Origin of the sequence: Sphaerochaeta sp. UBA5849 (assembly GCA_002432715.1) — a bacterium.
Taxonomy (GTDB): Bacteria; Spirochaetota; Spirochaetia; order Sphaerochaetales; family Sphaerochaetaceae; genus Sphaerochaeta.
This window is the reverse complement of the sequence record DJGJ01000035.1, coordinates 1-57,671: the sequence shown is the minus strand read 5'-3', so window position 1 is coordinate 57,671 and position 57,671 is coordinate 1. Positions and strand designations below refer to the sequence as shown.

The following is a 57,671-nucleotide window of genomic DNA, read 5'->3' as shown; positions in this document are numbered from 1 at the left end:
GCAGCCCGATGCTGAGAAGTTCCTCGGCAAGGGAACCATCACCGTCAGCCAGATGGATGTCAAGGGTCCCAGCCAGTGTGCAGTCGCCGACTACGCCATGCTCTACCTCGACCGCCGCTTGACCTGGGGTGAGGATGCAGATCTTGCCATCAGCCAGGTTCGTGACTATATCAGCAAGGCAACCGGGGACGATCCCTCGGCCATCGTCGTTGAGATGCCCAACTATGAGAAGATCGGCTGGACCAAGAAGGAGTACTCCCAGGAGTTGTACTTCCCGACTTGGAAAATCGATGCCGACCATCCGCTGGTGATTGCCGGTGTGGCTGGCCACGTGGCCCTGTTCGGCAAGAAACCGGTTGTAGATAAGTGGACCTTCTCGACCAACCTGGTTGCGACCACCGGCCGCCACAAGATTCCCGCCATCGGCTTCGGCCCTGGTGATGAATCCCAGGCACATGCCCCCAATGAGATCAACCGTGTCGATGATTTGGAGATTTGTGCTGCTTTCTATGCGATGCTTCCCTACTCGTTGGAGAAGAAGTAAGCTCTCCGGTTTTACCGGAAAGCAGGATATGGTATACTACAGCCACAGGGCACCCGCCTTGTGGCTGTTTGAAGCTTGAATCCTTCCGTTGTATGATTCAATAGGCAATGGAAGTCAGCGATTCAGATGCAGAAGGGGCTCTGCCTGAGAGGCTGCATCGAGAGAACCAAGGTAGTGGATAGGACCCCTTACTCTCCACACCTTCCTTGCGGAACAGCCCGCATGCCGAAGCCGAGTTACAGCAAGATCGGCTCACCATAGTCTCAAATACGTTGGGGAAAGCCGCATCCTGCCTATCAAAGGAGATTCGAAGGCATGAGTTCCTCGCTTCTATTGAAAAATATTTACTGCCTCCAACCCACGTTCGATGGTCCCCAGTACCATGGAGCCGATTTGTTGATTGTAGGGAACAAGGTAGAGGCCATCGCCCCTACCGGGAACCTGCAAGCTGCAGGGAAAGTACGTACAATTGATTGTTCCAAGCATGTGGTGATTCCCGGTTTGGTGAACACCCATCACCATTTTTACCAGACACTTACCCGCAACCACCCCGCTGTGCAGAATGCAAAGCTTTTTGATTGGCTGAAATTCCTCTATGAGGTTTGGAAATATGTCGATGAGGATGCAATCTATCACTCCTCGCTTTTGGCCATGGCCGAGCTGATGAAAACCGGATGCACGCTTACCACCGACCATCACTATCTCTACCCCCGATCTTTCAAAGGGGATTTGATGGGGCTGCAGTTCGAGGCTGCCGATACTTTGGGCATGCGGTTCAGTCCGACCCGAGGTTCGATGAGCCTGAGCAAGAAGGATGGAGGGCTTCCTCCCGACAGTGTCGTTCAGACTGAAGATGAAATTTTGTGTGACAGTGAGCGCTGCATCAAGACATACCATGACAGAGCCCCCGATGCCATGCACAAGATTGCACTCGCCCCCTGCAGTCCTTTCAGCGTAACCAAGAGCCTGATGAAGGGCACTGCAGCACTTGGCCGCAAGTATGGGGTTCGGCTCCACACCCACCTGTGTGAGACATACGACGAGGCAGACTTCTGCCAGGAAATGTACGGCATGCGACCGCTGCAGCTTATGCAGGAGTGCGGCCTGGTCGGAGAGGATGTATGGTATGCCCATGGCATCCACTTCAATGATGAGGAACTGAAGATTCTTCAAAAGACCAAGACGCATATCGCCCATTGTCCTTCCTCGAACATGAGACTGGGCAGCGGCATCTGCAGGGTCAAGGAGATGCTTGACATGGGCATCAATGTTGCGGTTGCCGTCGATGGAAGTGCAAGCAATGACAGTTCCGACATGCTTGCTGAAGTTCGTCAGGCGATGCTGCTTCAGCGTGTCCGCTACGGTTCCGATGCCCTTTCGGCCGCCCAGGCCTTCACCATGGCAACCGAAGGCGGTGCAAAACTGCTCAACTTCGGCCAAGTCGGAAGACTTGAGAAAGGGTGGGCTGCAGACTTGGCAATTTTTGATGTTTCAACACTTCCCTATGCAGGAAGCCAGAGTGACCCGGTGGCCAGTCTGCTTTTCTGTGGAACCAATCACAATACTGATTACACGATTATCAACGGGAAGGTTGTAGTCGACCACGGGCAGCTGGTTGGCTACGACGAGATGGAGCTTGCTCAGAAGGCGAATGCCATCAGCAAGCGGATGATGGACCAGGCTGCCAGAGGAGAGATTGTATGATACAGGAATTTCTCATTGCGACGGATACGGAAGATGCCCTCAGACTGAAACGCAACAAGGTCAAGAGTGTTTGGTATGCCGGAGGGACGGAGATCAACCGGCTCAATTCCACTGTGGATGCAAAGTGTGCCATCAGCCTGGCTAAGCTTGGATTGGATACCATCACCGATGAAGGTTCCTTCCTACGCATCGGCAGCATGGTGACATTGCAGCAGCTGGTTGCATCACCTCTCGTTCCCCGGTGGCTCAAGGAAGCCGCCTTGACCTGTGGGTCCTTCACCCGCAGGAACATGGCTACGATCGGCGGCAACCTCGCCTTGATGAGCGACCACTCCTATCTTGCCCCGGCATTGCTTGCTTCGCGTTGCCGCTTGCTCACCGCCAACCTCACCGAGGGTGGTGCGTACAGCGAGGACAACATCCCCATCAGGGAGTATCATACGTATCATCATCAATTCAGCGGTACGCTCCTGCTTGCCGTCAGCCTTTCCAAGGATCTTCGGTTCGTCGGCTCCAGACGGTATGCAACCAGTGTGCAGAATCGCAGTGCAGTGCATGTAGGATTCGGAGCGACCTTGGACAGCGAGCAGGTCATCGACCATGTACGGGTGTTTGCAGCAGTGCACGGCAGCGGGGTGCAACGCCTCAGCGGTGTGGAGAATGCAATCGAAAACGGTGAGTTGACCACCCGCGAGGATGTTCAGCTGGCTGTCCAGCATGCCGTTACCGCCGTAGATGACAGCATCGGCAGTGCAGAGTACAAACGCTATATCGCCAGTGAAGGCATCGGCGGGCTCTTTGCCGAGTTTCTGAAAGGAGGCGTAAAATGAACAAGCTTGTCTTTACCGTAAATGGGAAGAAACATACAACCACCTGTGAAGCGTCCGAATCCCTGCGTTCGGTCCTCGTGCGCCTTGGATACCGCAGTGTGCGCGACAGTGACGACCGGGAGGGTTTCGCTGGGAGCGATACCGTCATTCTCAATGATGTTCCCGTGTATGCGAACCTTGTACTGGCCCTGCAGGCGGATGGCTCGGCCATCCGTACCGCCGAAGGCTTGGGAACAAGCAGGAACCTCAATGTGATCCAGCAGGCCATGATCGATGCCGGTGTGGTGCAGAGTGCCTACAATGCTCCCGCGGCCGCCTTGCTGCTGACTTGGTTGCTTGAGAGGGTGGATAATCCCACCAAAGAGCAGATTGATGAGGTCCTCAGTGGTATTTTCATTCGCGATACCGGGTATGAACACTACTATCTGGCGGTCAAGCTTGCAGTCGAGCGTATGCAAACCGGCTCCTACAAGAGTGAGATCTCCCCGTCCTTCCGTGATGAGCTGACCTATGTCGGCAAGCCCAAGGGAAAGGTGGATGGTCCCCAGCTTGTTGCCGGCGAACCATGTTTCGTCGAAGACAGGGTGCTCCCCGGTTATTGCTCGATGGTGCTTTTGCGCAGTCCCTATGCCCATGCATACATCACCAAGATCGACACCAGTGAAGCACTGCTCATGGAGGGTGTTGTCACCATCATCACCCATGAGAACTGCCCCGATGTGTTTTATATGCAGGCAGGTCAAGGCAATCCCGAACCCAGCCCGCACGACCGCAGGCTTTTCAACCGCAAGGTTCGCCATGTCGGGGATCGAGTGGCGGCCGTCGTGGCTGAGACTGAAGAGCAGGCAATTGCTGCACGTGCAGCAATCAAGGTGGAGTATGAGGTCCTCAAACCCGTTCTGACGGTTGAGGAGGCGATGGAGGAAGGTGCTCCCTTGATCCACAACGGCATTGTTGAGTATCGCTCGGGAGCTCCCAAGGACTTGGACGAGTACAACAAGAAAGCCGACGTGCGGGATGGGAAAGTAATCTATCAGTTCCCCCTCCACGGTGATATCAGGCGCAACATCGCCAGTGCCGCCCACGGGCATATCGGTGATGTGGAGAAGGGGTTCAAGGAAGCTGATGCCGTGGTTGAACGGACCTACCAGACCAGTCAGGTTCAGTGCACTCCGCTCGAGCCGCACCTCTGTTATGCGAAGATCGACGGTGGAAGGCTGGTGCTTCATGCCTCCACCCAGGTTCCTTACCACGTTCGGCGCATTGTTGCATGGGTATGCCAGATTCCCGAGAACAAGATTCGTGTCATCAAGGAACGGATTGGTGGCGGCTACGGCAGCAAGCAGGATATTCTGGTGGAGGATCTGGTCGGTTATGCCACCTGGATCACCGGCAAGCCCATTTACTATCGCAATACCCGGCAGGAGGAGTTCATCGCCAACTCCACCCGCCATCCGATGCGGGTGACGGTGAAGATGGGCGGGAAAAAGGACGGCACGATTACTGCCGTCTATATGGATGTCCGTGCCAATACCGGACCGTATGGCAACCACTGCCTTACGGTTCCGATGAATGCATGCTCCAAGACACTGCCGCTTTTAAAAGTCGACAATATGAAGTTCGATGTCATCACCTACTACACCAATATCGCTCCCACCGGAGCTTATCAGGGCTACGGTGCACCAAAGGGCAGCTATGCGCTGATGATGTGCATGGCCGAGCTTGCCGAGCAGCTTGGCGTCGACTACTACGACATGGCCATGAAGAACAAGGTCGAACCGGGCTACATGCTCGAGATTCTCAAGGGGCTGGGAGAGGGGCGTGAAGGCAATGTTGTGCCGGTCGGTTCCTGTGGTCTCAACGAGGCATTGGTCAAGGGTGCAGAGATGATCGGGTGGGGCAAAAAGGAGATTTCCAGCGATCCTGATTGGAAGATCGGCAAGGGCTTTGCCATGATCCAGCAGGGCAGCGGGCTTCCCGGACTTGACCACTCCAATGCGTGGGCCAAGCTGCTGACCGATGGAACCTTCCAGATATTCAGTGGTGGGGCGGACTTGGGAACCGGATTGGATACCATCAGCGCTAAGATGATCAGCGAGGCGTTCTGCGTGCCGCTTGACAGGGTGACGGTCACCAGTGGTGATACCGACAGCTGTACGTTCGACACCGGAGCCTATGCTTCCAGCGGTACCTACTTCAGTGGAGGTGCATCCTACAAGGCTGCCCAGGATTTGAAGAAGAACCTGCTTGACGAGGCTGCCTACCAAATGAAGGAGAGTGTCGAGGACCTGATCCTTCGTGCACCAGGCGAGGTTTACAGCACCAAGACCGGTAAGACGCTCAGCTATGCAAAGCTCAGTCACGATGCCCTGAGTGGAACGGGACGCGGACAGGTGATGGGCAAGGCTTCCTTCACCACCAACCACAACTCCATCCCGTATGGTGCACATTTCGCCCAAGTTGCCGTCAATGTACGTACGGGACAGCTCAAGGTGCAGAAGTTCTATGCCCTTCAGGATGCAGGGACTCCGATCAACCCCGAGCTTGCGCTCTGCCAGATGTACGGCGCTGTTCTCAAGTCCATCGGCCATACGCTCTATGAGCAGATGATCCTGGATGAGAACGGGGTGTGCCTCAATCCGACGCTCAGCGATTACGGCGTCCCCATGATCAGTGAGAAGCCCGAGGATTTCAAGGCTGTTTTGATTGATATCAATGATGAGGTCGGGCCCTACGGAGCCAAATCCATCAGCGAAATCGCCACCAACGGGGCTGCTCCCGCCATCGCCATCGCCATCCATGATGCAGTTGGTGTATGGATGAGAAATTGGCCCTTTACCCCGGAGAAAATCTTGAAGGAGATGGGAAGAATCTAAAGGATTCTTGCAACAAACTGCAACATTAAATCTAGACAGCGGCACCTTGTCATGGTATAGTGCCCTTGTCTGGATTTTTTTTATGAACAAAACCAATGGAGGTTTCACAACATGAAGGACAAAGCCACTATTAAGAAGATGATCGAGGAGCTGAAGACCCTCAAAACAGACAACATGTATCTCAATGACTTTTTCCATACTTGGAAGGAGTCCGACGACGAAATTGCAGCTGTGTTTCAGGTAGCGGAAGTTCTGCGTGCCCTGCGCGAGAACAACATTTCCACCAAAGTGTTTGATAGTGGCCTTGGAATCTCGATATTCCGCGACAACTCCACCCGAACACGTTTCAGTTTCGCCAGCGCCTGCAACCTGCTTGGCCTCGAGGTGCAGGACTTGGACGAGAAGACCAGTCAGATCGCCCACGGTGAGACGGTCCGCGAGACTGCCAACATGGTCAGCTTCATGGCCGACGTCATCGGCATTCGCGACGATATGTACATCGGCAAGGGCCATACCTACATGAAGACCGTTGCCCAGGCTGTGCAGGATGGCTATGACGACGGTGTGCTTGAGCAGAGACCCACCTTGGTGAACCTCCAGTGCGATATCGATCACCCGACCCAGAGCATGGCTGACATGCTGCACGTCATCAACCACTTCGGTGGAGTCGAGAACCTGAAGGGCAAGAAGATTGCCATGACCTGGGCTTACAGTCCCTCCTACGGCAAGCCGCTCTCGGTTCCCCAGGGAATCATCGGCCTGTTCACCCGCTTCGGCATGGATGTGGTGCTTGCCCACCCCGAGGGGTACAATGTAATGCCCGAGGTTGAGGAAATTGCCAAGGAGAATGCAAAGAAGAACGGTGGTTCCTACAAGCGTGTCGGCTCCATGGCCGAGGCTTTCAAGGATGCAGACATCGTCTATCCGAAGAGCTGGGCTCCCTTTGCGGTAATGGAAGAGAGAACCAAGATTGTCGAGCATGGAGATCAGGAAGCCTTGAAGGCTCTTGAGAAGACCTGCCTGGCAAACAACGCAAAGTTCAAGGAATGGACCTGCACCGAGGATTTGATGAAGCTGACCAAGGAAGGGAAGGCCCTGTACATGCACTGCCTGCCTGCCGACATCACCGGAGTCTCCTGCAAGGAAGGCGAGGTTGAGGCTTCCGTGTTCGACCGCTACCTGGTGCCACTCTACAAGGAAGCCAGTTACAAGCCGTACATCATCGCAGCCATGATTTTCCTCTCCAAGTTCCAAAATCCTTCTGTAAAGTTGGATGAGCTGCTTGAGGCCGCAACCAAGAGAATCAAATAAGTCAGTATCCTGTAGATAGGGAGAAAACGAGCCGGGAGAAATCCCGGCTCGCTGTTTTGCTAGCGTCTTTCAACAAATTGGATTCTCAAACCGTTCGGGTCGAGGACAAAGAAGAATCGGATATGTGGATTGGGTGCAAACGGGCCCTCATGGATCTCCAAGCCTTGCTCCTTAATCTTCTGCATCATTACATCGAGATCGTCGACGGCGAACCCGAGGCTGATGGCTTTTCCCATATCCTGAATCTCTCCCTTGGAGTGATGTATCAATTCGATTTGTGTCTGTCCGCCACCGAGAAAGGCCAGTTCGGTGCTCTCATTGCTTCTCACCCGTGTGTTCAGGCTCAGGCCTACAACATTCTGATAAAAGTCCAGACTTGCATCCATGTCACGAACGGTGATGGTCGCCCATAAAAAATTCATAGATTCCTCCTAATGTACACTCTGTACTGCGAGATAGGCAGTACTAAAGGCTGCCTGTAGATTATATCCGCCGCTCTCTCCGTCATAGTCGAGCATCTCACCGCAGAAGAACAAGCCCTTGGTCTTGTTCGATTCCATGGTCTTTCTATTGACCTCTCCTAGATGTACCCCGCCGCTGGTTACCATTGCCGACTGGAAACCCTTCGTACTCGATACGTGAAGCTCAAGACTGCTCGCCAGTGAAACCAATGTTTTGCGCTTTGCCTTATCCAGGGTTGCCGTGGTGGCATCGTTTCCAATATCCGCCATTTCAATCAGTGTTCTGGCAAGGCTTGAAACCATGCCGGTTTCCTTCAGGACTGTGGTGACAAGCTTGTTGGGCGTAGTGAGTGCACCCTGGAGCAATCGCTCGGCCTGGGCGTGGCTTGCAGAGCTTATGAGGGAAAGCTTGATTACATCCTGCTTCCTGACGAGCCGGGAGCTGCTGAGAATCGCCGGTCCGGAGAGACCGTCATGCGTGAATAGGACATCGCCTCGTCTCTGCTCGTACGCAGCATTTTCGCCGCTGTGGTAGAAGGATACGAAGGCATCGCGTACAGCGTTTCCTGCCAGATGCCTGAAGGGATGGTCGGTGATGCTGATCGCAGTCAGACCTGGTTTCAAAGGCACAATGCTGTGTCCGAGTGTTTTGGCCAATTCATAGCCGCTTCCATCGCTGCCGGTTCTCGGGTAACTCATGCCGCCGGTGGCAAGAATGAGGTTTCTTGTCTCATACGCTGCGTTCGCTGTTGCAATCAGAAACCCTTGCTCCAAGGGTGTGATGGATGTGATGTGTACATTGGTAATGATTTTCACCTTGGAGAGCCGAATCAGAAAAGAGCGTACATCGCGGGCGTCAAGGCTTTTGGGAAACACCTTGCCGTCCTCGCGGACGAGAAGAGGCAGTCCTTGTTGTTCAAACCAATCGTACAGGTTTTTGGTGGTGAAGTTCTGCAGTGCCGGCAACAGGAAGTTGCGTTGCTGCTTGCTGCCGAAATGGGTGAGAAAAGAGTCGGTAGGCAGGGTGTTGGTGAGATTGCACTGACCGCTGCCGGTTATCAGCAGTTTTCTGCCCACTTCGGGACAATGGTCGAGTACCAAGCCGTTGTGTGTCTTGAGGTTCGCGGCAGCAAAGAGACCGGCTGCTCCACCTCCAATGATGATGACATCGTACATATGAACAGTCTAGCAGAGTCGCTCTCTTGTGTCTTGGTCACTGTGGTGGTATGCAGCAAACTATGAAAAGAATGTTGCTGTTTTTCTTTTCTTGAGTGTAGTCCTTTTCTGGGGTGCTGTATCAGAGCTGGTAGTAGCTCTTGAACCAATTCACGAACGATGCAAGCCCTTGTTCAAGAGGAGTATCCGGCTTGAAATCGAAATCCTCCATGAGGTCGGAGACATCGGCATAGGTTTGGTACACATCCCCGCTTTGCATGGGCAGGTATTCCTTGACGGCTTCCCTGCCCAGGCAGGACTCGAGAATCTCAATGAACGTATTCAACCTGACCGGTTTGTTGTTGCCGATATTGTACACTTTGTAGCGGTCTTTCGCCTCATTTTCCTCGGGAGGATTGGGGATGATTCGCTCGATGGCGGTGATGATGTCATCGACATAGGTGAAATCACGCCACATGTCCCCGTGATTGAAGACCTTGATGCTCTTGCCTTCCATGATTCGTTTGGCAAAGGAGAAGTAGGCCATGTCAGGTCTCCCAAAGGGACCGTAGACGGTGAAGAAGCGCAGCCCCGTGGAAGGAATCCGGTAGAGATGCGTATAGGCGTGGGCCATCAGCTCATTCGATTTTTTCGTCGCTGCATAGAGGCTCACCGGATGGTCCACCTTGTCTTGGGTCGAGTAGGGAATCTTGCTGTTAAGTCCATATACCGAGGAGGAGGAGGCATAGACAAGGTGCTTGACCTGATAGTGGCGGCAGGCCTCCAAAATGTTGAGAAAACCAACCAGGTTCGACTGGAGGTATGCATAGGGATTGTCGATGCTGTACCTTACTCCAGCCTGTGCCGCCAGATTGATGACATAATCGATAGTGTGCGTCGCAAAGATGTCGTCGAGCGCCTTCTTGTCGGCAAGATCTGCCTTGTAAAAGTAGAAGTTGTCGCAGGCAAGCAGCCTCAACCGCTCCTCTTTGAGACTCACTTCATAGTAGTCGTTCAGATTGTCAAGGCCGATGACCGAACAGCCTCGGTCCAATAACCTGCGGGTCAGGTGAAACCCGATGAAACCGGCTGCTCCGGTGACCAGGTATGTCTTGCTTGTATCGAGAGAAAAAAGGTTGGTACGCATCCATTGCTCCTTGGCCTTGTTATTGTAGCGTAGAAGATTCGCGATGGGTAGATGCAAAAGTAAGGACCTCCCATGCAGGAGGTCCGATAAGAACAGAGCTAAAAGCTTTTAGAGAGCGCCAAAGACAATCTTGAGCACGAACAAGCCAAATACAACCCAAGTCATCTTGGATATCTCGCCGGTCTTCTTGGTCAATAGCTTGAGCAGCACGTAGGAGACGATACCGAACATGATACCATCGGCGATGCTGTAGGCAACGATCATGAAAATCATGGTGAGGAAGGCGGGGATTGCTTCGGTCATCTCGCTCCATTCGATATCCTTGACCGGGCTCATCATCATGACACCGACGATGATCAAAGCAGGAGCGGTGGCAGCACTGGGAATCGAGCCGAACAACGGTTCGAGGAACAGCGAGAGAGCAAACAGAATTGCCACAACCAGTGCGGTAAGACCGGTGCGGCCACCCTCGACGACGCCGGCTGAAGACTCTACGAATGTTGTTACCGTGGAAGTGCCAAGCATAGCACCAACGGTTGTTCCGACTGCGTCTGCAAACAAGGCTTCCTTGCAGTTGGGAATCGAGCCGTCTTTCTGGATCATGTCAGCCTTGGTTGCGCAGCCGATCAGGGTTCCAACGGTGTCGAACATGTCAACAAAGAGGAAGGTGAACATGATGACGACAAAGTCGATGCTCAGGATGTTGGAGAATTCAAAGGGGAAGAAGTAGGGGGCGGGAGGTACAAAAGAACCGCCGGCGTACTTGGTGATTCCAAAAGGAATGCCGATAATCGTGGTGATGATGATACCGATCAAGAGAGCGCCGTTTACCTTGTAGGCGAGCAGGACGCCGGTGATCAGAAGACCGATCATGGCAAGACCGGGGGCTCCCTTGAACCAGTCGGCATTGAGGGAAACCAAGGTGGCGCCGTCAACGATGATACCTGCATTCTGCATGCCGATGAAGGCGATGAAGAGGCCGATACCAACACCGATTGCTCTCTTCAGGTTTGCAGGGATGCTGTTGACGATGGCTTCGCGGATGTTTGCTGCAGTAAGAATCAGGAAGATGATACCTTCCACGAATACTGCGGTAAGCGCGAACTGCCAGCTGTATCCCATGCCCAACACGACGGTATAGGCGAGGAAGGCGTTCAGTCCCATGCCTGGGGCGAGGGCGAACGGCAGGTTGGCCAAAAGGGCCATGACCAAGGTGGCAATTGCAGAGGCAATGGCGGTTGCTGCAAATACCTTTGAGAAATCCATTCCGGCGTCGGAAAGGATGCCAGGGTTGACGGCAAGAATGTAAGCCATGGTGAGGAACGTGGTAATTCCTGCCATAACTTCAGTCTTGACGGTCGTTTTTCGTTCCTTGAGCTTGAAAAACTTTTCCATCGATGCACTCCTTGCAGATGTTTTGAATATGAATATTCTATACCCAAATGTTGCATCTCGTACAGAAAAATCGTCGGATTTGTTATTTAACCCAATTTACCAGTGCATTGTCAGCAATGTGGATAAATATATTTCGATAATTTTGCTATATACTTAAAAATCTCTAGGATTATCTAAAAAGAGGAGCAGGAAAACGTCACTTTTTTCCTTGAAGATTCCTGTTGAGATGGTACACTAAGAAAAATACGTTGCAATATGTTGCCAAAAAGGAGAGCTTATGGATTCTTTGGATGTGCTGAGCGAGGTGATTGCGACCGCCTCACTACGAAAAGAAGCCCAACTCTGCATTACCAATGCCCGTGTCTTGGATGTGTATAATAAAGAGTGGTTTGAAGCGGATGTGCTGATAAGCGAAGGATATTTTACCGGGTATGCCCAACCGGGGGAGGGAAGGGCCCGCTTGATGGTGGATGCCCGGCGATGCTATTTGATTCCTGGCTTGATCGACAGCCATGTCCATATAGAGTCCAGTCATGCAACGCCTGCAGAGTTCAGCAACCTTGTCGTTCCCTGCGGGACGACGACAGTCATCGCCGATCCGCACGAAATTTGCAACGTCTGCGGGCTTGACGGGCTTTCCTACATGCTCGATGCCTCAGAAAACATCGCTTTGCAGGCCTTTTTCATGGTCCCTTCCTGTGTTCCTGCAACCACCTTCGAACACAGCGGAGCCGTAATGCACGCTGCCGATCTGGTTGCACCTTTGCAGCATGAGCGGGTGCTCGGACTGGGGGAGATGATGGATTATCCGGGGGTCGTCAACGGTTCCTCGCTGGTGCTGGACAAGATCCGGGAAGCAAAAAAAGCGAAAAAAATCATTGACGGTCATAGTCCTGCCATTCATGGTTCTGTTTTGGATGCCTATTGCGCCGCCGGAATCAGAACCGATCATGAGTGCGAAACGACCGAGGAGCTTAAGGAGAGAGTTCGACGCGGCATGTATGTGATGCTTCGGGAAGGCTCTGCATGCAACAATGTGATTGGACTGCTTGGCGGGGTGAACGAGCGCAACAGCAGACGGTGCATGTTCTGCACCGACGACCGACAACCCAAGAGCATCCTCAGTGAAGGCCATATCAACAACAATGTCCGGCTTGCTGTAGGTGCGGGCCTGGATCCGATCGAAGCCCTCTGCATGGCCACGATCAATAGCTGTGATTGCTATCATCTCAGTGACAGGGGGGCGATTGCGCCCGGGCTTCGAGCTGATTTCTGCCTGTGCAACGATTTGACGGAGTTTACGATGCACCAGGTCTATATCGGAGGCAAATTGGTCGCCCAGGATGGAGAAATGCTCAAGCCTGATGCAAACACACCCGATGACCGGGTGCTTGGACGGATGGATGTAAAGGGTTTCAGCACTGAGCGATTGAAACTCAAGCTGTCGGACACCCACGTCCGGGTCATCGATATTGTTCCCGGCGGCGTGGTCACCGAAGCTGGTGAGGCCACGGTTTCTGTAGTGGATGGAATGTGGGTGCATGATTCCAATCAGGATATTGTGAAGCTGGCGGTGATAGAGCGCCACAAGGGGACCGGAAACGTTGCACTTGCCTTGCTTCGGGGCTATGGTCTGAAAGGCGGGGCGATGGCAACCTCCGTCGCCCACGATTCGCACAACATCATCGTAGCAGGGGACAACGATGATGACATGAGTTTGTGTGTATCGCACCTGGTCGGCAGCGGCGGCGGTATGGTGATTGCGAAGCAGGGGAGAATCCTTGCATTTTTCGCCCAACCCGTCGCAGGATTGATGAGCACCGGAAACGGACCTGAAATAGCCAGGAATCTGGATACCCTGCATCGAATCGCCACCAGTGAGCTTCATGTCAGCAAGGACATCGATCCCTTCATGACCCTGTGCTTCATGTCGCTTCCGGTGATACCCACCTACAAACTCACCGATATGGGGCTCTTTGATGTCCGATTGTTTTCATTTGTACCCCTTGAGCTCAATAAATAAGCGTCCTGCCCTCTATTGACCCGACTTTCAAAGGTATTCCGTAGAGGGTGGTGAGCATCTCTGATGTCACCGTCTCCTCCTTGGGTCCATAGCAGAGCAGTCGACCTTTCTTGAGCATGGCAACATGGGTGGCCAGCTCATAGGCCAAATTTGCATCGTGCGTGGTGAAGAGCAGGGTTTTTCCTTTCTCAAAGAGATTCTTGAGAATCGAGATGACGCGCATCCGGTTTGCAGGGTCGAGGGCGCTGGTCGGTTCGTCCAACAGCAGAATCCGGCTTTGCTGGGCAATTGCGCGGGCCAGCAGCAGCAGCTGGTGCTCCCCACCGGAGAGGCTGGTGATCGGACGGTCCTGATAGGCCTCCAGTCCTACTTCTCCCAGTGCTTCCACGGCGATTGCGGCATCCTCCTCTGTCGGTGTGCCCATCTGGGAAAGGTAGGGGCTGCGTCCGAAGAGTGTGTATTCAAGCAGGGTGAAGGAGAAGTTGTAGTGCTCGCTTTGGGGTACCAAGGCGAGATTTCTTCCCAGTTCCTTGCGTCCGTATTCGGTAAGCTCCTTGCCGAAAAGGGAGATGCCTCTGGCTTTGTTCCACCCGAGCAGCAGGTCGAGCAGTGTCGATTTGCCGGCTCCGTTGGAACCAAGAATCGCCACCGACTGCCCTTGTTCAACAGTGAAGGAGACAGAGTCCAGGGCTTGGGTCCCCCCTGGATACGTATAGCTGATCTGATCCAGCTCAAGAACTTTCATGCTTTCCCCTCCTGATGCTTGAGCGAGAGGATGATGATGAAGACGAAGGCTCCCAAAAAACTGGTCAGAAGGCCGATGGGAATTTCGGTAGGCAGCAGCGTCCTGCCTATGGTATCACAGAGCAGTAAAAAGAGGGAGCCGAGAATCATGGATGCGGGGAAGCTGTAGGAGCTATCCGAGCCAAAAAGTTTGCGACCCAGATGGGGGGTGATCAAGCCGACCCAGCCGATCAGGCCGGTAATCGAGATGGTCAGCGTGGTTCCCACTGTGGCAACGATCAGCAGGATGAGCCTGTCGCGCTTGGGGTTGAGTCCGACGCTGAAGGAGGTTTTCTCCTGCAGCGAAAGCAGATTGAGCTTCCATCGATAGCAAAACAGGATGACCAGGCAGGCAACCACGATGCTGAGAATCGAGAAAATCTGGTTCCAGGTTGCATTCCATAGTCCTCCCATCATCCAAAACGTGATGTCCTGCAGGTCTTTTGTCGGTTCCGCTACAATCTTGACCACGCCCAAGGCGCTGGAGTAGATGGCCGAGACTGCGATACCGCTGAGTACCAGACGCAGCAGTGCACCTCCGAAGCGAAAACGCTTGGACAAGAGATAGGAAGCCAATAAGGCGGTAAGGCCGAAGAATGTGGCGCTGAGCTGGACAAGAACGCTGCTGCCTGTACCCAGTACAATCATCAGGGCGGCACCGAAAGCGGAGCCTTGGCTGACCCCTAGAAAACCAGGTTCGACCAACGGATTTGAGAACAGCATCTGGAAGGTGAATCCGCTGGCACTGAGCATGGCTCCTGCCAGCAGGGCCAGAAGGATCCTGGGAAGGCGGACCTGAAGCACTATGGTGTTGACCATCGGATCGGTCCAATCCGAGGGAAAGGTAAAGCCGGGTTTAGGATATCGGCCGGCAAAGAGAAAGAGAACGGAGAGGGCGATGGTTGCCACCAACAAGAGCGACAGCCGGATGCCCCGCCGTTTTTGCTCGACTCTGTAGAAGGGGGCGGCATTCATAACGTGTTGATTGCCACCGACGATCGGTACAGGTCAAGCAGTACATCAAGCTTCCCCTCGTCTGTTATATTGTAGAAATCCTGATAGAAGCGCCTTACTTGTGCTTCCATATCCAAGTCGGCAAACAAAGCAGGATATGCCTCCTTTGCCAACCACTGCAGACCCAATATCCAGGAAGCGACAGGCTGGATGTAGTTCATCATATCGTGAGGACTTGCTTTTACCCGGCCGTTTTTCACTGCGTCCAGATTGGCCCAGACCCCTGATTCCTGCACAGCCTTCACGTACTTGTAGCTGGCATCCTTGTAGCTGACGAGAATGACCAGCTCGGGGTTCCAGGCAGCAATTTGTTCGAAGCTGACCGTCGACCAGCCGTTGGCTGCCTTGTTGGCACCCTTGTAGACAGGAATTGCACCGACGGTCTCCACCATCCATGTCTGCATCCAGGAATCGGGAGCGATTTTATAGGCATAGGTTGCATCGGAACGTTCAGCCTGCAACAGCAGGATTCTTACTTTCTCTTCCTCTTTCAAGCCTTTGACCCTGTCGGTGATGAATCGGACCTGCGTCTCGTAGAGATTGATCAGCTGTTCGGCTCGGGCGGTGTTCTTCAGCAGCTTTCCCAGCTCTCTGAGTTCGTTCTTCCAGTCCTCATAACTCTCAAGGTTCATGGTGTAGTTGGGAATGCCCAGCTGGTCGAGTTTTTTTGCAGTGGATTCATAGTGGGTGGCTTTCATGAGTACCAAATCACTGTTTTTGCTGGCAATCTCCTCAGCACTTGCCGTCTGGCTGATGCGCGGCTTCTGGTCCAGTTCGGGTCTGATGAAGGCAAAGAAATCGCCCAACCCTTGGTCGGTTTTGGGCAGGGTAAGGTCCATGCTTTCCACTTCCTCGAATAAAAACAACGCATTGGCAGGCATATTGCCGGCTTTGCCGGCGATCAGGATATGAGAAGGCTTTTGTGCAAGCTTGAGCGTGCGGTTATTTGCATCGGTGGCCGTGTAGTAGTCGGAATTGTCCATGGCAGACTCTGATGAAGCTTGGGCAAAGAGGAGGGCCGGCAGCAAAAGAAAGCATATAAGCAGCGAACGAATCTTCATAGGAAAGCTCCTTGGTGTTGCGAATGGTTGCAGTTTACCATTGTATTTTTAAAAGTGCAATCGGATTTTGCCCATTTGGCCATCTCTTTTCACCTTGATACCTTTGCCCATTCAGTTTACTGTTATAGTTAGTACGATAAAGGACCTGAAGAATGGATAAACATGCATTACACCAGCGGATTCGTGATCTGAGGGCGAGTTCCAAGCGCTTGGCCGCCAGCAGGCAGGAAGAGAGAAACGCCCTTTTGCTTGCGATGGCAGAGAATCTGCGAACAGCATATCCCGTCATTGCATCTGCAAACCAGGAAGATGTCCGTTCTGCGCGGGAAAATGGACAGAAAGAATCATTGATCAAGCGCCTGGTTTTCTCACAGGAGAAGCTTGAAGCCTCCCTTGCCGGCCTGAGGCAAGTGGCCCAACTTGACGATCCGATCGGCAAGGTCAAGCAGCGCAGGCTGCTCGATACCGGCCTGCTCCTTGAGCAGGTTACGTTCCCCATCGGGGTGATCGGCATGATATTCGAAGCACGGCCCGATGCTCTCATCCAGATAGTCTCCTTGTGCTTGAAAAGCGGCAATGGAATCATCCTGAAAGGGGGGAGGGAGGCACAGCGAACCAATACTGCGCTGGTGGAGGTCATCAAGCAAAGCTGCGCATCATCCACACTCGGTGATGCTTGGTTGACCCTCCTGGAAAGCCACGGCGATGTGGATCAGATTCTGGGTATGGAGGATGAGATCGACCTGCTCATTCCCCGCGGCAGCAATCAATTTGTCAAGTATGTGATGGAGCACACATCGATTCCCGTGCTCGGCCATGCAGATGGGATCTGTCATCTCTATATCGATGAGAAAGCCGATTTGGACAAGGCTGTTGAAATTGCCTTTGACTCCAAGACCCAGTATCCTGCCGCCTGCAATGCCGTGGAAACCATACTTGTGCATCAGAAGGTGGCAAAACAAGTGCTCCAGCCTCTGGCCAGGAGACTGGCTGAGGGAAATGTTGTCATCCATGGGGACAGCGTCGTCTGTTCCTGCATCCAGGCCATACCCTACGAGCAAGGCGATTGGGAGCGGGAGTATTTGCAGAACGAGGTGAATATTCATGTCGTGGACTCACTACAGCAGGCGATCGAGCATATTGAGGAGTATGGGTCGCACCATACCGATGCCATTGTCAGTGAGGATTCCCAGGCGGTTAGAACATTCTTTACACAAGTCGACAGTGCCGATGTCTTTGCGAACTGCTCGACCAGGTTTTCAGACGGGTATCGATTCGGTCTTGGAGCGGAGGTAGGTATCAGTACGGCAAAAATTCATGCCCGCGGTCCGGTAGGCTTGGAAGGTTTGATGAGTACCAAGTATCTGGTACGCGGAACCGGCCAGGTGGTTTCTACCTATGCAGGGGCGGTTCCCAAGCCGTTTCTGCATCAAGAGCTTGCCTGCGACGGCCACTCAATGCTTTCAGGAGAAGAGGTATGAGTCGTGATTTGGCGGATGTGAAACGTATCGTGCTGAAGGTGGGAACCAATCTGCTCAGCTGCAAGGATGGAATCGACGAGACCCGCATCGACTCCATCGTTGAACAGATTGCTTGCTTGATGAAAAAGAATTACCAAGTCCTCCTGGTTTCCAGCGGGGCCATCGGCATGGGGGCGAAAGAGCTGCACCTGAAGGGACCGGTCAAGCAGGTTGCAATGCGTCAGGCGTGTGCTTCGATCGGACAACCGCTGTTGATGTCCAGTTACCGCAGGGCATTCAAGAAGCATGGCCTGGTTTGCTCGCAGATCCTGCTGACCCGCAAGGATTTGAACAACCGTCTTACCTACGTAAACCTCCGCAATAGTGTTTTCACCCTGCTGGATTTGGGTGTGGTGCCTGTTTTCAATGAGAATGACGTGGTGAGCACAGCCGAAATTGGTTCTGCTTTCGGGGACAACGACCGCATGAGTGCCATGGTCGCCAGCAAGATCGACGCTGATTTGTTGATCATCCTCACCGATATCACCGGGCTGTATACTGCAGACCCTAAAAAGGACACCAATGCACAGCTGCTCAGTGAGATCGAGTTGTTGGATGAGAAAATTCTTGCATATGCTGGTGGAGCAGGATCGTCCTATTCAACCGGTGGAATGAAGACCAAGCTCCTGGCTGCCAAAATTGCAGCAGTTGCCGGGTGTGCAACCATCATTGCCAGTGGCTACGAGGAGAATGCCTTGCCGAGGCTTTTGGAATCAGAAGCGCTGGGAACCTACATCCATCCGACCAAACGGCTCAGTCAGCGGGAGCGGTGGATTCTCAACAACTCCCATCAGGGATCCATCGAGGTGGATGATGGAGCAAAACAAGCACTGCTCTCCAAAAAAAGCCTGCTTCCCAAAGGGGTGGTTCGGGTACATGGGGTTTTCTCCGAGGGAGATGTCATTCAGGTTTGTTCAACGGATGGAAAGCCGTTTGCCAAGGCTGTTCCCTATTTGAACAGTACCGATATTGCCAGTGTTGCCGGACATAGCAGCAAGGATATCCAACGGATTCTAGGAACAGGCTACAAGGACATGATTTTCCGTCCAGAGGATTTGGTGTTGCTCGACGATGTTGAATAACTATCGAATATACCGTAGAAAGCAAGAGCTCGGCAGCAGGGTCACTCGGTTGCACAATACCGAACAGCTTGCCATCGGTATTCTCGATACTGGAAACCTCGAACAGCTGACCAACTGCCTGGATTGGTATACCCGTGAGATGAATTACAGCCTGCATGTAGTAACCCAGGAAGGACGTTTTGATCTGGGGCTCATGCAGGAAGCATACAAGGATGTGACCTTCCTGGTTTTCACCAGTCATACCTTTACCGGAGAAAAAGTGAATGCGGTTGCAAACGAGTGCAGGACCAATCTGTTTCTCATTGTTCGTTCCGACTTGTTGCTGGTAACCTTCGATGGCCCGACTCTCTTGGATGCCATGACCCAAAGCGACCATCCGGCAGCCTTCTCAGCCGTGGTTGCCAACGCCTACCGCGAAATCATCCCCTGTCGAAGGATGCCGCGCATGTGTGGCCGGCATTTGGATCCCGATTCCGGTTTTCCCAGTCTGGATAGGGCTGTCAGTCTTCCTTCCCTCTATCCTTTCATGTGCCTGGGCTTGTATGACCGCGCCTTGTTTCAACGGCTCAGGGGTTTTGATGAGGCTATCCACAGCGAGTATTGGCAGGCTTTGGATTGGGGAATTCGTTGCCACCTGCTCGGATATACCGTCTCGATCAACAGTGCGTTGATGGTGCAGTTTCCCGACCGAGAAAGCGTCATTGAAGACCGCAGCGAGGCAGAGGGGTACCTCAGGTGCTATACCAAGGCGCTCTCGGTGCAGAAGGTCAATGCAAAGAATGTTGCAAGAAAATACAAAGGGTTTTTCGACAAGGAAGTCTATCAGACAGAAGTGAAGAAACGCATGCTTTGGCTGCAAAAACTTGATTTTGTAGAGCTCTGCGCCCGTTGGCCCAAGGAGGATGCGTGAAGAAGGTACTTTTCCTGATGGTATTGCTTGTGGTGTGTTCTCCTCTTTCTGCCGCTGCCGACCCTTTTTCCTATCCGGTGAAAACCATTATCCTGGATGCCGGACACGGAGGTCACGACCCTGGAGCCTCCTATGCGTGGAGTTTCGCAGGGGGGACTGTGTATGAGCGGGATTTGACGCTGGACATAACCAAGCGCCTGCATGCACTGCTGGCGGTCTCCCACCCGGATTTGCAGTTGGTCATGACCCGTAGCGACGATACCTACCTAACGCTTGAACAACGTTGCGAGGTGGCATACTCACAGAGCCTCAAAGCCCAAAGCAGTGCGCTCTTTGTCTCCATCCATGTCAATAGTGCACAGACCAAGGAAGCTTCAGGATTCGAGATCCTGACCAAGCAGCAGAACAAGCGGGTGACATTTCTCGATGAGAAAACCCCGATTGAGAACATCAGCCTGTTTTCTTCGCATTCGCTTCTTTCACTCAATCGATTGCTCAACCATCGAAACCTTGTAGTGGCTTCCAACTTTGAGAAGACATTGTCCGAGAGACTGGTCACCAGCCGCAACAGGGGCGTGAAGGAGCGTGATATCTATGTCCTGAATGCCAGCAGGATGCCGTCCGTGCTGGTGGAGGTCGGGTTTCTAACCAATGAAGAGGATGCACGCAACCTGGTATCACCGCAATATCGACAGCGGGTAGCCCAGGCTTTGGCAACAGCCATCGAGCTTTGCCTCTGACAAGGAGGTCCGCTTGATTGAGTATGATGTAAGAAAAGCTCTCAAAGAACTCTACAATCCCAAAAAAGAACCCTCGTTGGTCTACGCTCCTCAACAGGTCTACTGCATCGTTGACGGGGAGGGTAAGGCCGAGGACGAAGCCTATGAACTGGCGGTCCAGATGCTCTATGCCATCAGCACTACCTTGCAGGCTGAGTTCGGCAGGCATCGTCTCTATCAAAGCTTTGCCGTCTCCCCGCTCGAGTGCCTGTGGGTGCCCTTGGAAACAGAGAACCGGAGGACCTGGCAGTGGTCGGCAATGATCGCCCAACCTGACTGGCTGAACGAGGAGCTTTTCCTGCAGGTGCGCGACCAAGTAGCATTCAAGCAAGGACTTTCCACTGCTTCCGTCCACCTTGGATTGCTCGAAGAGGGATTGTGTGTCACTGCACTGCATACCGGTTCCTATAAGGATGAAAATGCAAGCATGGCAAGAATGCAAGCTTTTTGTGACGAACACGGCCTGAGAAGGGTGGGGACGGCGCACAGGGAGATTTATCTGGACAATTGCAGGAACACAAGAGCCGCCCTGTTGAGGACGGCACTAAGGTTTGCAGTCGAGCGAATGTGAGTTACTGCTCGTCCTTCGCCTTCCTGCGCTGGGCGACCAAGAGGTCCATCTTCAACTTCTTAAGCTTGGAGGAGAGACTGACTTTGTAGATATGCGGATTGATTTGCCGCAAATAGCTCTTGTGAAATGTTTTAAGGCTTTTTTGTGCATATGCTTGAATCTGCTGCAGGGAGGGTTTCTCCGTCACACGCCTGCCTTCCTGCATGATTGTTTTGAGAAGCGGCTCACAGCGGGTATAGCGGTCGCTTTGCATCTCAAAGAAATCAGCCTCGGCGAAGGGATGGTAGAACGTATATTTTTTACCGGCGACTATCTGCTCGTGATGCAGTGTCACAAGGTCGGCTATCGCTCCACCTTCAGCATCATAAAACCGATAGACCTGCTTGATGCCCGGATTGGTGGTCTTCTCAAAGCTGTTGGAGATTTTCATGGTGGGTACGATTGTTCCATCGGCATTCTGCTTTGCAGCGAGTTTATACACCCCGTTGAGCGAAGCTTGGCTTCCTCCGGTCACCAGGTGCGTTCCGATTCCCCAGCTGTTGACGGGAACTTCGTCATGCACCAGGGTCTGCACAATTTCCTCCGTCAAATCGTTGGAGACTACGATTTTTGCATCCGTAAGGCCGGCATCGTCGAGTTTCTTGCGAATAACCCGGGGAAGGTAGGAAAGGTCGCCGCTGTCGATGCGCACCCCGATGGATTTCCCTTTCTTTTGCTGTTCAAGCCCGACGATGATGGCATTGTCGATACCCGATCCCAAGGTGTCATAGGTATCGATGAGCAGTACGGTGTTGTCAGGGTAGAGCTTTGCATAGGCACGAAATGATTCTAATTCGCTGGGATAACTCATGATCCAGGAGTGGGCCATGGTTCCAGCCACCGGAATATGGAAAACCTTTCCAGCCAGGGTGTTGCTGGTGACCTGGCAACCTCCGATGAATGCAGCCCTGCTTGCCGACAGTGCGCCATCGCCTCCCTGAGCCCTTCTCAGTCCGAATTCCATCAAGCTGCCGCGATTGCTGGCCAAGGCCATGCGGGAAGCCTTGGTTGCTATCAGGCTCTGGAAGTTCAGGGTATTGAGCAGAAGCCCTTCGATAAGCTGGGCCTCAATGAGGTTTGTATGCACCCGCAGCAAAGGTTCTGAGGGGAATACCACAGTCCCTTCCTCGACGGCGAAGATGTCCCCTTCGAACCGGTATGTTCTCAGATACTCGAGGAACGAGGAGTCAAACATGCCCAAGCTGCCAAGATACTCGATATCCGTATCACTGAATTGCAAAGCCTCAAGTTTATCCACCAGGTCGTGCAGGCCGGCAAATACCACATACCCTCCTTCGAAGGGGTTTGTGCGGTAGAACATATCAAAGACGACCTCGGGGTTGTGCTTGTTCAAATAGTACCCTTGCATCATGGTCAATTCATAGAAATCGGTTATCAAGGCGCTTGTAAGCATTGTTTTCCTTCCTTAGGCTTTCGCCTCGATCTTGGTGAAGCCGGTGTACGGCACCAAGGATTGGGGAATGAGCACCGACCCATCCTCGGTTTGGTAGTTCTCAAGGATGGCAACCATGGCACGACTGAGGGCGATGGCGGTTCCGTTGAGCATATGTACAAATTGGGTTTTCCCGTTTTCATCGCGGTATCGAATGGACAGGGAGCGCGCCTGGTAGTCGGTGCAGTTGCTGGTGGATGTCACCTCGCCATACTCACCGTTCTCACCTCGGCCGGGCATCCAGGCTTCAATGTCGAACTTGCGATAGGCGGGAGCCCCAAGATCTCCTGTGCAGGTATCGACAACACGGTAGGCAAGACCCAGACCGCTGAAAATCTCTTCCTCGATCGCCAACAGCTGCTGGTGGTATGCATCCGATTGCTCGGGCAGGCAGTAGATGAACATCTCCAGCTTGGAGAACTGGTGTACGCGGTACAGACCCTTGGAATACTGTCCTGCACCTCCTGCTTCACGACGGAAACAGTGGGACAGACCGGCCATCTTAATCGGCAGTTGTTCGCGCTCGAGAATCTGATCGGCATAGTAGCCGCCCAAGGTAATCTCCGCTGTTCCAACCAGGCAAGCTCCGGTACCCTCGATGGTGTAGATGTTGCTCTCCTCTCCACGAGGATTGAACCCGATGCCCGAAAGGATTTCTTCCTTGGCGATATCGGGGGTGATGAAAGGGGTGAACCCATGCTTGATCACGATATCCATTGCATATCGCTCAAGAGCCATCTGCAGGATCACCGCTTCTCGCTTGAGGTAATAAAACTTTGGACCCGAAACCCTGGTTGCGGTATCGAAATCGATGAGGTCCAGCGATTCCCCAAGCTGCACATGGTCCTTGGCCTTGAAGGTGAAATGAGGGATGTCTCCCACAAACTTGATTGCGGTGTTGTCCTTGTCCTCTTTTCCCACTGGAGCATCGGGATGGGCGTAGTTTGGAATGGTTCCAGCCTGCTCACTGAAGGCTTTGTTGATTGCATTCAGCTGCTCTTCGACCGAGGCGATGCTCTCCTTCAGGCTTTTGCCTTCGGCGATCAAGGCTGTCCTGGTCTGGGAGTCGAGCTTGCCTTTCATTTTCTGTGCATTCTCATTGCGTTGTGCTCTCAGGTTTTCTGCTTCCTGCATCAAAGCTGAACGCTTTTCCTGCAATTCAATGATTGCATCGATATCAACGCTCATATTTCGTACGCGAATGTTCTGAGCAATCTCATCGCGCCTGGCTTTCAACTCTTTCAAATCAATCATGCTGTTTCTTTCACCTCTTCCCTGTAATTTCTCGACCAAGCAATGCCCGTTCTTCCATCGCTTTTGATTTGCTGCAACTAGCCTCGACTGCTTGCATCACCACCGCATCAAAGGCCCCTTCACAGAGGGCCTGCATTCCCTCGATGGTGGTCCCTCCCGCTGAACACACCATGGTGGCCAGTGCGACCGGGTGTTGTTTGGAAGTGGAAAGCAAGGCGTTCGTGCTGTTCATTGTTGCGCTGACTATCTCAAGAGCCTGTGGATAGGGGATGCCCTCCCTGACCCCTCCCATGCTGAGCGCATGGCAGAATTGCAGCATGAAAGCGATGGCCGACCCGCTGATGCCGATGAATGCGGAGAACTGACTCTCATTCAGATGAAAGGCCTGTCCGAAAGACTGAGCGATGTCCCTTGCATAGGCAAGGTTTTCCGCCCAGCAGTTGGGATGTGCTGCATAGGCTGTCACTGCCGCCTTTTGTGATGCAGCGATATTGGGCATGAAGCGTACCACCTGGTCACTTCCAAGCTCCTCTGCCAAAACCGCAAGAGGAACTCCTGCAGCTATCGATATCCAAGCTTTTTCACTGCTGTTGTGCTTTCTGAGTATCGGATAGAGGGAGGGGAGTATCTGCGGTTTTACGGCAAGCAGGACACGCTGTGATCGGTCGAGCAGATCCTCAAGACTGGAGGCCGCTTCGATACCGGGAAACCGGGTAAGGACTTCCATTTTCTGTTGGTCGCTGTCATAGACGACCGCCCCGTCGGGAAGGCTTTGTGCTATGGCCCCTCCCATGTTGCCGCATCCAATGATTCCGAGCTTCTGCATGCTCACTCCTTCCAAGCTAGGCGATGCAGTGTTCCCGTTCTGCCAAGGTCGGGAAACTGAGCCTGCCTGAGATATTCGTAGGTAGCGATGGCCACACTGTTGGAAAGGTTCAAACTGCGCGCTTGGCTGCGCATGGGTATGCGTACACAGCTGTTTTGATGTTCTACGAGGATGGTCTCGGGAATTCCCTCACTCTCCTTGCCGAATACAAGGTAGGTTTCCTCCGGGTATGAGACCTCGGCATATATCCGTTGAGCTTTGGTGGTGAAAAAGTAGAGGTTTTCTGTCCTTTTCTGTTCCATGAATTCCTCGATTCCCGAATATTCGCGAAGTGTCAGCAACGGCCAGTAATCGAGGCCGGCACGCTTCAGATGCTTTTCAGAGAGGCTGAAACCCAGTGGATGAACCAGATGCAACGTCGCCCCGACCGCTGCACAGGTACGGGCGATGTTTCCGGTATTTTGCGGAATTTCTGGTTCAAACAGGACAATATGCAGAGCCATGGTCCTCCCCCTAAGGCAAATCTACCACTTGCAGGGAATCAGTACAAGGTGGTCTGACTGAGAGCTGCGGCATTTATCAACCTTGTAAACCGTTGAAGATTGCTCTAGACTTGCTTCAGTTTGGAGGGTTATGTATGGTCGAGATTTTGAAGGCTTTGGTTTTGGGTGTTGTACAGGGAATCACCGAATGGCTGCCCATCAGCTCGACAGGGCACCTGCTGCTTTTGGACGAGGTGCTTCACATCAACCTTGGCGAGCATGCCAGAGAGCTGTTCATGGTCATCATCCAACTGGCCTCCATTTTGGCTGTTGTCGTACTTTACTTTTCCACGCTCAATCCTTTCTCCTTTCGAAAGAGCAAGCAGCAGCGGACGGCAACCTATCTGCTTTGGGTCAAAGTCCTGATAGCAACCATTCCCGCCGGTATTGCAGGGGTTCTGCTCGATGACTACATGGATGCGCATCTGTATCGCTGGCCGGTCATCGCCCTTGCCCTCTTTGTCTACGGGGTGCTCTATCTGTTTTTGGAGAAAAGCAGCATTGGAAGAGCACCGAAGCGGGTGAAGGACCTCGATTCCCTCACCTATACGGATGCCCTGCTGCTCGGCTTTTTCCAGATGCTTGCCCTTGTTCCGGGAACCAGCCGTTCAGGCTCGACAATCCTGGGAGGCATCGTCATCGGCCTGGAGCGGCAGGTAGCCGCCAGGTTCTCTTTTTTCATGGCAATCCCAATCATGGCAGGGGCGTCCCTGTTGAAGATCCTCAAGCTTGGCTTCTCCTACTCGGCAGAGGAGTATCTCTTGCTTGGAGTCGGGTTTGTCAGCTCCTTTCTCGTCTCCCTGGCCTGCATCAAAGCCCTCATCGCCTATGTTAGGAGCCATGACTTCTCAGCTTTCGGCATCTACCGCATCGTGCTTTCGGTCGTGGTCGTCATGTATTTCTCTACGATAGGAGCCTGACATGTTGCTGCTTATTCTCATCTATCTGGCCTTCATCAGCCTTGGTCTTCCCGACGGGGTGTTGGGCAGCGTATGGCCTGTCATGCGCCTGGAGCTCGGGCTTCCTTTGGCAAGTGCAGGCTTGTTGGGCGCTGCAGGCTCCATAGGCACGGTAGCTTCAGCACTGCTCAGTTATCGATTGATCAGCCGGTTTGGAACAGGCAAAGTGACGTTGGTGAGCGTACTGATGACATCGTTGGCCCTCTTCGGCTACTCAATCTCATCGACTCTGCCCTCTCTCATGCTCTGTACCATCCCGCTCGGGCTGGGAGCCGGTTCGGTCGATTCTGCTCTGAACAACTACGTTGCACTGCACTATGAGGCAAGGCACATGAACTGGCTTCACTCGTTCTGGGGTTTGGGAGCGACTGCAGGACCGGCGGTGATGGGCCTGGTTCTCTCCTTGCAACTAAGCTATAGGGCGGGATATCGCACCCTGGCTGCTTTGCAAATGCTGTTGGCTCTTGCCCTGCTTGCCTCGATTCCCTTGTTTGAGCGACCTGCCAAGCAAGTTGCACATTCGCATGAGAGCTGCAAGACCAAGCGCACCAGGCACAAGGCACTTCCCTTCGCCCTGCTGGGTTTCTTCCTGTATTGTGCCTTGGAGGTGTCCACCGGACTGTGGGCGGTCAGCTATCTTGTAGAAGTGAAGGGCTTGGCCGCAACGCGGGCCGCCCTGTACGGCTCACTCTTCTTTTTCGGGATAACAAGCGGAAGAATGATAAGCGGATTCGTATCGATGCGGCTCTCCAATACCAAGTTGATTTATATCGGCTTGGCATTGTGTCTGTTCGCCTTGGCGTTTCTCTTCATATCGCCGCTTCCGTTTGCCGGATACTCGCTCTTGATGTTGGGCTTGGGATGTGCTCCTGTTTTTCCCAGCATGATCCACGAGACCCCTCGAAGGTTCTCCATCGAGGATAGTCAGCGCATCATCGGTTTGCAGATGGCTAGTGCATACGTAGGAAGTACAATCACCCCGCCTCTTTTCGGCGTACTCGGATCTGCAGTGGGCCTGCAATGGATGCCGCTGATGCAGTTCTGCATCTTGTTGTTGCTCTTTCTGTGCATGGTCACTCTCAGCCGCCTTGCCAAGGTACATACGCTCTGACCGGGTTTTCAAAAGCAGAAGATGGGTGGCGGGCGGCATTGGAAGCAGGATGTCTGCAAAACCCAGTCCAACACAGATCAGTCAGCGTGTTGCAAGCACGATGCGTAGCACTTTTGATCGGCCAAGTGGTTTACTCAGAATTTTACCTAGTTGTGTTATAGAAATAACAAAAAATAGTAAAGTACTAAGATATAAAGGAACAAGCATGCGTGATGGCTGTCGTTTCGTGATGTCGACAGCTGCCCTTTCCCCTATTCCTGCACTTTTTCATTGCCGCCGGTCATCTTGCCTTTTCGTTCCAGATTGGTTGCCTTGACGACTTGCTTCCCCTCTTTCTGCAACTTCAACACCACTTGCTCCAATCGCCTCTTCTTCTCGTATGGATCTTCAAAGAGCTCTTCCTGCAGAGGTCGTTCACCACTGTACAACTGATAGAGCCCGAGGCCGATGAGCCTGACCGGCCTGCCTTCGCTCCATTTTTGCTGCAAGAGCATTTTCGCATGCTGGTATATCTGTTCTGCGCTGTAAATGGTCGACTGCGGGGTGACCTGCACCGTGAAGGTGGTAAAGTCGGGAAAACGTAGTTTCAGACCGACGGTGCGTCCCATTTGTTTCTCATCCAGCGAACGGAACATGACTTCGTGGCTCATCCACAAAAGTGTCTGCTCGAGCACTTCAGAGGTGGTTACATCCTCGATGAAGGTTGTCTCGGTGGAGATGGAGTGGCTTTTGGCTTCCTCCTTGAAAATGCCGGGGTCGATGCCGCGGCAGGCAAGATACAGAAAATGCCCCATGCTCCGTCCGAACAAGCTCTGCAGGGTTTGTTCGCTGTATGTCCTGAGCTCCGCTGTGGATGTTATGTGATGCTTTGCCAGCTGTTGCTGGGTGACTTTTCCCACTCCCCACAACTTTTTGAGCCCCACTGCATCAATGAAGGCTATCTCCTTGCCCATCGAGACCCTGCATAGTCCATCGGGTTTGTCGTAATCACTGGCCATTTTGGCTATGAACCTGCTGGGTCCTATTCCTACCGAGATGTTCAGCCCTGTCTCCTGTTTCACCCGCTCCTTGAGCAATCTTCCCGCCTCACGGGGAAGCCCGAACAGTCGAAAGGTTCCGCTCATATCCAAAAATGCCTCATCGATGGAAATCTGGTGCACATCACTGGAAAAGGATTTGAGGATTTGCATGACCTGCCTGCTCACCTGGCTGTAGCGCTCCATGCGGGGTTCCACCACGATGGCCTGGGGGCAGAGCCGTAAGGCTTGGGCCATCGGCATCGCCGAGTGCACCCCGTATGCGCGGGCGGCATAACTGGCGGTGGCTACAACCGAGCGTTTTCCCAGGCCTCCTATGAGCAGGCACATATCCCGGTAGGCAGGGTTGTCCAATACTTCAACGGCGGCATAGAAAGCATCCATGTCAACGTGGAAAATAACGGTTTCCATAGGCCTTACCGCCTCGGAGGAGTATAGATTCGTTGCCGTTCCTCGGCATTGCGCTTGAGGGCGTCGGCAACCAAGTGCCTGCAAATGGTGGGAAGGTCATACCCGATGCTTGCCATCAGGGCGGGGTAGTGGCTTGTGCCGGTCATACCGGGAGAGGTATTGATTTCATTGAGATAGATTCGATTTCCACTTACAAAGAAGTCGATGCGGGCGTACCCGTCCCCCTTGATTGCAAGAAAGGCTTTTCTGGCATACTCGATGATGGTGCATTCAATGCCCGCATCCAAACCGCTGGGTATTCTGATATGTGCAGGGTCAACCTGTCCGTATTTGTGCTCATAGCTGAGATATCCGACGTTCTGTTTGGCAGGATCCACAACCAAACCGGGTCCCGCAATGACCAGACCCCGGTCAGATGTCTGTAACACCGCCGTCTCCACTTCCAGCAAAGGATGGATGAGCTGCTGTACAAGAACACGTTCGCTGTATACCCCTGCCAGTTTCACAGCATCCTGAAACGATTGGAGATCGCTCTTCATCAAGGCGCTGACGCCTACTGATGATCCGCTGTTTTCCGGCTTCACGAACAAATCGGGGCCGAGTTTGCTTTGCGATTGCACAAGCAGCTGGTCGAATGGCCCGTCTTGCACCTGTTCTTTGGTCAGCACCAAGGTGGGTACGGTTGGGATGTGCTCGCTTTCAAATACTACTGCGGCCAGGTGTTTGTGCATCCCAAGAGCACTACAGACGGTGTCGCAGCCGCACAATGGCAGCCTCGAGAGCATGCAGAGACCTTGCAGGTTGCCGTCCTCGCCTCCATATCCGTGGGTGGTGGCGAATACCGCGTCGATGGCAAGCTTTGCATCGCCGACAAAAAAGCCGAGGCCGGCGGCTGCAAAAACAGGCTTGTCTGTTGAGATGTGTTTGCTCACCTCGGCTTGTTGGAGGTACCATCGGCCTTCGAGGGTGATGGCGATGAGAAGCACCGAAAAGCCTGCCTGCCTGAGTGCTTGATGCATGGTTTTTGCGCTACAGATGGAGACATCGTGTTCGGCTGACCTTCCTCCATAGACGAGGGCTATGGTCATAGTCTCTTCTCCTCTTGTAGACGCAGGGCGGCCTGTACTTCTGCGACTTCGTCCCAGCTGATTTTTGCGTCCATCCGCTCTATGGTCTTTTCATGACCCTTTCCTAAAAAGAGAAGGGTGTCGCCGGACTGTGCAATCGAGATTGCCTTTCGGATAGCCTCCCGACGACTCTCAATCTCCCACACTGTGCAGGCAGGATTGTTCATGTGAAAGCGGAGGTCGGAGAAAATCGCCTGATTGCCCTCCCTGCGGGGGTCTTCCTCGGTGAGGATGATTGTTGAGCAGTACTTGTTCGCAATCCTGCCCATCGGGGATCGCTTTGAGGCGTCCCTTTCCCCTGCGCAACCAAAGACGGCAATGATGTCTCCTCCCTCGCTCGTCCGCTTTGCAAAGAAGAAAATTCCTTCGTAGGCATCGGCGGTGTGGGCAAAGTCGATGATGACCCGCAAGCCCAGTGAGTTCTCGATCAGGTGCATTCGGCCCTTGACCGGCTGGAGGGTTTTGATAAGGGGAAGCAGGGTCTCTTCCTTGATGCCGGTCAGATGGCTTGCACAAAAAATTGCCAAAAGTGCGTTGGTGGCCAAGCTGGGCAAGAGCAGCGGTGTCTGGATGCGTTGTCCCAGAATGTCAACCAATACGCCCTGGTACCCCATGAACTCGATGCGAAAGGGCACATCCTTGCCCAGGATGAGTGCTTTGGTGGTGCTCCTCAGAGCGGCGGTGAAGTATTCCAGTTTGGCGTTGTCGGTGCTTGATATAAACAAGCCTCCATCCTTGAGGGCTCGTACCAGGTTGACTTTAGCCTGGGTGTACTCCTCAAGACTGTGGTGAAACTCCAGGTGTTCGCTGGTTACTTTGGTAACGATGGCAGCATCGAACTCGATGCCCGCCAACCGGTCGAAGGTGCTGCTCAAGGCGTGGCTGGTGCATTCCAGAACGACCTTTTCAACCTTGTTTTCAACACAACGATGCAAAAAGGCGTGCAACTGGTCGGGCTCGGGCGTGCTTTGCCGATAGGGAGAGTCGACCTTGGTCGACCCATCGTCGATGCTTACGGTGGTGAGCAAACCTGCTTTTACGCCGTTCTTTTGCAGCAGCTGGTAGAGATAGTCGCAGGTGGTGCTCTTTCCGTCGGTGCCGCTCACCCCGATGATTCCCAGCTTGTCCTGCGGTCGGTCGTAGAAAGCGGAACACATACGTGCAAAGGCGGTATGGGGCTTCTTGACTTGGTACCAACGGATGTGTGCGGGAATCGGCAGCAGGGAGAGGTCCCGTTCACTGATAATGCAGACAGCCCCTTGTTCGATCGCCTCTTGGATATAGAGAATCCCATCGGTTCTCAGTCCATGAAAGGCGAAAAACACGGAGTTGGGTTTGCATTGCTTCGAGTGCTGGCTTATGGTTTGGATGAGTATGGAATCGTCTTGCATCGCATCTTCGATGCCTATCGACTGTAGGAGTGCTGCTAGGGTTTTCATACGTGTATGGTACTTCACATCCAGAAGGTTTGCAAACAACTGGTGGCGTGTTGTTTCATTTTTTGCTATGCTTGGTCTGAGTGAGGTATGACGATGTCCAAAAAGGTGATGCTGGTCCTGCTTGTCTCGATTCTCTGCATGACGAACGCGTTTTCGCTCCCTTTGGACTTGGCTTCCGGCTCTGCCTGGGGTATGGCCGACGCCGGGCTTTCCCTTGACTATGAAAGCGATTCCTTTTTGGCAAACCCGGCCTTGCTTGGTTTGGAGAAGGACAAGGATACTTCATTTTTGGCCTCCGCCCGTTTCCAGGATGCATTGGATGCTTCGAATTTCACGCTCTCTCCGTTTGCTGCACGATTGGAAGAGCCTGTAGCCGATTGGGCGATTTCCTTTATTTCCGGAAGCCTTGCCTTCTCGATCCAGAACAGGAACACCTTGGAGAATCGCCCACTGTTTTCCGATGCCTCCGAATATGTGGGGAAGAGGGCCACACTCTTTCAGTTCGACTGGGCCACATCGCGTTCCGTTTTCTCGTTCGGTGTAACTGCACGTGCTTCGGCAGTCAGTGAACGGAGCTTGGTAAAAATCCAGGACGATCGAATTTTGCTCGATTACTTTGTCGAGACCACCGTCGGCCGGTATGAAGCGGTGGACGATCTGTCCAGCGTAACATTCGGCGTCGGGATCCTGTTGGATTATCGTTGGTTCAAGATGGGGGTGGTCAGCGACCAGCTTGCCTACGGCAGTGCAGAGCAATCACTGGTGGTCAGTATGGATTCCTTGCTGAAGACCCTCGATTGGGGTTTCTCTTTCAGCTCTCCAACCTATGATGATGCCAATCAGCTGCATCTGTTGAAATTCCAGGGGGCGTTGGACTTTGTAAATCTGGGGTCCGATACCGATAGGGAGCTGAAATTGGGAATTTCGGCCAAGTTGCAGTTGCTTCCTACCTGGTCGGTCAGCCTGCAATTGGGATATCGCGAGTATAAGCCGGAGAGCACGGACCTTTTGAAATTCTCCCTTGCCCGAGGCAGGCAGACCCTTGCATTGAACGCCCAACTCGACACGTTCAAGGTAACCTTGGCTTGTGGTTGGCCCACTGCGTGGTACTCCAAGACTGCGACAAGCCAGCAAGCGGTTTTGCTTGTCGGGGTAGCCTTGATCCTCTAAATTGGGTCCACTTGACACACACGTTTGCCCACTATATAGTCAAACGATAGAACGTTTGAACCTGTAAGGAGTAGAGTATATGTCCAAAGCACATAGAGGCAGTGGGATCAGGAGCGAAGTGAACCATGGACGTGGTCAGTGCCCCGTTTGCAAGAGAACCGAAGTCAAGGTTATGTATGAAGTGACCATCGACGGTCAGAAAGCCAAGGTCTGCAAGCCTTGCAATGCCCACATCAAGGCAACTGCATCCAACTAAAAACATAGTTGTTGGAACCGAGACTGTCCTGTGTGGCAGTCTTTTTTTTCGTTTGAAGAGGGAGCTGGTATGGATCTGCAGTCACAGCATTGCTATCTGGTAGGAATGAAGGGTACAGGCATGGCCAGTCTGGCCGTCCTGCTTAAGCGGATGGGCTGCCAAGTACGCGGATGCGACCGTGACGAAGTGTTCTTCACCGATGCCTTGCTCGAACAGGAAGGCTTGGCCTGTGATATCGGTTTTTCCGAACATCTGCTGGCCAGCGACATCTCCCTGGTCATTTACAGCAGCGCCTATCCCCTGCAAACACCAATTCTCCAGGCTGCTGCCCGGTGCGGGCTCGCCCTCTACTCATATCCAGCTTTCATCGCCCTGCTTACCAGGCGCCAGGACAGCTATGCAGTTGCAGGCACCCATGGCAAGAGTACGACCTGTTCGGTGGCTTCCCATCTGTTGCGGGAAGCCTCGGACGCTGCGTTTCCGTTCTATGCAGTCTACGGTTCATCCCAAACCGGCCTCAAGCACTATCCCTATTACGGTGGTGAGTGCGCGCTTTTCGAGGCCTGCGAGTACCAAGACCATTTTCTCTCCTATGATCTGCGGGCGGTGCTGATAACCTCCATTGAGTTTGACCATCCTGACTACTTCCACTCCTTGGAGGATGTGAAGCGCAGTTTTGAGTCCTTGGTCTCCAAGCTCAAGAGCGGAGGAATCCTGATATACTGCGCCGATGATGCCGGGGCCTGTGAAGCAGCGGCGTATGCCGCTGTCAATCGGCCCGACCTGACAATCCTGTCGTACGGCTTTTCGGCAAAGCCGCCGTTCAGAATCATGCAAAGCGGTCCTGACAGCTATACGCTTGCAGTACTGCCTGAAAATCCCTTCACCGTCCAAGCGAAAGCGAGGGCCTTGGTGTGCGACCACATCGGCGCATTGGTTCTCTCGGTTGCAATGTTGCTCGACCGTCCACGGCCGAAGCTCTACCTCCAGGACCAGGCTTTGCTCTCCGATGAAGTGCTTCTTACGTTGGTATCCAATCTTTCGCGTCATTTGGGCTCCTACACAGCTTGTACCGGCAGAACCGAAGTACTGTTTGAACAGAATGGTGTGGTGTATGTCGACGACTACGCCCATCACCCTTCGGAAATCCGAACAAGCTTGGAAGAACTCAACGAACGGTATCCCCGACACAAGATCCTGGTGATTTTCTGCCCCCATACTGCGAGCCGGACACGGGCTTTCTCCGATGATTTTGCCCGGGAGCTGTCCAAGTGCGATGCACTTATCGTGCAGGCCACCTATGCATCGGCAAGAGGGGACGGCCCCTCGGGTCCTGATCCAGCACAACATCTTGCCCGGCAGGTATCGAGCCTGACTTCAACCACATGCGCCTTTGCTCAAGACGAAGATACCGCCCTCGCTCTTGCCAGCCTCTGGTTGCAAGAGCGATGGTTGTGTATTACGATGGGTGCGGGCAACAACCGCAGCCTTTGCGAGCGTATTGCGCACCAGAGAAGGAGTCTTTCATGAAGAGCATGACCGGGTACGGATACAGCGAATCCGTAGGCGAGCAATTCCAGCTTGCCGTGGAGTTGAAGTCGTACAATAATCGCTATTTGGATATCAATCACAATATTCCCTATATGCTGGCCCCCTATGAGATGGAGATCGACAAATATATCGCAAAGGTGGCAAGTCGGGGCCATGTGGAGGTCAACATCAGGGTCAAGAATTTGGCCAGTGATGTGGAGTTGTATGTAGACGCAGAAGCTGTAAAGAATTATACACACGCATTTGCTTCGATTGCCGCACTCTCCGGCAAAGCCCTGAAGCCTCGGTTATCTGATTACCTGGGCAGCGAGGGTGTGTTGGTGAGCCTGAAAGGCAACGACAGCGAACGCTACCGCCAGGTTCTCTTTGAGACACTGGAATCGGCTTTGGTGCAGTTTTCACAGAGCAAGACGCGGGAGGGTGAATCCACCAAGCGGGACTTGGTTCGCTTGGGAGGTCTTGTCGCCGAAGGCTTGGATGTGGTCAAGAGCCATGCCAATGAATTGGAGCAGATGGTAAAGGACACATTGCGGTCTCGTTTCAACGAGATGCTCGGTGATCAGAACTATGATGAGAATAGGATTTTGCAGGAAGTGGCGGTCATGCTCGTCAAATACTCGGTGCATGAGGAGATCAAGCGTCTGGGAGTGCACCTGAAAGAGTATTTCTCCTTGCTGGAAAAAGATGAGCCGACCGGCAAGCGCCTTGACTTCCTCTGCCAGGAGATGAATCGGGAGATCAATACCATCGGCAGCAAGAGCCAGATGGTCGAACTGAACATCCAGGTGGTCAAGATGAAGGACGGTCTGGAGAATATTCGTGAACAAATTCGGAACATCGAGTAACGGAGGATTTCGTGCGTATTGCTATTAGTGGAAAGAGCGGTTGTGGAAATACCACGGTCTCTCAGTTGGTTGCAGATGAACTGGGGTATCCCATGATAAATTTCACCTTCCGTACCCTCAGCGAAGAGAAGGGCATTGAATTCTGGACGTTCTGCAAAATGGCGGAGGAGAGTGATGAATTCGACCTTGAGGTGGACCGAAGGCAGGTTGAGATGGCCCTATCCCAGCCGGATTGCGTACTTGGCAGCCGCCTGGCGATCTGGATGCTCAAGCAGGCCGATCTGAAGGTATATCTTTCCGCAAGCTCGCTCGAACGTGCCCGAAGGATCATGCAACGCGAAGGGGGGACGCTGGAAGAACGTCTTGAGCAGACTCGACGCCGTGATGCAAACGATAGTGCACGGTACAAACGATTATACAACATCGACAACAGCGATACCTCGGTTGCGGACCTGGTCATCGATACTTCCGAGTTGGGGCCGGAGGATGTAGCACGAATTATCATCAAGGAGGCCAAGGCCCGTGAAATACGCTAAGCCAATGCTTGTCATCATCCTTCTGCTCTCGTGTTTCACCTTGGCTGCGAGACCGTATGCAGGTATTTCCCAGTCGTTGATGTCAACGGGCTTGGAGGTGGGAATGCTCAACAGGACATTCGAGCAGAACCTTGCGCTAAGCCTGCCGATGCGTGCACCTTCGCTTCAGGCTGCGGGCATCGAGACTACCATGCTGTACCGGTTGCCTCATCTTTCCCCGGTGATGGCGGGCTTGGGCTTGAAGGCCCGCCTGGGTTGGGAGCAAGGGGTGGGATATGAACTGGGAGCGGGGTTTGCCCTTTCGCTCTCCTATGAGTTTCTTTTCTCACGGGGCATTGTTTTTGTCGAGGGTTCGTACCTGCCTTGGATTACAGCGCAAGGTTCTGCAATCGATGATGTAATTCAGGACATGGTCAGGCAGTACATCCGCTTCGGTTACCGCCATGTTTTCTAAGGTCTGTACATTTTCCAAGTAAATCTCTATAATAAAAGAGTTGTATCATTACCGTCTTTTAGGGACAAGGAGTTGAACGGTGAGCATTCCATTGAACAGCCTTATTGATTATGAGGGCAATATCTACCAGATTACTTGCGTGGCGATCAAAGAGGCGAATATCCTGAGCAATCCCGGATGCGGCGGAAAAGAAATCGAGGAGAACAATGGCAAGATTGTCAGTGAAGTCCTCACGAGAGCTCTGAAAGGTGAAATCCATTTCGAAACACCCGACGAAGAGTAACGCATTCGAACACAGTATTTTCATCTTCGGCCCTACCGGGGTCGGAAAGACAGAACTTCTGCTGGATCTTGATCCGCAGAGGTTTTCTGTTATCAACGCCGACTCGATTCAAGTCTATCGCTACCTCGATGTAGGTTCTGCAAAGCCTTCAGCGGCGGTTCGCTTGGCAATTGAGCACCATCTGATCGACATCCGCGATCCATGGGAACAGTTTTCGGTGGGCAATTTCATCGAGGAAGCCGACAAAGCCTGTCTCTTGATTCACGAACAAGGAAAAATTCCAGTGATCAGCGGGGGGACGGCTTATTATTTCAAGCATTTTCTCTATGGGCTCAGCGAAGCCCCTCCCAGCGACGAAGCCATCCGTGAGTCAATTGCCCGGCGTATTGAAACCGAAGGCAGGCAGTGGGCCTTCCAATATTTGCAACGAGTCGATTCGGTGAGCGCCGGACGCATCCACCCCAGCGACATGTACCGCGTCAGCCGGGCCCTGGAGGTCTGGGAGACCTGCAACAAGCCCTTGAGCAGCTTTTCACTTCCATCCGAGCCGAGAAACGGCATGCATCCCTTGGTCATAGGACTGCAGCGCCAAAGTGAGATGTTGAGGCGCAGGCTGGCAACCCGGGTGCAGGCAATGTTTGAAGCGGGGCTGGTGGATGAGATCCGAAGCCTTCTCAGGATGGGAGCCCAGTCCTGGTGGCCGGGTCTGCAGGGCATAGGGTACCGTGAGTTTTTCCAGGCCATGGAACACGGTGAGTGGTCGCATTCCATCATAGCCAACCAGATTGAACGAAACAGCCGCTTCTATGCGAAGCGGCAGATGACGTTTTTCAAGAGTTTTGCTGATGCCAAGTGGTTTGATCCCGAAGACAAAGCTTCCATTCTCAACGAGATAGAGGAATACCTGAAGGCCTCGGATAGGTAGGAACCACAATTTTCTCCAGCAGCTGAACCCCGACCGAGCTGATATCGGTGATCTCATACCAACCGCGCTCGCCCATCTCAACGGTAAATTGCTGTTCCAGCCGGTAGGTGTAAATCGGTACTCCCGTTGCCGGCTGCTCGGCAGTCTCACTCTCTTGTTCATAGGAGTACGGGGTATACAGTACCCCTGATGCAAGATAGGTATCCCCCCCCAGCGGTTTGACAACAAGGTCGGTGACCCCATAGAGGAAGGTGCCCTCAGGTATTGCAGGCCTGCCGTCTTCAATCCATTGATTCGGATCGATTTGGGTGTTTATTCCCTCATACGCCTGTCTGGTCTGCCGGGTGACAAAGAGGTTGGTAACCTCCATGCTTGCCGGATTTTTTGTTTTCTTGGCAAGTGAGGCTTCCATTTTCTGCAGGTCCAAGGCATTCTGGCCGGCATAGAACTCCTCGATTATGGTGATCGGCGGCATTCCTGCTGTATACGGGGGAGCGAGGGCTGTGCGGATGCGGCTGGTGGTGAAGTAGGCCAGAATGAAGACGCTCACCGTGACGGTGATGACGATCCATCCCTTCTTTCTCCAGAAAATCTTCCTTTTAGCCCGTTTTTCTTGTGCGTATAAAAATGAGGCGCATTCGCTCATCTCATAGAGGGACTCCCTCTTCAGGGGCTGTTCAAGTGCGCTCAGGTTCCACACAAGGCCCTCGGTTTGCTCCAGGAAGTAGGAAAGGGCTTTTTGGCTCTCCTTGTTCCCGCTGATATCCCGCATTTTGGTCAGGCTCAAGCTCAAGGTCTTGTCGATGAATGTAGTGGTCGCCTTATCCAGATTGACAGCACAGAGGCTGAGGGGAACTGCCTTGAAAGCATCTTCCCGGGTGTTCTTGTCGGCAAAGGGAGGGAATCCCGCTGCGGCAAAATAGAGGAAGGATGCCAGTTGGTCGATCAGGGAGAACGGTGCGTGAATGCCGTGATGAACCCATGCCCCCAGGTGATAAAACCGTGTCTGCTCGTCTGCACAGGATGCCAGAAGGTCTGCAACATCCTGGGGGAGGATGAGGATGCTTCCATCCTCGACACCCCAGATTCTCCACAGCGGAAGGATGCCGTTGCTCAAATCCAGGAAAGAGGAGGGCAAAAGCATCAGGGCTTTTGCCAGACTCCGCACCAGATGCAGTGCCTGATCGCGTTTGGTGCTGGCAATCTGCTCGAAGGCGAAGATGTCCAACGGATCGAAATAGAGGCAGCGCTTTCCATCGACGACAGTCAAACCCTTCCAAAACCAGCTTTCCAGAGTGCCGTCCTTGTACAGATAGCCTTGTGCCTTTTCACCCTGCAATAGATAGGTGGGCAGTTCCACGCTCTGTGGGCCGATGACAATCAGGCGCATGGGTTTTCCATCGATGATGTGCTCAAAGGTTTCATTGGTTCGCATAGGCATCTCCTAAGACGGCACTGATGTGCCAGACGCGTTTTTCATTCTCATCCGATTCTGCATGGATGTCCTGCCGCTGTATGCCGGCTAGATACATTCCAACGATATTCCATCTCCCTGCTCCCCATTGCTGTCTGCCGACCGCCTCCAAAGCGGCCGTGTTGCAGCTGCTGATGGTATGCATGCGAAGGCCTTCGCTCAGACTGGTTCCTTGGGATAATGCATCTGCAAAAGCGGTTGCATGCTTCGCAGCCTCGAAAGCGGGAAGCAGTGCGTTTGCATTGGCTGAGATGATGAACAGCACCTTGTCATCGATATCGGTGATATGCTTGATCACCTGGGTGTAGATGGCAAGCTGTGACTTGTCGCAGCTTTTGCAAAGCAGGGGAAGCACCACTGTCCCGGGAAAATAGCTTTGGATGAACGGGAGGGTCAGCTCCAAAGCCGGCTCCTCGATGAAATAGCTGTCCTCGCGCATCACATGGGCCTTGAATCGGGTGCAAAGCTCGATGGCCAGTGCCGTATCGAATACATGCTCATTTTCGGCCACCCTGATGCCCTCGGCTTGGGGTGTGAACAGGAAAGCCGGTTCATGCTCGCCAAGCACCTCCTGATGCAAGGGGCCGAGGAAGACCACCTTCGAGGGCTTTTGCATCGCCACGTGCTCGAATGACCGGTGCAGAGCCTCACAAACCATGTCGTAGGAAGCATGAGGGACTACAATGGCGGTGGGCAGCGAACAGGGTTCTCCTGTGGCAGGCCTTCTTCTTGTACACTCGTCTAGTTTTGTCCTATCTTCTGGATAGAAAATCAAATGGTGTTGGGATTCAAGCATTGTCATCTTCTAAAAGTAACCGTGCAAGCCTTGTCTCGTCCAGTGCTACACGCAAGTTTTTTTCCTGGGTGGGGAGAACCAAACCGGTTTTTCCTCCCTTAGCCCTTCTTAAATGCTTGACCTGGGTGTAGTAGAGGTCTGCCTTGCCCTCTTTCTTTGCCTTGCTGAACACGATGGCCAAGTTTGCGGCATCCAAGAGGACGTCAAGGGGGATGGTCTTGTTCTTGATGAACTTGATGAAGACATACCCGCCGGGAACATCGCGGGTGTGCATCCAGTAATCATTGCCCCTGACATAGCGGCGAAGCAGCTCATCGTTTTCCTTCGCATTGCGTCCGACCAACAGGGTGAACTGCCCGCTCTGGATTGTCAGGCCCGGAGTCTGGAGCTTTTCCTGCTGCTTGGCTGAAGAGCCGGCAAGCTCGCGTTTCATCGCCCGTATGGCGGTTTGCTGGTCAATCAAAGGATCCAGCAATCGGTTGTAGTGCGCCTCGCACGCTTGGAGCTGTGCTGTTACCTTCTCAACCTCGGCCAGTGCATTCTCATAGGACCCTTTCGCTTTCTGATACTTATCGTAGTAGAGAAGGATGTTCTCCCTTCCCTTGAGCTTGGGTTCGAGCTCGATGACCCGCTTGCTCCCTGACTCCCAATCCTCCAGAACGATGCTGCTCTGGTTGTCCTCCAACAAGTGTTGGTAGGCACTGAGCAGATCTGCGGTCAGTTTGTACCGCTCATACCCTTCGGTGGCTTTCAGTGTATGCGTTTGGCTTGCCAGGGTTGTTCTCAGCGTTTTCAGCTCACGATCCCGCTTGGATTCGACCTTGCGCTGAAGCTCTTGGAAGGTAAGCTCATTGCTTTGGTTGCCGTACTCCTGTTCTATCTGGCGGTTGAAGGAGCTGTCGGTGCGGCTTCGAATGACAAACCGATCGTCCTCTTCAGCCTTCGGCTGGGGCAGGATGAGGGGCAGGCCGCTTTGTTCCCCTCTGCCGGGTCGGCGGTACAGCAGTTCAAGGATGATGTTCTGTTCATCGGTGATGATGATGTTGGCACCAGGGCCGCTGTAGAAACGCAGGTACACATAAAAAGTCGTGCCATGATTGTCCAGCTTGAGTCGAACCAAGCGGTCATGGCTTATCTGGGAGGCCTCCAGTACTTTGGATCCTTCTACATTGGCCCTGAGAAATTGGATGAAGCGCTGCAGCTTTGCTGTTTTCCCTTGTTGGACGACACTCAGGGCTCCGCTTGCCAGATGAAGACGGGAGAAAGGGGTTCCAAGTTCTGTATACAGCGTCCAGCGTCCGGCTTGAGGATGGTAGAAGTTCCAGCTCATCGAGTGAAAATCATGCTGGACGGTTTGCTGCAAGGAACTTCCGACCAAGGGAAGTTCCTCAAGGATGAGTGCTATTTCACGCCAGTTGAGACTCATAGGCACTCCGTATCTGCTCAAAGGCAGCTTTCACCCCGCCGGCGAGATAGAATGATCCGCACACAAGAACGGCATCGGAATCAGCTGTCATGCTGTATGCAGTCTTGAGAGCTTCCCTGTTGTCTTCAATCAAAAGAATCCGATAGGGTTGCGTCCGTTCCCGGGCAAGGGCATTGAACAACGCAAAAAGGCTCGAGATATCACTCTTTTTATAGGTGCCCGGCCGGCTGATGATGATCTGCTGGAAATGGTCGAGCACGAGATTGGCCATATGCTGGTGGTCCTTGTCCTCCAGTGCTCCATAGATGATGGTGTTCTTCCTGGAAGAACCGTGCAACAATGTGAAACTCTGAAGCAGAGCTTGCAATGAGTGGGTGGTGTGGGCTCCATCGACATAGAGGCAGGGATTGGTGGACAGCTGCTGGAACCGCCCGGGGATCTGGTTCTTTTCGATTGCTGGAAGAACGTTCTCATTATAGAGCCCCAGACTTCTCAGAACGAGCAGGGCGAGGGCGCTGTTCTGGGCTTGTACACTGCCGCGCATCGCAAGCAGCAACTGTTCTTCGTTCCCATTTTTCCATCGATACCGGACAAGCTCACCCTCTGTGGTGGTTCTGCTGGTAAGTGAAGCGATAGCATCCTCGAGCAGATAGGTTGCACTCTTTTGCGCTTGCGCCTCGGCCAGGAATACCGACAGGGCTTCCTTCTCTTCGAAGCCGATGAAGGTGGGGACTCCCATCTTTATGATCTTGCTTTTTTCTGTAGCGATTTTTTCAATGGTATCGCCAAGAATTTTCGTATGCTCAAGTTCGATGGGGCAGAGCACGCACGCCTCGGGGATAATGGTGTTGGTTGCGTCCAGTCGTCCACCCAGACCGGTTTCGATGACCGCCCATTCACAGCCGCTGTTCTTGAAGAGCAGGTAGGCATAGGCTGTATACAACTCGAAGGTCGTTGGATCTGTTTCGCCCCACTGGTCGCTGAAGTGGAAACCTTCCAATTGGGTCTGGAGTTGTTTTCCGGTCTGGACCAGCAACTCATCGCTGAAGAATGTTCCGCTGAGGCTGAAACGTTCGCGGTAGTCGATCAGATGGGGGGAGAGATAGAGGCCGGTCTTATACCCCAGGGCGGTGAGTGCACTGGCTATATAACTGGCGGTAGAACCCTTTCCCTTTGAGCCGGCCAGATGAATTTTCCTGAATGACAGCTCGGGATTGCCCAGATAGGCAAGCAACGCCTTCATCCGGTCCAAGCGGTACGTTCTGGTTGTATAATGTGTTGTCTGCTTCTCAAGATTGGTGAAACTCTCCATGAAGCGGACTACATCGTCAAAGCACGAAATTACCATGTAGTAGATACCTCGTCGTAAACTGTAGACGCAACGCCTGTTTTGGTCAACGCAACACTTGCTCGATTTGCATGCTCTCCAGCATCCTGCCGATATCGCCGTCAGCGATGCGCTTGTGCGGTATACTATTTGCAGCATGGGTATGTGCGAAAGATTACTCAATGTGGGATGGATGCGTTTCTTTTGGAAGGATATACAGATGCAATTTGCAGGCGAGTTGAGCATTACACAATGACGCATAGTGACTTTTTGTCATGATAATCTTGATTTCTCTGATTCTTCTGCTTATAGTGGAATAAGCTGGATTGTAATAGCGAGGAGATGGAATATGGCACAGCAAAAACATGCACCCAAACCGTGGGATTTTCTGGATGAATATCGCGGTACGGCTTTCCAGGGCGAATGGCCTACTATCGTAGAGATGTTTGAGATATCGGTACGTCGCTATCCGGATAATAAGTGCTTCACCGCCTTTGTTCCCAAAAAGGTGACCTTCACCTATACCGAGGTGCATCAGCAGGTGCTGAAGGTGGCAAACTACCTCGCATCAAAAAAAGTCGGCAAGGGCACCAAGGTTGCCGTTTCCGGCAAGAACAGTCCTGAGTGGGCGATTGCATATCTGGGGATTCTTTTTAGCGGAGCCATCGTGGTCCCGCTCGACAATACCTTGAGCAATAAGGACATGGTCAAGCTGATGGATTTTGCCGGGGCGAAAATCCTGTTCGCCGATCCTGAGAGACTTGAGAATTTCGACACCGAAAACAAGCTTGGGTTGACTGATAGGATCAGTCTGGAGCCTGCAAAAGGGTATCCGTTTGTTATGGACCTGGACGGCAAGGAAGTGAAGCGGCACAAGGCGCAGAGTGAAGATACCGCGGCTATTTTATTTACCAGTGGAACAACCGGCACGCCCAAGGGTGTCATGCTCAGCCACCGCAACATGGTCAGCGACTGTTATCTGGCCCAGGGCAATATGAGCTTGTCTCCCAACGATGTATTCTATGCCATTCTTCCCATTCATCATTCCTATACCATGATGGCGGTTTTCTTTGAGGCAATCAGCGTGGGAGCTTCCATCGTCTTCGGCAAGAAATTGATCATCAGCCAGATTCTCAAGGAGCTGAAGGAAGGAGAGGTCACGATGTTCCTCGCCGTTCCCATGCTTTTCAACAAGATGATTGCGGCCCTGATGAACGGGGTGCGGGAGAAAGGTATTGTCCTGTATGGCCTCATCCGGTTTTTGATGAGTGTTTCCGGTCTGCTGAAGAAGGTATTCAAAGTCAACGTGGGAAAGAAGATGTTCGGCTTCCTGCTTAAGAAACTTTCGCTGGACAAGAACCGCATCTGCATCAGCGGCGGCGGTCCGCTGCCGGCAAGCACGTTCAAGATGTTCAATCAGCTGGGAATCGACTTCGTGCAGGGCTACGGCCTGACCGAGACCAGCCCCATCACCCACCTCAATCCGGTGGAGGCGTACATCGAGACATCGGTCGGCAAGAAAATCCCGCAGGTCGAGGTCAAGATTGTGAATCCCGATAGTGATGGGAACGGTATTATCTATATCAAGGGACCCATGGTCATGCAGGGCTACTACAACAATCCAGAGGCAACTGCGGAGGTGCTCGAGGATGGATGGCTCAATACCGGTGATGTCGGGCATCAGGATGCCCGGGGCTACCTGTATCTGACCGGTCGTGCCAAGAACATCATTGTTACCGAAGGCGGCAAGAATGTGTTCCCCGAGGAGATCGAGGACCACTTCCAGCTGTATAATGAAATCGATACCATCTGTGTACTCGGGTATTTGACTGACAAGAAGACAAAGAGCGAAGGCATTCGAGCCTTGGTCTATCCTGATCAGAAGTGGGCCGACGAGATGGCCAAGCAGTACGGCGATAAGGCAAAGCAGAAGATTGAGGAGCGCATCAACCAGATCATCGGCGAGGTGAACAAGGAGTTGCAGTCCTACAAGAAAATCACCCGTGTGACCGTCGTCGATGAGCCGCTTGAAATGACGAGTACCAAAAAAGTAAAGCGCTTCGTAGTTGCTCAAAAGTACAAGGACTGAGTATAGTACCACCTATGAACAGCAGCGTGCGAAGTTTTCTGAAGGCTCAGGCACACTCTCTCAAACCAATCGTCATGGTCGGCAAGAATGGGTTGGAAGAGCGGGTGATAGCAGCCATGGACGATGCCTTGGGCAGTCATGAGTTGGTCAAAGTAAAGTTTCAAGCCTTCAAGGATGAGATTCGTCCCCTTGCAGAGGAGCTGGCGGTGAAGACCGGAAGTGAACTGGTCGGCATCATAGGTTTCATTGCCACCTTGTATCGTGAGAGTGAGGACCATTTGATTCATATTCCCAAGGATTTGCTGAAAAAAGGCGAGTAGGGAAGGCTTTGCAACAACATGAGGCATCAGGGTGGAAGCTCTGGTGCTTTTCTTTGCTTGATGCAACGCAGGCCCGCCGTCCAACGGAGGCAGGGCCTGCAGAGAGAAAATCCACCAGAGGGTGTACTCAATTCATAGCACACTCGTTGGATTCTCACAATATATGTTCGTTATTCTCCGCGATAACAAGCAAGGTCGAGTGCATCGCACAGCTGTGTCAGTGTGCTCTTGCTTTGCAGGACTTTCTCTGCATCCTCCGGTTTCCACAGTTGTTGTGCCAGCATCATGAGCCGGGGAAACAACAGATACTCGGCTTGGCGGGAGGTCGTTACCTTCTCGGTCCACAGATTTCCCTGTGAGCCCAGTACATGGGCTTTTGCCTGCGCTTGTAGAGAATCGGGGACGCATGAGAAATGAGCCACCTGATTGAGCGTGCTGACGCCCAGTGTTCCCATTTCCTCCTCACTGTCCAAGTGCTTGTAGTCAAAGTAACAACCAGCTGTGTTGGGGCACATGATCACCTGGTGGCCTCTTCTGGTCGCCTCCAGGCCGCCCTGTACGCCTCTCCATGACATGACGATCAAATCCTTGGGCAGGCCGAGCTGTTCGGTTCCCTCCAAGACCTCGTCCCAGCCTATCGGCTGTTTTCCTGCATTGTGCACCATTTCACACACCTTGCTCGTCATCCAGCTCTGCAAGTAGCGAGCATCGGTCAAGCCCAACTGTCTCATGCGCTCTTGGCAGCGGGGGCACTGCTGCCAGGCTGCATGGGGACATTCATCGCCTCCGATATGGATGTAAGGGGAGCTGAAAAGCTCGGCAATTTGGGTGATGGCATCGCCGAGAAAGCCGATAAGCTCATCGCTTCCTGCACACATGACCTCCTCGAAAATACCCCAACGGTCTTGGGTCTCATACGGACCGCCGGTGCATCCAAACTCAGGATAGGCAGCAAGCAGGGCAGAGGCATGACCGGGTGTCTCGATTTCGGGGACCACCAGCACATGCCTTGCATGGGCATATGCTTGAAGGTCGAGGATTTCCTCCTTGCTGTACAGTCGGCCGTAGGTTCTTCCGTCGGTGTATTGCAATTCCGTGCGTCTGCTGGCGATGCTTTCAAGCTTCGGCCATCCGTCAAGCGGAATGCGCCACCCCTGGTCATCGGTGAGATGCCAATGAAAGCGGTTGAGGTGAAACAAGGATGCAACATCGATGAGTTTTTTCAAAAAGGCGATGGAAAACTGGTGCCTGCTGCAGTCGACCATGTATCCGCGCCATGCAAATGTCGGGCTGTCCTCCACCTTGCAGCAGGGCAGCTGGTTGTCCGTAAGCAGGGCAAGTTTGCGGATGGTGCTCAAGCCTCTGAAAGCCCCTTCGTCGGTACCGGCCTTGATGACAATCTGAACCTTGCTGATGGTCAGGATGTAGGCTTCCTGCTCCATGCCCGCCTGATATTTGAAGAGTATGTCCTCCCCGCCTGCCTTGCAGCCGAATAGCTCAAGTGCCAGCTGGTGTACTGCTTCGAAGCCTTTTTCAGCTGCGATGGCGATGCGCGGATGAAGGCGGAAGGTGCCCTCCCAATCTTCTATGCTTTTGGGAATCGGGACGATAAGGTCGCTTGCTTTGCGGCTATGATGTGTATGCATGGATTCTTGGTAGCACGGCTTTGCCTGCAAGTCAAGTTCAAACGTTGTACAAACTGCTTGGTAAAATATGCTTGACAGGTGGCACGGTGGATGGTAGGCTTTGTTTGTACAGAGAGCGAACAAACCAATGGAAGAGCTTTTCACACCATGACCGAGGTCCTAGACCAAGTATACCGAGGCTTATGAGAATCAACAACAACAATTTCCAGAAGAATGCCAATACCTCGCTGGTTGCCCAGCTTATCTGGAAGAGTCCGGGGATCAGCAGGGTTGACATCGCACGGGAGCTCAATCTCTACCGTTCGACGGTAACCAATATCATTTCCGCCCTCATAGACGATGAAGTTGTCTATGAAGGGGAGGAAGGAAGCGGTATGAGCCGGGGAGGCCGGAAGCCGATCATCCTCAGGCTCAACGATAAGTTCGGGTGTGTGGCTGGCTTCGATATCCAGCCGTCCCACTATCGTGCCGTCATTCTCGATATCACCGGAAGCCTTCTTTTTCAGGACAAGGGAAAACTGCCTGAAGTGGATTTTGACGGTATCATCAACTTTTTGATGGATATCATCCTGAAGCAGGTCGACAAGCTGGGCATCGCCCTGTTGGCGGTGGTGGCGGGCATTCCCGGCATCGTGGACGCAGAGAACGGGGTGATCATCTATGCAGAGCCGTTTGATCTGAGAAACTATGATTTCTACTCCTTCTTTACAAAGAATTACGATGTATTGGTTTTTGTTGAAAATGATGCCAACTGCACTGCATGGCTGGAGATGACCATCAACCGCAATGTGAATCTGGGTGATTTCATGTGCATGATCGCCGATTATCATGAAGGAAGCTATCAATTCGGAGACCGGGCCGGTATCGGTGTGGGCATCGGTCTCTCAATTGGCGGCAAGGTGTATCATGGGTCCCACCACAGCAGCGGTGAAATTTGCACCTTGAGTTGGCGGGGGCACAATATCGGCCAGACTGGATTGCCCGAGGACTTGCTGATCCGGTCCGTGCATGACGAAGAGGCTTGGAGGACATGGATGATAGATCTCTTCAGCTCCCTTGTTCCGGTTGTTTCCGTCTTCGATCCCAGGGTCTTCTTCATTCATGGCAAGCCGTTTTCGGACGAACAGAAGATCAGGGACTTGCTCGGTGATGCCTGCCCGCAGTTTTTGGATGTCTTGAAAAAGGTCAATTGCAAGTTGATTTTCGACACCCAGGACGAGTCCGTGGTTGCAAAAGGTGCTGCCATGATGTTCCTGCAAAAACTCTTTGCAGTCCCCGAGCTGTCTGAAATCGAATGCCGTACCCATTTTGACTGGGAGGATGTGATCGCCCAAGCCTATCCGATGAAAAAGTCGTACAGGAAGCCCCATTTGGAGGTTACACATGTCTAAAGTGCATACGCTTGCCGATGCGAAAAGAGAGCAGAGGAGAGCCTACTGGACCCTGGTCCTTCCCGGTTTTTTGGTCTATATCTCGGTTATGGCTTTCCCTACGGTTTTTTCCGTGATTCTCAGCTTGACCGACTACAACGGCGGCAGGCTCTTTGGTGGCAAGCCCGTCTCATTTGTGGGATTCAAGTGGTACGGCCGGTTGTTTGTGGATGAGTATTTCTACCTTGCACTAAAGAACAACCTGTGGATAGTCCTGGTCTCGTTGTTCGGCCAAATTCCTTTGGGCTTTTTCCTTGCCTATGTGCTGCACAGGGGATTGGTAAGAAACGGTGATTTTTTCCAGACGATGATCTATCTTCCCACGGTAATCTCCACGGTCGTCATCGGTATCTTGTGGAAGTCATTCTTTGCCCCGTATGGAGCCTTCCCGGAGTTGATGCGCCTGTTCATCCCTTCCTATGAGTATGGGATCAGCAGCAATCCGCTCCTTCCCGTCCTCTTTGTCATTCTCTGGATGTATACCGGCATGTATATGATCATATTCATCGCCAACCTCCAAAAGATCGACGGTTCGGTCATCGAGGCAGCCCGCATCGATGGGGCTTCCGAAGGCCAGACGCTGCGGTATATCATTCTTCCAGCCCTCACGGGGGTACTGGTCGTCTCGGCGATACTGGCGATCAGCGGGTCGTTGAAAAGCTTCGACCTGATTTATGTGATGACCGGCGGAGGCCCGGCGAACCGGACCACCGTCCTGTCCATCTATATGTTCGACAAAGCATTCAAGGGTGCTCCCAACTATCCGTTGGCCAACGCAATCAGCACGGTCATGGTAATCATCAGCTTCTCCCTCATCGGTCTTACCAAGTGGGTTGAACACAAGTTCGGCGGGAGGGAATAGGCGATGAATGACATCAAGGATACGAAATCGGTTGGAGCGAGAATCAATACGGTGCTCACGTATGCGGTCATGATTTTCTTCACGGTGATGGCTATCTATCCTCTCTTGTGGCTGGTCATGAACTCTTTCAAGACAACCACCGAGTTTCAGATGAACAAGCTGGGATTCCCCAAAGAGTGGGTGCTGGTCAACTACAAGGATGCCTGGGTGCGCGGCAAGTTCCCCCGCTTGATCCTCAACAGTTTCATCTATACCGGTGTTACAACGGTCGTCACCTTGGTTTTCTCGTTTATGGCCGGGTTTGCCTTTGCAAAGATTCCTAACCGGGCAACCAAGTACCTGCATGGATCGTTTGTCATCGGATTGCTGTTGACGCTGCAATCGATCATGGTTCCGCTCTTTCTCATCATCAACTGGGTGGGATTGTACAACACGTTCCTGGGAGTCCTCATTCCCTATATCGGCATAGCCATGCCCATGGGCATTTATCTCGGGACGGAGTTCATCAAATCCATTCCCGATGCCCTGGTGGAGTCGGCCCGCATCGATGGGGCGACCTATTTGAAGATATTCATCTCGATCATTGTTCCTATGGCAGCCCCGGTGGCTGTTACGGTGGCCATCATGACGGTAACCGGGACCTGGAATGAGTTCATGCTGATCAATATCCTGACCAGCAGTGATGCGTTGAAGAGCCTGCCTGTGGGAGTGCAAAAGTTTGCAGGTGCACTTTCCAGTGACTTTGGAAAACAGTTTGCAGCCTTGGTCATCGGCCTAGTTCCCATGCTTGTTTTCTATCTGTCATTTCGCAAGGAGATTACCAAAGGAGTTGCCGCAGGTGCGGTGAAGGGCTGACAAATGTTTTTTATTTGACAGCCTGCATAGGGCATGGTAACATTAGTTTGTACAAAGTATGAACTAAAGAAATCAGGTACTTCACCCCGTATGGGGTGGAACATAGAGAGAGCGCGAGGATTCTTCCAAGCGCAGTGTATGCAAGTCATCAGGAGGTAGAAATGACTGGATTCAAGAGAATTTCCGTATTGGCTCTTGCAGTGCTGATGGTCGTGACATCGGTATTTGCACAGGGAGCAAAGGAGGATGCAGCAGCTGGAAAGCAGATTGAGCTGACTGTGCTGAACTACATCGACATGTCTGAACCAAACAGCGCAAATGATATTACGATGGTTTGGGACAAATTCGAGGCAGAGAACCCCGATATCAAGATCGTCCGTGAGGACCTGTTCAATGAACCGTTCCACCAGAAGACGGAAGCCTACGTCGCCAGCGGTCAGGTGCCCGATGTTCTGTATATGTGGCCCAGCGGTCGTTCGACCAGTCTTCACACCACCAAGAGTGTGAAGGACCTCAAACCGTTCCTTGAGAAGGACGGCTTGTTGGACCAGTACAACCCTGCTACGGTAGCTCCGCAGTTTGCCGGGTATCTGGCCATGCTGCCCAATGGTGTAACCACCACCCATATGCTCTATGTCAACACCAAAGTCCTTCGAGACAATGGTCTTTCCATGCCAAAGAGCTATGCTGATATGAAGGCCATGGTTGCTCCCCTCAAGGCAAAAGGCATCGATCTCATCGCCATGGACAACATGGACGCATGGGTGATGCAGAGCTGCTTGTTCTCCATGGTTGCCGGCCGCTACGGCGGAGTTGATTGGTATGAGAGGCTTGCTGCCGGCCAGATTTCCTTCACCGATGAGTGGTTCGTCAAATCCTTGGACCTGATCGATGACATGTACAAGTCCGGTATGATCAACCGCAACAGCCTGACCAGCCCCTACGGTTCATCCCGTGGCAGATTCGCCGCCGGAAAGGCAGCATTCTACATCGATGGTGACTGGTCGACCGGAGCCTTCCAGACCGACATCACCACCGGCAAGGCTTTGATCAGTCCTGCATTGCAGCAGAGTGATTTCGAGTTGATGGTCATTCCCAATCTTCCCGGCGAAGTCATCCACAATTCAAACAGTGGTGTAGTCGGAACCGGTTGGGGCATGAGTGCCAACATTCCTGCCGGCTCGGCCAAGGAAGCTGCAGCTTGGAGATTGATCAAGTACCTGCAGGGTGAGTATGTCCAGACCTACCGCCTCACCACCGGTGCTTCCTTCCCCTCCAATCTCAATGTGGATGTGGAAAAAGTTGTAAAAGAGCGGAATCTTGAGCCGTTCATCGCAAAGAGAGCTGCATACTATGCCGCCTACACCCCGATCACCCCGGTTATCGATGGTGTTCTGCACAGTGATGTGTACAACGTGATCAACGTAGGGTTGCAGGAAATCGGTCTCGGCTCGAAAGCGCCGAAGCAGGTAGCATCCGAAGTCCAGAAAGCTTGGGAGACCTGGAAAAAGAACCAGTAATCACTGACTAAGATTGCAAGGCAGGAAGGCTGTATCGGTCTTCCTGCTTTTTTTAGTTTGCAGAGGGAAACCCTGTCGATTCCCGTTCGATGATGGCACAATCGAGCAGGATGCGACTGGGTTGTGCCACCCCTTCCTTCTCTATCATATCGAGCATGATGGAAGCAGCTGTATGTCCGATCTCAAAAAGAGGCAGGGCTACGGTTGAGAGAGCAGGGCGGGAAACCGAGGAAATCTCCCGGTTGTCAAATCCTATGAGCGCGAGATCCCTGCCCACCTCGATATGATTGTGGTTGCAGTAGTCCAACACTCCCATCGCCATCAAGTCATTCATGGCGAAAATAGCGGTCACCCCTCGTTCAAGCAAAACCGGAGCGCACCGGTATCCTAGGTCCCGTGTCCAGTCTCCATGGCAGATGAAGTGGGGGTTATAAGGAACCGAGTGCTCATACAAGGATTCCTGGATGCCTAACAGGCGATTGTTTGTATGAAAGGAGTCTTTGGTGCCGGCTACGATTCCAATCTTTGCATGGCCTTTGGAAAGCAGCAGGTCGGTGACCCTTCTGGCGGCTTGTCGGTCATCATAAATCACTGCAGGAATCGAGGGATCTTCGCTGTAGCAATATGCGCAAACAAAACGAGTATCCTCACTGCGTGAAAGCATGGCTAGTGCGTGGCTGTGGCAGCCGATATAGATGATGCCATCGACTTGCTTGCTCAGCATCTGGTCCATCATATCCAAGACCAAGCGGTTTTTCTGCTCTGCATTGCCGGTCTCATGGCCGAAACGCTTGTCGAAACGAAGATTTCCGAGAATGTAGTGGAATGAACGGGACTCGCAGCAAACACCGATGCCATCGATGATATCGGGAGTGTTGAAGACCGTAAGGTCCTCGGCTATGATGCCAAGTGTCTTGCTTGTTCCTGTTTTCAGGTGCCTTGCATTGAGATTGGGACGATAGTTGAGCTTTTTTGCCGCCTGAAGGACCAGGGCCTCAGTCTCCTTGCTGACTCCGTTCTGATTGTTCAGCACCTTGGAAACAGTTGCTATGGATACTCCGACATACTGTGCGAGTTCTCTTATGGTTGCCATGGTAATGAGTATAGCATAAAAAACGTTTATATCCAGCGTGGGATTCCACTGTCTTGCTGGTCTATTATGCATGAAAAGGGATACGAATTATAAAAATCGTTTACTATTTAAGTCGGATTAAAATTTTTATGTAAATGAAACAAATTGCTTATTTATAGCAAATAAGCACTTTACAAAGACAAAAACAGGGGTTATTCTGTATATAGAAAAGTTAAACGTTTACTTAAAAGTAAGATATACCTCGTTATCATGAGTATAATTGAAGTATAAGGATAAACGTTTACTATTGAGGAAAACCATGCAAGCAAGCCAATGCAGAGTGGACTATCACACCGTAGAGATCACCGACCCACTCTTTTCCCACTATGTCTCCATGATCGGCGATGTAGTCATTCCCTACCAGTGGGAAATTCTCAACGACAGGGTTGAAGGTGCATCCCGATCTCATTGCCTTCAGAATTTCAGGATTGCAAGCAAGCAGTGCCGGGGAACCTTTTACGGCCAAGTGTTTCAGGATAGTGATGTCTACAAGTGGCTGGAGGCGCTTTCGTACTGCCTGCTTCGGGGAAAAGCGTTGTCCTTCATCCCCATCGCCGACGAAGTCATCGCCCTGATCGAGAGCGCCCAGCAAAGCGATGGATACCTGCACACCTACTACATAATCAACGGACTTGAAAACCGGTGGACCAATTTGGTGGAGGCTCATGAGCTCTACTGCGCAGGATACCTGATCGAGGCTGCAATTGCCTACCATGAAGCTACTGGAAAGGATAGGTTGCTGCAAGTCGCCCTCAAGTTTGCAGACCTGATATGTGCTACCTTCGGTCCCGAGGAGAACCAACTTCACGGATATCCAGGGCATGAGGAAATCGAGTTGGCTCTCATCAGGCTCTACCGTTATACGAAGCAGAAGCGATACCTTGCTTGCGCACAGTATTTCTTGGCTGTCCGAGGATCCGAACCGAATTATTTTGCAGCCGAGATTGCAAATCGGAAGGGACCTGGATTGTATAAAGAGTTCGCCGATTACGATCTTCGGTATGCCCAGGCCCATCAGGTTCCGGTCGACCAGAGAAGTGCTGAAGGACATGCCGTCCGTGCTGTGTACCTGTATTGCGCCATGGCCGATTTGGCGTTGGAAACGGCGGATGACTCGTATCGGGTGGCATGTGAAGCGCTGTGGGAGAGCATCGAACAGAAGCGGATGTACATCACCGGTTCTGTTGGGTCATCGGGTTTCTTGGAACGTTTCACCACCGATTATGATTTGCCTAATGACAGGAACTACAGTGAAAGTTGTGCATCGGTAGCCTTGATGATGCTCGGCCGCCGCATGACAACCCTTACCGGTATGGCCCGTTATCATGATACGGTCGAACGGGCACTCTTCAACACGGTGCTTTGTGGCATCAGTGCCGATGGCCTGCATTACTTCTATGTCAACCCACTGGAAGTCTGGCCGGAGGCTTGCATGCCGCACACCAGCTTGGCTCATGTGAAGCCGGTCAGGATGAAATGGTTCGATGTGGCGTGTTGTCCTACAAATATCGCAAGGACGCTGGCGAACCTGGGCAGTTACATCTATGAAAGCAGGGACAATTCAGTGTTGATCAATCAACTCATCTCCTCCTCGGTCGCAATTGAGGACAAAGATGGGATGAAAACGCTGCAAGTTTTGGTTTCCGATTCAAGCAGAAGCAGCATCACCGTGAAATGCGACAAGGACCTGTTCGTCCAGCTGCGCCTTCCCTGGTACGCCGACCGTCCAGTATGCACGGAGGATGGAGCTCCAAGGGAGGTGATTATCGTACACGGTTATGTGCAGCTGTACCTGCATGCAGGAAAAGCGGTGAACTTGGATTTACATGTCGAGCCTTGCTGGATGGAAGCCAATCCTCTGGTGAGAGCCGATATCCATCGGGTTGCCTTGCAGTATGGTCCATTTGTGTATTGCCTGGAAGAGACGGATAATGCACCAAATTTACATGCTATTTCCATAGATAAACGGAAACAACCATCCGTTATCGGTACATTGGATGATCTTCCAGGTGGTTTACCAATCCTAGGGTACGACGCTTGGAGGATTGAGGGAAACGAGGGATGTCCTCTCTATCGACCTGCTTCGATGAAGCAAAAGCCTATGCATGTGCGTGCGGTCCCCTATTGTTTGTGGGGAAATCGTGAAAAAGGGGAGATGTTGGTCTTTCAATATTTGAAAACTGTGTGAAAATCCAAACCAGCGGAGCTGGTCTGAAAACAAAGGAAGGTAGAACATGAAAAAGAGAGATTTCTTGACTGTACTGCTGTGCATCCTTATCGCAATGGCATTGCCTGCAGCAGGCTCGAAGGAGGCAGGTGATCAGGGCAAAAGGGTGAACATCACCTATTCATTCTGGGGTACTCCCGATGAGGGAGCTACCGTACAGAAGGTTGCAGATCGCTTCAATGCTTCGCAACAACGAATTACGGTGGAGATCATGGCAATTCCGCATGACACCTATGTGACCAAGCTCAATACGCTCGCGACGGCAAAGAACCTGCCCGACTGCGGCATCATGAGTGAGGCCGGGGTCCTGCAGTTTGCAGAAAACGGCTTGCTGTATGATATTTCCACCATGTATGGAGCTGGTGACTCCAAGCCTTTGGATTCCCTGGCCTTCCGCTACCAAGGAAAGCCGGTTGCCTATTCGGCTGCCAATGAGATCCTGCTTCTTTTCTACAACAAGACCATGTTTGACAAGGCCGGCGTACCTTATCCCCCGACCGATGCAGCGAATGCTTGGACCTGGGATGAGTTTGTTCAGGTTGCAAAGCGGTTGACTCTGGATTCGAACGGGAACGATGCAACCAGCAGCGCCTTCAATCCCAACGCCATCGTCCAGTACGGGGCTATGGTGGAGAACCTGACCTGGCAGTTGGAAGTCTGGTGCCTGAGCAACGGCAGCGGGTTCTATGCAGAGGATGGAAGCAAGGTCATCATCAATGAAGCAGCTGCAACAGAAGCGTTGCAGAAGATTGCCGACCTGCATTTGGTTCACCATGTTGCACCACTTTCCTCCGGTCTTACCGATGATGGTGTGCAGCGTTCCCTGATCGCCGGCACCTGCGCCATGACAACGAACGGCGCATGGAATGTAGGAACCAGTCTTGCCTCGGCACGGGCTGAAGGCCTGAATTACGGCGTTGCAGTCCTTCCCTATATGAAAGAGAAGGTGACCATTTGTACCGGCGGCCCGAACGTTGTATTCAGCCAGACAAAGCATCCGGAGGAAGCAATGGAGTGGGTGAAGTGGTACATGCAGGAAGAAAACAGCTGGAGCTTGATTGAGACCGGTATCTGGATGCCGATTCTTGAGAAGTGGTACACCGACGAGGCGCTTACCCGTAAATGGGTGGAAAATCCAAATTTCCCGCCGTATGATGAATACAAGAAGGCGGTCGTTGATTACGCAAGGGAGTACTCTCGTTCGACTTCCTGGTACTACGTGAACAACACCAATGACTTTAATACACTTTTAGGCTCAATTCTTGGTGACGTGTGGACGGGAAAGAAGACGGCGAAGGATGCAATCGACCAAAATTATACGCAACTGGTTTCAGCTTTCAAGGGCGAGTTGTAACAAGGCAAGGGTAGGGGGAGAAGCATGAAGAGATTGAACGCGCAGCAAAAGAGTGAAAGTCTGGCGGCCTATATCTGCCTCTTTCCTTCGGTCATCGGTTTGGTCTTTCTTACCTACCTTCCCCTGCTCAGTGTTTGTGTCTTGGGTTTTTTCAAGTGGGGAAAGGGGGCTCCCGACCCGGTTTTCGTCGGGCTTGACAACTACATCCGACTCTTCACCAGAGACCCCTATTTCCACGATTCCTTGCAAGTAACCTTGCATTTCAGTCTGCTTTCGGTTGTGATGAGCATGGTCTATTCACTCTTCATTGCGATGCTGCTCAACCGAAGAATTCGCGGGAGATTGTTCTTCAGGGCAGTGTATTATCTTCCCTATGTACTTCCTGCCATGGCGGTCTATATCGGCTGGTCCTGGTTGTACGAGTCGAATTTCGGCTTGTTCAACTACATCCTCTCCCTCTTGGGCTTTTCCAAGGTGAAATTCCTTGCCGATTCGTCCTTGGTCGTTCCCTCACTTTCCATCATTGCCGTCTGGCTCTCGGGCAATCTCATCGTCATTTTCCTTGCCGGGTTGCAGAACGTTCCCAAGGTCTATCATGATGCGGCAGAGATCGACGGGGCGAACAGTTTCCAACGCTTCATACACATCACCGTTCCTTGCATGACCCCGATCATTTTCTACAACCTGCTCATGGCCTTGATCACCAATATGCAGATTGTAACCCCGGCGCTCGCCCTGACCGGCGGAGGTCCGGGAAACGCGTCGACATTTATGACCTATTTGATGTATCGGTATGCTTTTGTAAGCAACCAGCTTGGCTATGCCGGTGCAATCTCATTCATATTTTTCGTCATCATTGCACTCGTTACCGCTCTCTTGTTCTCTACAAGCAAAGGCTGGATTTTTTATGAGGGGGAGCGGGCATGAATACGATGCAAAGCAAACGGAGATTGAAACGCATCTTTGATATCCTGACATTTGGAACGTTGTTTGTACTTGGCTTCTTGGTGCTGCTGCCCATCTGGTGGATGGTTCGCTCCAGCCTGATGACCAACGCCGAACTCTATGCATTCCCACCTGCATTTTTCCCAAGCAAGTGGCTCTTTTCCAATTACTCGGCGACCTTGCAGTTCTTTCCGTTTTTCAAGTACCTGCGCAACACGATGATGATCATTGTACCATCGGTGCTGGGCGGAACGCTGACGGCAACCATGGGTGGATATGCGTTTGCAAGGCTGCGGTTCAAAGGAAAGAATGTGTTGTTTCTCTTGTGCGTAGGTTCCATGTTGCTTCCCACCATGGTTACCCTGCTTCCCCTGTACATCATGTGGACCCGCCTGTTGGGTGTCTATGACTCATACCTGCCCTTGGTTCTTCCCCACTTCTGCGGTGGAGGAGCCTTCAATATTTTTTTGATCCGGCAGTTTATCAAGTCCATTCCCCGTGAACTTGATGAGGCTGCAACCATCGACGGGGCCGGGCCGCTGAGAATTTTGGCTTCCATTCTCGTACCTGCCATACGGTCGGCGATGATTGTGGTGGCCCTGCTCTTGTTCATCATGCTTTGGAACGACCTCTTGCAACAGATCATCTACATCAACAGCCTGCCCAAGTTCACCATTGCCCTGGGACTCTCCCAATTCAAGGGGAGCCTTGGGACAGACTGGTCGATGATTATGAGTGCCACTTGCATGTCATTCGTGCCGGGCATTCTCTTCTATCTGGTAGGCCAGCGCTACTTCATCGAAGGAATTGTAATGACCGGGATGAAGAACTAACAAACAGCATTTTCTTGTCGCTATGTACTGCTGTTGTACAAGTCGAAAACC

General features: G+C 52.6%; 51 protein-coding genes (1 of these 51 running past the window's edge). 31 read left to right on the top strand and 20 right to left on the bottom strand.

Features of this window, described 5'->3' with window-relative positions:
• From B3K89_RS05750 to ygeW, 5 genes are all read left to right on the top strand, one after another.
• A protein-coding gene (locus B3K89_RS05750) for a YgeY family selenium metabolism-linked hydrolase (protein ID WP_293890986.1) crosses the window boundary here: on the top strand, positions 1-544 show its end. The gene continues 674 nt to the left of window position 1, outside the view; the window shows 544 of its 1,218 coding nt (coding positions 675-1,218); its start codon lies beyond the left edge, outside the window; its stop codon occupies positions 542-544.
• Positions 545-859: 315 nt separating this feature from the next.
• Positions 860-2,248, top strand: coding sequence for an 8-oxoguanine deaminase (locus B3K89_RS05745; protein ID WP_345907174.1), 1,389 nt, complete (start codon positions 860-862; stop codon positions 2,246-2,248).
• Complete coding sequence (locus B3K89_RS05740; protein ID WP_293890980.1) at positions 2,245-3,078, top strand: FAD binding domain-containing protein; 834 nt, start codon at positions 2,245-2,247, stop codon at positions 3,076-3,078. The genes B3K89_RS05745 and B3K89_RS05740 overlap by 4 nt, the downstream gene beginning before the upstream one ends.
• Positions 3,075-5,954: a molybdopterin-dependent oxidoreductase Mo/Fe-S-binding subunit gene (locus tag B3K89_RS05735; RefSeq protein WP_293890977.1), complete on the top strand. Its 2,880-nt coding sequence runs from the start codon at positions 3,075-3,077 to the stop codon at positions 5,952-5,954. The genes B3K89_RS05740 and B3K89_RS05735 overlap by 4 nt, the downstream gene beginning before the upstream one ends.
• 111 nt (positions 5,955-6,065) lie before the next feature.
• Positions 6,066-7,265, top strand: coding sequence for a knotted carbamoyltransferase YgeW (gene ygeW, locus B3K89_RS05730; protein ID WP_293890974.1), 1,200 nt, complete (start codon positions 6,066-6,068; stop codon positions 7,263-7,265).
• A 59-nt stretch (positions 7,266-7,324) separates the two neighbouring features.
• Here the strand turns inward: ygeW and B3K89_RS05725 are convergent, their stop codons facing one another.
• The 4 genes from B3K89_RS05725 to B3K89_RS05710 all read right to left on the bottom strand — a co-directional run bounded on the left by B3K89_RS05725 (position 7,325) and on the right by B3K89_RS05710 (position 11,423).
• Positions 7,325-7,687, bottom strand: a complete 363-nt coding sequence (locus B3K89_RS05725) for a VOC family protein (protein WP_293890971.1) — start codon at positions 7,685-7,687, stop codon at positions 7,325-7,327.
• A 9-nt stretch (positions 7,688-7,696) separates the two neighbouring features.
• Positions 7,697-8,902, bottom strand: a complete 1,206-nt coding sequence (locus B3K89_RS05720; RefSeq protein ID WP_293890968.1) for an NAD(P)/FAD-dependent oxidoreductase — start codon at positions 8,900-8,902, stop codon at positions 7,697-7,699.
• Between the two features lie 121 nt (positions 8,903-9,023).
• The gene (locus tag B3K89_RS05715) at positions 9,024-10,028 is read right to left on the bottom strand and encodes an NAD-dependent epimerase (protein WP_298506154.1); all 1,005 of its coding nucleotides are present in this window, start codon (positions 10,026-10,028) and stop codon (positions 9,024-9,026) included.
• Positions 10,029-10,136: 108 nt separating this feature from the next.
• Positions 10,137-11,423, bottom strand: coding sequence for an NCS2 family permease (locus B3K89_RS05710; protein WP_293890961.1), 1,287 nt, complete (start codon positions 11,421-11,423; stop codon positions 10,137-10,139).
• Between the two features lie 277 nt (positions 11,424-11,700).
• On the opposite strand from B3K89_RS05710, the gene ade reads away from it, so the two are divergent.
• Entirely contained in the window at positions 11,701-13,446 is a 1,746-nt protein-coding gene (ade, locus tag B3K89_RS05705; protein WP_345907173.1) for an adenine deaminase, read from the top strand.
• On the opposite strand, the gene B3K89_RS05700 is transcribed toward ade, so the two are convergent.
• The 3 genes from B3K89_RS05700 to B3K89_RS05690 are packed head-to-tail and all read right to left on the bottom strand — an operon-like array spanning position 13,436 to position 16,304.
• A complete protein-coding gene (locus B3K89_RS05700) occupies positions 13,436-14,191 on the bottom strand; it encodes an ABC transporter ATP-binding protein (RefSeq protein WP_293890955.1) in 756 nt (251 codons plus the stop codon). The two genes, ade and B3K89_RS05700, sit on opposite strands and share 11 nt — an antisense overlap.
• Positions 14,188-15,204, bottom strand: coding sequence for a FecCD family ABC transporter permease (locus B3K89_RS05695; RefSeq protein ID WP_293890952.1), 1,017 nt, complete (start codon positions 15,202-15,204; stop codon positions 14,188-14,190). Before B3K89_RS05695 ends, B3K89_RS05700 begins: the two co-directional genes overlap by 4 nt.
• Positions 15,201-16,304, bottom strand: coding sequence for an ABC transporter substrate-binding protein (locus tag B3K89_RS05690; RefSeq protein ID WP_293890949.1), 1,104 nt, complete (start codon positions 16,302-16,304; stop codon positions 15,201-15,203). Before B3K89_RS05690 ends, B3K89_RS05695 begins: the two co-directional genes overlap by 4 nt.
• Positions 16,305-16,456: 152 nt before the next feature.
• Between B3K89_RS05690 and B3K89_RS05685 the strand changes: the two genes are divergently transcribed.
• Genes B3K89_RS05685 through B3K89_RS05665 form a run of 5 tightly spaced genes read left to right on the top strand, consistent with a single transcriptional unit; the run spans position 16,457 to position 21,166 of the window.
• Positions 16,457-17,785 carry a glutamate-5-semialdehyde dehydrogenase gene (locus tag B3K89_RS05685; protein ID WP_293890946.1) on the top strand — a complete coding sequence of 443 codons (1,329 nt, stop codon included), beginning with the start codon at positions 16,457-16,459 and terminating at the stop codon, positions 17,783-17,785.
• On the top strand, positions 17,782-18,906 hold the full coding sequence (gene proB, locus B3K89_RS05680) for a glutamate 5-kinase (RefSeq protein WP_293890943.1): 1,125 nt from the start codon (positions 17,782-17,784) through the stop codon (positions 18,904-18,906). The genes B3K89_RS05685 and proB overlap by 4 nt, the downstream gene beginning before the upstream one ends.
• Positions 18,896-19,816 (top strand): hypothetical protein, encoded by a 921-nt coding sequence (locus B3K89_RS05675; protein WP_293890940.1) that lies wholly within the window; start codon positions 18,896-18,898, stop codon positions 19,814-19,816. Before proB ends, B3K89_RS05675 begins: the two co-directional genes overlap by 11 nt.
• Complete coding sequence (locus B3K89_RS05670; RefSeq protein ID WP_293890937.1) at positions 19,813-20,556, top strand: N-acetylmuramoyl-L-alanine amidase family protein; 744 nt, start codon at positions 19,813-19,815, stop codon at positions 20,554-20,556. The genes B3K89_RS05675 and B3K89_RS05670 overlap by 4 nt, the downstream gene beginning before the upstream one ends.
• 13 nt (positions 20,557-20,569) lie before the next feature.
• Complete coding sequence (locus B3K89_RS05665; protein ID WP_345907172.1) at positions 20,570-21,166, top strand: GyrI-like domain-containing protein; 597 nt, start codon at positions 20,570-20,572, stop codon at positions 21,164-21,166.
• Between the two features lies 1 nt (position 21,167).
• Here the strand turns inward: B3K89_RS05665 and B3K89_RS05660 are convergent, their stop codons facing one another.
• The 4 genes from B3K89_RS05660 to trmL are packed head-to-tail and all read right to left on the bottom strand — an operon-like array spanning position 21,168 to position 25,241.
• A complete protein-coding gene (locus B3K89_RS05660) occupies positions 21,168-22,619 on the bottom strand; it encodes a nicotinate phosphoribosyltransferase (protein WP_345907171.1) in 1,452 nt (483 codons plus the stop codon).
• Positions 22,620-22,631: 12 nt separating this feature from the next.
• Entirely contained in the window at positions 22,632-23,912 is a 1,281-nt protein-coding gene (serS, locus tag B3K89_RS05655; RefSeq protein ID WP_345907170.1) for a serine--tRNA ligase, read from the bottom strand.
• Positions 23,913-23,922: 10 nt separating this feature from the next.
• On the bottom strand, positions 23,923-24,738 hold the full coding sequence (gene proC / locus B3K89_RS05650; RefSeq protein ID WP_293890639.1) for a pyrroline-5-carboxylate reductase: 816 nt from the start codon (positions 24,736-24,738) through the stop codon (positions 23,923-23,925).
• Positions 24,739-24,740: 2 nt separating this feature from the next.
• A complete protein-coding gene (trmL, locus tag B3K89_RS05645) occupies positions 24,741-25,241 on the bottom strand; it encodes a tRNA (uridine(34)/cytosine(34)/5-carboxymethylaminomethyluridine(34)-2'-O)-methyltransferase TrmL (protein ID WP_293890636.1) in 501 nt (166 codons plus the stop codon).
• Between the two features lie 134 nt (positions 25,242-25,375).
• Here trmL and B3K89_RS05640 point away from each other — a divergent pair, with 134 nt between their 5' ends.
• Together B3K89_RS05640 and B3K89_RS05635 are read left to right on the top strand one after the other, a co-directional pair.
• Complete coding sequence (locus B3K89_RS05640; RefSeq protein WP_293890633.1) at positions 25,376-26,200, top strand: undecaprenyl-diphosphate phosphatase; 825 nt, start codon at positions 25,376-25,378, stop codon at positions 26,198-26,200.
• Between the two features lies 1 nt (position 26,201).
• Entirely contained in the window at positions 26,202-27,350 is a 1,149-nt protein-coding gene (locus B3K89_RS05635; RefSeq protein WP_345907169.1) for an MFS transporter, read from the top strand.
• Between the two features lie 251 nt (positions 27,351-27,601).
• Here the strand turns inward: B3K89_RS05635 and dinB are convergent, their stop codons facing one another.
• From dinB to B3K89_RS05620, 3 genes are read right to left on the bottom strand one after another with little or no spacing between them, the layout of a single operon-like run.
• Entirely contained in the window at positions 27,602-28,798 is a 1,197-nt protein-coding gene (gene dinB, locus B3K89_RS05630; protein WP_293890627.1) for a DNA polymerase IV, read from the bottom strand.
• 5 nt (positions 28,799-28,803) lie between these two features.
• A complete protein-coding gene (locus B3K89_RS05625) occupies positions 28,804-29,886 on the bottom strand; it encodes a D-alanine--D-alanine ligase (RefSeq protein ID WP_293890624.1) in 1,083 nt (360 codons plus the stop codon).
• Entirely contained in the window at positions 29,883-31,364 is a 1,482-nt protein-coding gene (locus B3K89_RS05620) for a Mur ligase family protein (RefSeq protein WP_293890621.1), read from the bottom strand. The genes B3K89_RS05625 and B3K89_RS05620 overlap by 4 nt, the downstream gene beginning before the upstream one ends.
• 87 nt (positions 31,365-31,451) lie before the next feature.
• Between B3K89_RS05620 and B3K89_RS05615 the strand changes: the two genes are divergently transcribed.
• From B3K89_RS05615 to miaA, 8 genes are all read left to right on the top strand, one after another.
• Positions 31,452-32,534, top strand: coding sequence for a hypothetical protein (locus B3K89_RS05615; protein WP_298505292.1), 1,083 nt, complete (start codon positions 31,452-31,454; stop codon positions 32,532-32,534).
• 79 nt (positions 32,535-32,613) lie between these two features.
• Positions 32,614-32,790 carry a hypothetical protein gene (locus B3K89_RS05610; protein WP_293890615.1) on the top strand — a complete coding sequence of 59 codons (177 nt, stop codon included), beginning with the start codon at positions 32,614-32,616 and terminating at the stop codon, positions 32,788-32,790.
• 69 nt (positions 32,791-32,859) lie between these two features.
• Positions 32,860-34,320: a glutamate ligase domain-containing protein gene (locus tag B3K89_RS05605; protein ID WP_293890612.1), complete on the top strand. Its 1,461-nt coding sequence runs from the start codon at positions 32,860-32,862 to the stop codon at positions 34,318-34,320.
• Positions 34,317-35,186 (top strand): YicC/YloC family endoribonuclease, encoded by an 870-nt coding sequence (locus tag B3K89_RS05600; RefSeq protein WP_293890609.1) that lies wholly within the window; start codon positions 34,317-34,319, stop codon positions 35,184-35,186. The genes B3K89_RS05605 and B3K89_RS05600 overlap by 4 nt, the downstream gene beginning before the upstream one ends.
• A gap of 11 nt (positions 35,187-35,197) precedes the next feature.
• Entirely contained in the window at positions 35,198-35,722 is a 525-nt protein-coding gene (gene cmk / locus B3K89_RS05595; RefSeq protein WP_293890606.1) for a (d)CMP kinase, read from the top strand.
• On the top strand, positions 35,709-36,176 hold the full coding sequence (locus B3K89_RS05590) for a hypothetical protein (RefSeq protein ID WP_293890603.1): 468 nt from the start codon (positions 35,709-35,711) through the stop codon (positions 36,174-36,176). The genes cmk and B3K89_RS05590 overlap by 14 nt, the downstream gene beginning before the upstream one ends.
• A gap of 79 nt (positions 36,177-36,255) precedes the next feature.
• Entirely contained in the window at positions 36,256-36,459 is a 204-nt protein-coding gene (locus tag B3K89_RS05585) for a hypothetical protein (RefSeq protein WP_244771257.1), read from the top strand.
• Entirely contained in the window at positions 36,425-37,384 is a 960-nt protein-coding gene (miaA, locus tag B3K89_RS05580; RefSeq protein WP_293890594.1) for a tRNA (adenosine(37)-N6)-dimethylallyltransferase MiaA, read from the top strand. The genes B3K89_RS05585 and miaA overlap by 35 nt, the downstream gene beginning before the upstream one ends.
• Here the strand turns inward: miaA and B3K89_RS05575 are convergent.
• From B3K89_RS05575 to B3K89_RS05560, 4 genes are read right to left on the bottom strand one after another with little or no spacing between them, the layout of a single operon-like run.
• Positions 37,344-38,819, bottom strand: coding sequence for a hypothetical protein (locus tag B3K89_RS05575; RefSeq protein WP_293890591.1), 1,476 nt, complete (start codon positions 38,817-38,819; stop codon positions 37,344-37,346). The genes miaA and B3K89_RS05575 overlap by 41 nt on opposite strands.
• Positions 38,806-39,660, bottom strand: coding sequence for an AmmeMemoRadiSam system protein B (gene amrB / locus B3K89_RS05570; protein ID WP_345907168.1), 855 nt, complete (start codon positions 39,658-39,660; stop codon positions 38,806-38,808). Before amrB ends, B3K89_RS05575 begins: the two co-directional genes overlap by 14 nt.
• Positions 39,647-41,080, bottom strand: coding sequence for an NFACT family protein (locus B3K89_RS05565; protein ID WP_293890584.1), 1,434 nt, complete (start codon positions 41,078-41,080; stop codon positions 39,647-39,649). Before B3K89_RS05565 ends, amrB begins: the two co-directional genes overlap by 14 nt.
• Entirely contained in the window at positions 41,061-42,428 is a 1,368-nt protein-coding gene (locus tag B3K89_RS05560; RefSeq protein ID WP_293890581.1) for a bifunctional folylpolyglutamate synthase/dihydrofolate synthase, read from the bottom strand. The genes B3K89_RS05565 and B3K89_RS05560 overlap by 20 nt, the downstream gene beginning before the upstream one ends.
• Positions 42,429-42,756: 328 nt before the next feature.
• Here B3K89_RS05560 and B3K89_RS05555 point away from each other — a divergent pair, with 328 nt between their 5' ends.
• Together B3K89_RS05555 and B3K89_RS05550 are read left to right on the top strand one after the other, a co-directional pair.
• Positions 42,757-44,496, top strand: a complete 1,740-nt coding sequence (locus tag B3K89_RS05555) for an AMP-dependent synthetase/ligase (protein WP_293890579.1) — start codon at positions 42,757-42,759, stop codon at positions 44,494-44,496.
• A gap of 14 nt (positions 44,497-44,510) precedes the next feature.
• On the top strand, positions 44,511-44,816 hold the full coding sequence (locus B3K89_RS05550) for a YhbY family RNA-binding protein (RefSeq protein WP_293890577.1): 306 nt from the start codon (positions 44,511-44,513) through the stop codon (positions 44,814-44,816).
• 170 nt (positions 44,817-44,986) lie between these two features.
• Here B3K89_RS05550 and B3K89_RS05545 read toward each other — a convergent pair whose 3' ends face one another.
• Positions 44,987-46,462: a beta-N-acetylhexosaminidase gene (locus B3K89_RS05545; protein WP_293890575.1), complete on the bottom strand. Its 1,476-nt coding sequence runs from the start codon at positions 46,460-46,462 to the stop codon at positions 44,987-44,989.
• A gap of 182 nt (positions 46,463-46,644) precedes the next feature.
• Here B3K89_RS05545 and B3K89_RS05540 point away from each other — a divergent pair, with 182 nt between their 5' ends.
• The 4 genes from B3K89_RS05540 to B3K89_RS05525 all read left to right on the top strand — a co-directional run bounded on the left by B3K89_RS05540 (position 46,645) and on the right by B3K89_RS05525 (position 51,129).
• Complete coding sequence (locus B3K89_RS05540) at positions 46,645-47,853, top strand: ROK family transcriptional regulator (protein WP_293890573.1); 1,209 nt, start codon at positions 46,645-46,647, stop codon at positions 47,851-47,853.
• Positions 47,846-48,754, top strand: a complete 909-nt coding sequence (locus tag B3K89_RS05535; RefSeq protein WP_293890571.1) for a carbohydrate ABC transporter permease — start codon at positions 47,846-47,848, stop codon at positions 48,752-48,754. The genes B3K89_RS05540 and B3K89_RS05535 overlap by 8 nt, the downstream gene beginning before the upstream one ends.
• Before the next feature lie 3 nt (positions 48,755-48,757).
• The gene (locus tag B3K89_RS05530) at positions 48,758-49,609 is read left to right on the top strand and encodes a carbohydrate ABC transporter permease (RefSeq protein WP_293890569.1); all 852 of its coding nucleotides are present in this window, start codon (positions 48,758-48,760) and stop codon (positions 49,607-49,609) included.
• 161 nt (positions 49,610-49,770) lie between these two features.
• The gene (locus B3K89_RS05525) at positions 49,771-51,129 is read left to right on the top strand and encodes an ABC transporter substrate-binding protein (RefSeq protein WP_293890567.1); all 1,359 of its coding nucleotides are present in this window, start codon (positions 49,771-49,773) and stop codon (positions 51,127-51,129) included.
• A 52-nt stretch (positions 51,130-51,181) separates the two neighbouring features.
• On the opposite strand, the gene B3K89_RS05520 is transcribed toward B3K89_RS05525, so the two are convergent.
• The gene (locus B3K89_RS05520; protein ID WP_345907167.1) at positions 51,182-52,222 is read right to left on the bottom strand and encodes a LacI family DNA-binding transcriptional regulator; all 1,041 of its coding nucleotides are present in this window, start codon (positions 52,220-52,222) and stop codon (positions 51,182-51,184) included.
• A gap of 298 nt (positions 52,223-52,520) precedes the next feature.
• Between B3K89_RS05520 and B3K89_RS05515 the strand changes: the two genes are divergently transcribed.
• Genes B3K89_RS05515 through B3K89_RS05500 form a run of 4 tightly spaced genes read left to right on the top strand, consistent with a single transcriptional unit; the run spans position 52,521 to position 57,620 of the window.
• Positions 52,521-54,449: a glycoside hydrolase family 127 protein gene (locus B3K89_RS05515; RefSeq protein ID WP_293894161.1), complete on the top strand. Its 1,929-nt coding sequence runs from the start codon at positions 52,521-52,523 to the stop codon at positions 54,447-54,449.
• 46 nt (positions 54,450-54,495) lie between these two features.
• Complete coding sequence (locus B3K89_RS05510; RefSeq protein ID WP_293894164.1) at positions 54,496-55,842, top strand: ABC transporter substrate-binding protein; 1,347 nt, start codon at positions 54,496-54,498, stop codon at positions 55,840-55,842.
• A 24-nt stretch (positions 55,843-55,866) separates the two neighbouring features.
• Positions 55,867-56,769 carry a carbohydrate ABC transporter permease gene (locus tag B3K89_RS05505; protein WP_293894167.1) on the top strand — a complete coding sequence of 301 codons (903 nt, stop codon included), beginning with the start codon at positions 55,867-55,869 and terminating at the stop codon, positions 56,767-56,769.
• On the top strand, positions 56,766-57,620 hold the full coding sequence (locus B3K89_RS05500; protein WP_293894170.1) for a carbohydrate ABC transporter permease: 855 nt from the start codon (positions 56,766-56,768) through the stop codon (positions 57,618-57,620). Before B3K89_RS05505 ends, B3K89_RS05500 begins: the two co-directional genes overlap by 4 nt.
• Positions 57,621-57,671 lie beyond the last annotated feature (51 nt).

Bases quoted from the DNA above. Each gene is read 5' to 3' on its own strand.
- B3K89_RS05610 (WP_293890615.1), top strand. From the start codon at position 32,614: ATGTCCAAAGCACATAGAGGCAGTGGGATCAGGAGCGAAGTGAACCAT.
- B3K89_RS05505 (WP_293894167.1), top strand. From the start codon at position 55,867: ATGAAGAGATTGAACGCGCAGCAAAAGAGTGAAAGTCTGGCGGCCTAT.
- amrB (WP_345907168.1), bottom strand. From the start codon at position 39,660: ATGACAATGCTTGAATCCCAACACCATTTGATTTTCTATCCAGAAGAT.
- B3K89_RS05575 (WP_293890591.1), bottom strand. From the start codon at position 38,819: ATGCGAACCAATGAAACCTTTGAGCACATCATCGATGGAAAACCCATG.
- B3K89_RS05710 (WP_293890961.1), bottom strand. From the start codon at position 11,423: ATGGAAAAGTTTTTCAAGCTCAAGGAACGAAAAACGACCGTCAAGACT.
- B3K89_RS05675 (WP_293890940.1), top strand. From the start codon at position 18,896: ATGTTGAATAACTATCGAATATACCGTAGAAAGCAAGAGCTCGGCAGC.
- B3K89_RS05660 (WP_345907171.1), bottom strand. From the start codon at position 22,619: ATGCTTACAAGCGCCTTGATAACCGATTTCTATGAATTGACCATGATG.
- B3K89_RS05620 (WP_293890621.1), bottom strand. From the start codon at position 31,364: ATGAAAACCCTAGCAGCACTCCTACAGTCGATAGGCATCGAAGATGCG.
- B3K89_RS05635 (WP_345907169.1), top strand. From the start codon at position 26,202: ATGTTGCTGCTTATTCTCATCTATCTGGCCTTCATCAGCCTTGGTCTT.
- B3K89_RS05640 (WP_293890633.1), top strand. From the start codon at position 25,376: ATGGTCGAGATTTTGAAGGCTTTGGTTTTGGGTGTTGTACAGGGAATC.
- B3K89_RS05520 (WP_345907167.1), bottom strand. From the start codon at position 52,222: ATGGCAACCATAAGAGAACTCGCACAGTATGTCGGAGTATCCATAGCA.
- B3K89_RS05510 (WP_293894164.1), top strand. From the start codon at position 54,496: ATGAAAAAGAGAGATTTCTTGACTGTACTGCTGTGCATCCTTATCGCA.
- B3K89_RS05695 (WP_293890952.1), bottom strand. From the start codon at position 15,204: ATGAATGCCGCCCCCTTCTACAGAGTCGAGCAAAAACGGCGGGGCATC.
- B3K89_RS05530 (WP_293890569.1), top strand. From the start codon at position 48,758: ATGAATGACATCAAGGATACGAAATCGGTTGGAGCGAGAATCAATACG.
- B3K89_RS05540 (WP_293890573.1), top strand. From the start codon at position 46,645: ATGAGAATCAACAACAACAATTTCCAGAAGAATGCCAATACCTCGCTG.
- B3K89_RS05690 (WP_293890949.1), bottom strand. From the start codon at position 16,304: ATGAAGATTCGTTCGCTGCTTATATGCTTTCTTTTGCTGCCGGCCCTC.
- B3K89_RS05525 (WP_293890567.1), top strand. From the start codon at position 49,771: ATGACTGGATTCAAGAGAATTTCCGTATTGGCTCTTGCAGTGCTGATG.
- ygeW (WP_293890974.1), top strand. From the start codon at position 6,066: ATGAAGGACAAAGCCACTATTAAGAAGATGATCGAGGAGCTGAAGACC.
- B3K89_RS05535 (WP_293890571.1), top strand. From the start codon at position 47,846: ATGTCTAAAGTGCATACGCTTGCCGATGCGAAAAGAGAGCAGAGGAGA.
- proB (WP_293890943.1), top strand. From the start codon at position 17,782: ATGAGTCGTGATTTGGCGGATGTGAAACGTATCGTGCTGAAGGTGGGA.
- B3K89_RS05745 (WP_345907174.1), top strand. From the start codon at position 860: ATGAGTTCCTCGCTTCTATTGAAAAATATTTACTGCCTCCAACCCACG.
- B3K89_RS05735 (WP_293890977.1), top strand. From the start codon at position 3,075: ATGAACAAGCTTGTCTTTACCGTAAATGGGAAGAAACATACAACCACC.
- B3K89_RS05720 (WP_293890968.1), bottom strand. From the start codon at position 8,902: ATGTACGATGTCATCATCATTGGAGGTGGAGCAGCCGGTCTCTTTGCT.
- B3K89_RS05685 (WP_293890946.1), top strand. From the start codon at position 16,457: ATGGATAAACATGCATTACACCAGCGGATTCGTGATCTGAGGGCGAGT.
- B3K89_RS05605 (WP_293890612.1), top strand. From the start codon at position 32,860: ATGGATCTGCAGTCACAGCATTGCTATCTGGTAGGAATGAAGGGTACA.
- serS (WP_345907170.1), bottom strand. From the start codon at position 23,912: ATGATTGATTTGAAAGAGTTGAAAGCCAGGCGCGATGAGATTGCTCAG.
- proC (WP_293890639.1), bottom strand. From the start codon at position 24,738: ATGCAGAAGCTCGGAATCATTGGATGCGGCAACATGGGAGGGGCCATA.
- B3K89_RS05555 (WP_293890579.1), top strand. From the start codon at position 42,757: ATGGCACAGCAAAAACATGCACCCAAACCGTGGGATTTTCTGGATGAA.
- B3K89_RS05550 (WP_293890577.1), top strand. From the start codon at position 44,511: ATGAACAGCAGCGTGCGAAGTTTTCTGAAGGCTCAGGCACACTCTCTC.
- B3K89_RS05715 (WP_298506154.1), bottom strand. From the start codon at position 10,028: ATGCGTACCAACCTTTTTTCTCTCGATACAAGCAAGACATACCTGGTC.
- B3K89_RS05725 (WP_293890971.1), bottom strand. From the start codon at position 7,687: ATGAATTTTTTATGGGCGACCATCACCGTTCGTGACATGGATGCAAGT.
- B3K89_RS05515 (WP_293894161.1), top strand. From the start codon at position 52,521: ATGCAAGCAAGCCAATGCAGAGTGGACTATCACACCGTAGAGATCACC.
- trmL (WP_293890636.1), bottom strand. From the start codon at position 25,241: ATGGCTCTGCATATTGTCCTGTTTGAACCAGAAATTCCGCAAAATACC.
- B3K89_RS05615 (WP_298505292.1), top strand. From the start codon at position 31,452: ATGACGATGTCCAAAAAGGTGATGCTGGTCCTGCTTGTCTCGATTCTC.
- B3K89_RS05545 (WP_293890575.1), bottom strand. From the start codon at position 46,462: ATGCATACACATCATAGCCGCAAAGCAAGCGACCTTATCGTCCCGATT.
- B3K89_RS05500 (WP_293894170.1), top strand. From the start codon at position 56,766: ATGAATACGATGCAAAGCAAACGGAGATTGAAACGCATCTTTGATATC.
- B3K89_RS05740 (WP_293890980.1), top strand. From the start codon at position 2,245: ATGATACAGGAATTTCTCATTGCGACGGATACGGAAGATGCCCTCAGA.
- B3K89_RS05560 (WP_293890581.1), bottom strand. From the start codon at position 42,428: ATGGTAATTTCGTGCTTTGACGATGTAGTCCGCTTCATGGAGAGTTTC.
- B3K89_RS05600 (WP_293890609.1), top strand. From the start codon at position 34,317: ATGAAGAGCATGACCGGGTACGGATACAGCGAATCCGTAGGCGAGCAA.
- dinB (WP_293890627.1), bottom strand. From the start codon at position 28,798: ATGGAAACCGTTATTTTCCACGTTGACATGGATGCTTTCTATGCCGCC.
- ade (WP_345907173.1), top strand. From the start codon at position 11,701: ATGGATTCTTTGGATGTGCTGAGCGAGGTGATTGCGACCGCCTCACTA.
- B3K89_RS05700 (WP_293890955.1), bottom strand. From the start codon at position 14,191: ATGAAAGTTCTTGAGCTGGATCAGATCAGCTATACGTATCCAGGGGGG.
- B3K89_RS05625 (WP_293890624.1), bottom strand. From the start codon at position 29,886: ATGACCATAGCCCTCGTCTATGGAGGAAGGTCAGCCGAACACGATGTC.
- B3K89_RS05565 (WP_293890584.1), bottom strand. From the start codon at position 41,080: ATGAGTCTCAACTGGCGTGAAATAGCACTCATCCTTGAGGAACTTCCC.